General features: G+C 61.4%; 54 protein-coding genes and 4 tRNA genes. 6 read left to right on the top strand and 52 right to left on the bottom strand.

Features of this window, described 5'->3' with window-relative positions; genetic code table 11:
* Window positions 1–155 precede the first annotated feature (155 nt).
* The 47 genes from LPW30_RS13525 to LPW30_RS13755 all read right to left on the bottom strand — a co-directional run bounded on the left by LPW30_RS13525 (window position 156) and on the right by LPW30_RS13755 (window position 33869).
* Complete coding sequence (locus LPW30_RS13525) at window positions 156–1046, bottom strand: prenyltransferase (protein ID WP_239681127.1); 891 nt, start codon at window positions 1044–1046, stop codon at window positions 156–158.
* A complete protein-coding gene (locus LPW30_RS13530) occupies window positions 1043–1795 on the bottom strand; it encodes an SAM hydrolase/SAM-dependent halogenase family protein (RefSeq protein WP_239681128.1) in 753 nt (250 codons plus the stop codon). The genes LPW30_RS13525 and LPW30_RS13530 overlap by 4 nt, the downstream gene beginning before the upstream one ends.
* A 155-nt stretch (window positions 1796–1950) precedes the next feature.
* Window positions 1951–2340 (bottom strand): 50S ribosomal protein L17, encoded by a 390-nt coding sequence (gene rplQ, locus LPW30_RS13535; protein ID WP_025282201.1) that lies wholly within the window; start codon window positions 2338–2340, stop codon window positions 1951–1953.
* 43 nt (window positions 2341–2383) lie between these two features.
* On the bottom strand, window positions 2384–3388 hold the full coding sequence (locus LPW30_RS13540; protein WP_025282202.1) for a DNA-directed RNA polymerase subunit alpha: 1005 nt from the start codon (window positions 3386–3388) through the stop codon (window positions 2384–2386).
* A gap of 18 nt (window positions 3389–3406) precedes the next feature.
* Complete coding sequence (gene rpsD, locus LPW30_RS13545; RefSeq protein WP_025282203.1) at window positions 3407–4027, bottom strand: 30S ribosomal protein S4; 621 nt, start codon at window positions 4025–4027, stop codon at window positions 3407–3409.
* 14 nt (window positions 4028–4041) lie between these two features.
* Window positions 4042–4431 (bottom strand): 30S ribosomal protein S11, encoded by a 390-nt coding sequence (gene rpsK / locus LPW30_RS13550; protein ID WP_025282204.1) that lies wholly within the window; start codon window positions 4429–4431, stop codon window positions 4042–4044.
* Window positions 4432–4455: 24 nt separating this feature from the next.
* On the bottom strand, window positions 4456–4812 hold the full coding sequence (gene rpsM / locus LPW30_RS13555) for a 30S ribosomal protein S13 (RefSeq protein ID WP_025282205.1): 357 nt from the start codon (window positions 4810–4812) through the stop codon (window positions 4456–4458).
* A gap of 67 nt (window positions 4813–4879) precedes the next feature.
* A complete protein-coding gene (gene rpmJ / locus LPW30_RS13560) occupies window positions 4880–4993 on the bottom strand; it encodes a 50S ribosomal protein L36 (RefSeq protein WP_008933182.1) in 114 nt (37 codons plus the stop codon).
* 24 nt (window positions 4994–5017) lie between these two features.
* Entirely contained in the window at window positions 5018–6331 is a 1314-nt protein-coding gene (secY, locus tag LPW30_RS13565; protein ID WP_051582629.1) for a preprotein translocase subunit SecY, read from the bottom strand.
* 42 nt (window positions 6332–6373) lie between these two features.
* On the bottom strand, window positions 6374–6805 hold the full coding sequence (gene rplO, locus LPW30_RS13570) for a 50S ribosomal protein L15 (RefSeq protein ID WP_025282208.1): 432 nt from the start codon (window positions 6803–6805) through the stop codon (window positions 6374–6376).
* Between the two features lies 1 nt (window position 6806).
* The gene (gene rpmD / locus LPW30_RS13575; RefSeq protein WP_025282209.1) at window positions 6807–6989 is read right to left on the bottom strand and encodes a 50S ribosomal protein L30; all 183 of its coding nucleotides are present in this window, start codon (window positions 6987–6989) and stop codon (window positions 6807–6809) included.
* A 3-nt stretch (window positions 6990–6992) separates the two neighbouring features.
* The gene (rpsE, locus tag LPW30_RS13580) at window positions 6993–7496 is read right to left on the bottom strand and encodes a 30S ribosomal protein S5 (RefSeq protein ID WP_025282210.1); all 504 of its coding nucleotides are present in this window, start codon (window positions 7494–7496) and stop codon (window positions 6993–6995) included.
* A 13-nt stretch (window positions 7497–7509) separates the two neighbouring features.
* On the bottom strand, window positions 7510–7863 hold the full coding sequence (rplR, locus tag LPW30_RS13585; protein WP_239681129.1) for a 50S ribosomal protein L18: 354 nt from the start codon (window positions 7861–7863) through the stop codon (window positions 7510–7512).
* 15 nt (window positions 7864–7878) lie between these two features.
* Window positions 7879–8412 (bottom strand): 50S ribosomal protein L6, encoded by a 534-nt coding sequence (gene rplF, locus LPW30_RS13590; protein ID WP_239681130.1) that lies wholly within the window; start codon window positions 8410–8412, stop codon window positions 7879–7881.
* Between the two features lie 13 nt (window positions 8413–8425).
* The gene (gene rpsH / locus LPW30_RS13595; protein ID WP_025282213.1) at window positions 8426–8821 is read right to left on the bottom strand and encodes a 30S ribosomal protein S8; all 396 of its coding nucleotides are present in this window, start codon (window positions 8819–8821) and stop codon (window positions 8426–8428) included.
* A gap of 15 nt (window positions 8822–8836) precedes the next feature.
* Window positions 8837–9142, bottom strand: a complete 306-nt coding sequence (rpsN, locus tag LPW30_RS13600; protein ID WP_025282214.1) for a 30S ribosomal protein S14 — start codon at window positions 9140–9142, stop codon at window positions 8837–8839.
* A 13-nt stretch (window positions 9143–9155) separates the two neighbouring features.
* On the bottom strand, window positions 9156–9695 hold the full coding sequence (gene rplE, locus LPW30_RS13605) for a 50S ribosomal protein L5 (RefSeq protein WP_025282215.1): 540 nt from the start codon (window positions 9693–9695) through the stop codon (window positions 9156–9158).
* A 10-nt stretch (window positions 9696–9705) separates the two neighbouring features.
* A complete protein-coding gene (rplX, locus tag LPW30_RS13610) occupies window positions 9706–10026 on the bottom strand; it encodes a 50S ribosomal protein L24 (RefSeq protein ID WP_025282216.1) in 321 nt (106 codons plus the stop codon).
* A gap of 24 nt (window positions 10027–10050) precedes the next feature.
* A complete protein-coding gene (rplN, locus tag LPW30_RS13615; RefSeq protein ID WP_025282217.1) occupies window positions 10051–10419 on the bottom strand; it encodes a 50S ribosomal protein L14 in 369 nt (122 codons plus the stop codon).
* Window positions 10420–10460: 41 nt separating this feature from the next.
* A complete protein-coding gene (rpsQ, locus tag LPW30_RS13620; protein ID WP_025282218.1) occupies window positions 10461–10727 on the bottom strand; it encodes a 30S ribosomal protein S17 in 267 nt (88 codons plus the stop codon).
* A gap of 4 nt (window positions 10728–10731) precedes the next feature.
* Entirely contained in the window at window positions 10732–10929 is a 198-nt protein-coding gene (gene rpmC / locus LPW30_RS13625) for a 50S ribosomal protein L29 (RefSeq protein WP_025282219.1), read from the bottom strand.
* On the bottom strand, window positions 10929–11342 hold the full coding sequence (gene rplP, locus LPW30_RS13630; RefSeq protein ID WP_025282220.1) for a 50S ribosomal protein L16: 414 nt from the start codon (window positions 11340–11342) through the stop codon (window positions 10929–10931). Before rplP ends, rpmC begins: the two co-directional genes overlap by 1 nt.
* A 12-nt stretch (window positions 11343–11354) precedes the next feature.
* Window positions 11355–12041, bottom strand: coding sequence for a 30S ribosomal protein S3 (gene rpsC / locus LPW30_RS13635; protein WP_025282221.1), 687 nt, complete (start codon window positions 12039–12041; stop codon window positions 11355–11357).
* A 14-nt stretch (window positions 12042–12055) separates the two neighbouring features.
* Window positions 12056–12394: a 50S ribosomal protein L22 gene (gene rplV, locus LPW30_RS13640; protein WP_174411992.1), complete on the bottom strand. Its 339-nt coding sequence runs from the start codon at window positions 12392–12394 to the stop codon at window positions 12056–12058.
* Between the two features lie 4 nt (window positions 12395–12398).
* Window positions 12399–12671 (bottom strand): 30S ribosomal protein S19, encoded by a 273-nt coding sequence (rpsS, locus tag LPW30_RS13645; RefSeq protein ID WP_025282223.1) that lies wholly within the window; start codon window positions 12669–12671, stop codon window positions 12399–12401.
* A gap of 19 nt (window positions 12672–12690) precedes the next feature.
* Entirely contained in the window at window positions 12691–13515 is an 825-nt protein-coding gene (rplB, locus tag LPW30_RS13650) for a 50S ribosomal protein L2 (RefSeq protein WP_025282224.1), read from the bottom strand.
* Window positions 13516–13533: 18 nt separating this feature from the next.
* Complete coding sequence (gene rplW / locus LPW30_RS13655) at window positions 13534–13830, bottom strand: 50S ribosomal protein L23 (protein WP_025282225.1); 297 nt, start codon at window positions 13828–13830, stop codon at window positions 13534–13536.
* Complete coding sequence (gene rplD / locus LPW30_RS13660; protein ID WP_025282226.1) at window positions 13827–14432, bottom strand: 50S ribosomal protein L4; 606 nt, start codon at window positions 14430–14432, stop codon at window positions 13827–13829. The genes rplW and rplD overlap by 4 nt, the downstream gene beginning before the upstream one ends.
* Window positions 14433–14437: 5 nt before the next feature.
* Window positions 14438–15082, bottom strand: a complete 645-nt coding sequence (gene rplC / locus LPW30_RS13665) for a 50S ribosomal protein L3 (RefSeq protein WP_025282227.1) — start codon at window positions 15080–15082, stop codon at window positions 14438–14440.
* Between the two features lie 132 nt (window positions 15083–15214).
* Complete coding sequence (gene rpsJ, locus LPW30_RS13670; RefSeq protein WP_025282228.1) at window positions 15215–15529, bottom strand: 30S ribosomal protein S10; 315 nt, start codon at window positions 15527–15529, stop codon at window positions 15215–15217.
* Window positions 15530–15535: 6 nt separating this feature from the next.
* Window positions 15536–16726 (bottom strand): elongation factor Tu, encoded by a 1191-nt coding sequence (gene tuf, locus LPW30_RS13675; RefSeq protein ID WP_026623654.1) that lies wholly within the window; start codon window positions 16724–16726, stop codon window positions 15536–15538.
* 52 nt (window positions 16727–16778) lie between these two features.
* Window positions 16779–18878, bottom strand: a complete 2100-nt coding sequence (fusA, locus tag LPW30_RS13680) for an elongation factor G (protein ID WP_025282229.1) — start codon at window positions 18876–18878, stop codon at window positions 16779–16781.
* 41 nt (window positions 18879–18919) lie between these two features.
* Window positions 18920–19387, bottom strand: a complete 468-nt coding sequence (gene rpsG / locus LPW30_RS13685; protein ID WP_025282230.1) for a 30S ribosomal protein S7 — start codon at window positions 19385–19387, stop codon at window positions 18920–18922.
* A 21-nt stretch (window positions 19388–19408) separates the two neighbouring features.
* A complete protein-coding gene (gene rpsL / locus LPW30_RS13690; protein WP_008933192.1) occupies window positions 19409–19786 on the bottom strand; it encodes a 30S ribosomal protein S12 in 378 nt (125 codons plus the stop codon).
* Window positions 19787–19911: 125 nt separating this feature from the next.
* Entirely contained in the window at window positions 19912–24159 is a 4248-nt protein-coding gene (gene rpoC / locus LPW30_RS13695) for a DNA-directed RNA polymerase subunit beta' (RefSeq protein ID WP_238624299.1), read from the bottom strand.
* A 1-nt stretch (window position 24160) separates the two neighbouring features.
* Complete coding sequence (rpoB, locus tag LPW30_RS13700) at window positions 24161–28243, bottom strand: DNA-directed RNA polymerase subunit beta (RefSeq protein ID WP_025282232.1); 4083 nt, start codon at window positions 28241–28243, stop codon at window positions 24161–24163.
* Window positions 28244–28392: 149 nt separating this feature from the next.
* Window positions 28393–28770 carry a 50S ribosomal protein L7/L12 gene (rplL, locus tag LPW30_RS13705; protein ID WP_025282233.1) on the bottom strand — a complete coding sequence of 126 codons (378 nt, stop codon included), beginning with the start codon at window positions 28768–28770 and terminating at the stop codon, window positions 28393–28395.
* 48 nt (window positions 28771–28818) lie between these two features.
* Complete coding sequence (gene rplJ, locus LPW30_RS13710) at window positions 28819–29343, bottom strand: 50S ribosomal protein L10 (RefSeq protein WP_025282234.1); 525 nt, start codon at window positions 29341–29343, stop codon at window positions 28819–28821.
* Window positions 29344–29707: 364 nt separating this feature from the next.
* On the bottom strand, window positions 29708–30403 hold the full coding sequence (rplA, locus tag LPW30_RS13715) for a 50S ribosomal protein L1 (RefSeq protein ID WP_025282235.1): 696 nt from the start codon (window positions 30401–30403) through the stop codon (window positions 29708–29710).
* Window position 30404: 1 nt separating this feature from the next.
* Complete coding sequence (gene rplK / locus LPW30_RS13720; RefSeq protein WP_025282236.1) at window positions 30405–30836, bottom strand: 50S ribosomal protein L11; 432 nt, start codon at window positions 30834–30836, stop codon at window positions 30405–30407.
* A 141-nt stretch (window positions 30837–30977) separates the two neighbouring features.
* Window positions 30978–31511, bottom strand: a complete 534-nt coding sequence (gene nusG / locus LPW30_RS13725) for a transcription termination/antitermination protein NusG (protein ID WP_025282237.1) — start codon at window positions 31509–31511, stop codon at window positions 30978–30980.
* Window positions 31512–31528: 17 nt separating this feature from the next.
* The gene (gene secE / locus LPW30_RS13730; protein WP_025282238.1) at window positions 31529–31900 is read right to left on the bottom strand and encodes a preprotein translocase subunit SecE; all 372 of its coding nucleotides are present in this window, start codon (window positions 31898–31900) and stop codon (window positions 31529–31531) included.
* Window positions 31901–31942: 42 nt separating this feature from the next.
* Window positions 31943–32018, bottom strand: a tRNA-Trp gene (locus LPW30_RS13735).
* A 122-nt stretch (window positions 32019–32140) separates the two neighbouring features.
* Window positions 32141–33331 (bottom strand): elongation factor Tu, encoded by a 1191-nt coding sequence (gene tuf, locus LPW30_RS13740; protein WP_026623654.1) that lies wholly within the window; start codon window positions 33329–33331, stop codon window positions 32141–32143.
* 65 nt (window positions 33332–33396) lie between these two features.
* A tRNA-Thr gene (locus LPW30_RS13745) sits at window positions 33397–33472 on the bottom strand.
* Window positions 33473–33518: 46 nt separating this feature from the next.
* Window positions 33519–33592, bottom strand: a tRNA-Gly gene (locus tag LPW30_RS13750).
* 192 nt (window positions 33593–33784) lie between these two features.
* Window positions 33785–33869 (bottom strand) — tRNA-Tyr (locus LPW30_RS13755).
* A 143-nt stretch (window positions 33870–34012) separates the two neighbouring features.
* On the opposite strand from LPW30_RS13755, the gene LPW30_RS13760 reads away from it, so the two are divergent.
* The 3 genes from LPW30_RS13760 to LPW30_RS13770 all read left to right on the top strand — a co-directional run bounded on the left by LPW30_RS13760 (window position 34013) and on the right by LPW30_RS13770 (window position 36664).
* Window positions 34013–35344 carry a UDP-glucose dehydrogenase family protein gene (locus LPW30_RS13760; protein ID WP_025282239.1) on the top strand — a complete coding sequence of 444 codons (1332 nt, stop codon included), beginning with the start codon at window positions 34013–34015 and terminating at the stop codon, window positions 35342–35344.
* Window positions 35345–35349: 5 nt separating this feature from the next.
* Window positions 35350–36336 (top strand): UDP-glucose 4-epimerase GalE, encoded by a 987-nt coding sequence (gene galE / locus LPW30_RS13765; RefSeq protein WP_239681131.1) that lies wholly within the window; start codon window positions 35350–35352, stop codon window positions 36334–36336.
* 127 nt (window positions 36337–36463) lie between these two features.
* Window positions 36464–36664, top strand: a complete 201-nt coding sequence (locus LPW30_RS13770; RefSeq protein WP_025282241.1) for a hypothetical protein — start codon at window positions 36464–36466, stop codon at window positions 36662–36664.
* Between the two features lie 138 nt (window positions 36665–36802).
* Here the strand turns inward: LPW30_RS13770 and LPW30_RS13775 are convergent, their stop codons facing one another.
* The 3 genes from LPW30_RS13775 to LPW30_RS13785 all read right to left on the bottom strand — a co-directional run bounded on the left by LPW30_RS13775 (window position 36803) and on the right by LPW30_RS13785 (window position 38314).
* Window positions 36803–37567 (bottom strand): S1C family serine protease, encoded by a 765-nt coding sequence (locus LPW30_RS13775; protein WP_420796528.1) that lies wholly within the window; start codon window positions 37565–37567, stop codon window positions 36803–36805.
* A 104-nt stretch (window positions 37568–37671) separates the two neighbouring features.
* The gene (locus LPW30_RS13780) at window positions 37672–38079 is read right to left on the bottom strand and encodes a DUF2442 domain-containing protein (RefSeq protein ID WP_025282242.1); all 408 of its coding nucleotides are present in this window, start codon (window positions 38077–38079) and stop codon (window positions 37672–37674) included.
* Window positions 38066–38314: a DUF4160 domain-containing protein gene (locus tag LPW30_RS13785; RefSeq protein ID WP_084306883.1), complete on the bottom strand. Its 249-nt coding sequence runs from the start codon at window positions 38312–38314 to the stop codon at window positions 38066–38068. The genes LPW30_RS13780 and LPW30_RS13785 overlap by 14 nt, the downstream gene beginning before the upstream one ends.
* Window positions 38315–38397: 83 nt before the next feature.
* Between LPW30_RS13785 and LPW30_RS13790 the strand changes: the two genes are divergently transcribed.
* Window positions 38398–39984, top strand: a complete 1587-nt coding sequence (locus LPW30_RS13790; RefSeq protein WP_238624303.1) for an acyl-CoA ligase (AMP-forming), exosortase A system-associated — start codon at window positions 38398–38400, stop codon at window positions 39982–39984.
* A 99-nt stretch (window positions 39985–40083) separates the two neighbouring features.
* Here LPW30_RS13790 and LPW30_RS13795 read toward each other — a convergent pair whose 3' ends face one another.
* Both LPW30_RS13795 and LPW30_RS13800 read right to left on the bottom strand, forming a co-directional pair.
* Window positions 40084–40692, bottom strand: a complete 609-nt coding sequence (locus LPW30_RS13795) for an RES family NAD+ phosphorylase (RefSeq protein WP_239681132.1) — start codon at window positions 40690–40692, stop codon at window positions 40084–40086.
* A gap of 66 nt (window positions 40693–40758) precedes the next feature.
* Window positions 40759–41421, bottom strand: coding sequence for a hypothetical protein (locus tag LPW30_RS13800; RefSeq protein WP_128571964.1), 663 nt, complete (start codon window positions 41419–41421; stop codon window positions 40759–40761).
* Window positions 41422–41718: 297 nt separating this feature from the next.
* On the opposite strand from LPW30_RS13800, the gene LPW30_RS13805 reads away from it, so the two are divergent.
* Window positions 41719–42963 (top strand): pyridoxal-dependent decarboxylase, exosortase A system-associated, encoded by a 1245-nt coding sequence (locus LPW30_RS13805; RefSeq protein ID WP_025282877.1) that lies wholly within the window; start codon window positions 41719–41721, stop codon window positions 42961–42963.
* A 78-nt stretch (window positions 42964–43041) separates the two neighbouring features.
* Window positions 43042–43362 carry a nucleotidyltransferase family protein gene (locus tag LPW30_RS13810; RefSeq protein WP_025282876.1) on the top strand — a complete coding sequence of 107 codons (321 nt, stop codon included), beginning with the start codon at window positions 43042–43044 and terminating at the stop codon, window positions 43360–43362.
* Window positions 43363–43397 lie beyond the last annotated feature (35 nt).

The raw sequence follows: 43397 nt of genomic DNA on the forward strand, positions 1-43397 counted from the left end.
CCACTTTTTTGAAACTATTTTGAAATACGACACAAAAACAATGACTTGAAAACACCACCCACAACACCTACACCCCTCCCCCTCATCCCCAGCCCTTCTCCCATAGGGGGGAGAAGGGAGCAGAGCAGGTTGTGACCAAAGGAACACATCCAGACTCAGAACAGGCGCGCCAGGTAGGGCATCAGGAACAGCAACCCGAACCCGGCAAACAGGCGCCCTGTCTGCTGGGGCAACTGCGAGCGGTCCGCACCGGCTTGCCAGGCGGCGCGCAGGGGCGGCCAGGCCAGGGGCAGCGAGAGCGCCAGGTGCCAGGCCCAGGGCAACAGCCCGCCCCACCACAGCAGCAGACTGCTCGCATACACCGCACCGAGCATCAGCCCGAATAATTGCCGTGCCCGCCACTCGCCAATCCGCACGGTCAGGGTGCGCAGACCATGGCGTTCGTCCTCCGCATGATCACGCAGCTCATTGCCCAGCAGCACCAGGGAGGTGAGCAGGCTGAAAGGAATACTGATCAGCAGCACATCCACCGTCAACGGGGCACCCATGGCCACGGCGGAGCCGCCCACCAGGAGCACCCCCATCAACCAGAACACCAGAATGACGCCCAACCCCCTGCGTTTGTAGTGCACCGGCTCGCCGGAATAAAAATAAGCCCCCAGCAAACCGACGATGATCAAGACCAGCAAGAGCCAGCCCTGGACCCAGACAAGCCCCAGGCCAATCAGGAAGGCGAACCCCAAAAACGTCATTCCCCAACGGAAGTTTCGACGGATCGCGGAGATCGCCGCTCGGTATTGTTCCTGATGCGCCGCGCCCACCTCACGCGCTTGCTCTTCCAACAGGGGCAGGTCCGCGTGGTCGTTGATCAGATTCACTGCAGCCTGCAGCAGGATGCCGGCACCGATGATGAGCAGAGCCAGCCAAATCGAGCCGTAGCCTTGGTGAAGCGCCAGCACCGTACCCAGCCCGCACGCGGCAATCGCCACACTGAAGGTGAACGGGCGCATGGCCCGAATGAAGTCGTATGAGCCGGCCGGCTTCATGCTGATACCCCTTGTTCAAAACCGTCGGCCCGCGTCAAAGAAGCGCCAATGCCCGCCTCCAGCACCCTGGAGGCGCTACCCTCGGACACCGCCACCTCCACCAGGCCCATGGAATTGACGTACCAGAACAGCTCGCCCACAGGCGCCTCCCCAAAGACACGACGATAAGCAATCTCTCGCCCCCCAAGCAGTAACCGCGCCTCCAACGGCACGGAGTCACCCGATAATCCCGTCACCAGATTCCCGTAAACATCCACGTAGATCACCTCGGCCATCTCCCTGGGCCAATCCGCGCCGCACAGCGTCGATGGGCAAACCGCCTCCGAGTCCACGCCCTCCCCCATCGCAAGCGCCGCCGCCACAGGGGCAAACAGATCCCGACCATGAAAGCTGTTTGAGAGCCGGGCTGGTCGCCACCGGATCCGGTGCGCCTCGGCTTGCGGGTCATCACGCATGACTCCGGCCAACAGACCATTATCAGGCCCGACAAAGCGCCGGCCGTGTGCCTTCACCCAGATGGGGTCCCGATCCATGCCAACGCCCGGATCCACCACACAAACGAACACGGTTTCAGGGGCAAATGGGCCCACGAGGGACCTGAGCAAACAGCCTGCCGCACGTGGCTTGAACGCCGGGGCGTCCGCTTGAAGATGCACCACGGTAACGCCCGGCGCCAACCGTTTGAGAACAGCCTCCAATTGCCCCGTATAGGGGCCGGTGATGCCAAAATCCGTGTACGTGACGAGCATGCGCCTCCCCATGTTCATGTGTCGGGCCAATATAGGCACCTATCCCGAGCACCCGCAAGCCACCGCCTTCATGGACACCACCAACGCAAAAAGCCGGCACGAGGCCGGCTTTTTGCTATTTCCACCCTGGTGGGCGGTAAAAACACTTCAAACGATCAGGCAGTGGCTTCGCTGGCCTCGTCCGGATCCGGGCGATCCACCAGTTCCACGAACGCCATGGGCGCGTTGTCACCCTTGCGGAAACCACATTTCAGGATGCGCAGGTATCCACCTGGGCGACCCTGATAGCGAGGACCCAACTCGGTGAACAGCTTGCCCACCACTTCGTCGTCCCGCAGCCGGGCAAATGCCAGCCGGCGACTGTGCACGCTGTCTTCCTTCGCCATCGTGATCAGAGGCTCGGCTACCCGACGAAGCTCTTTAGCCTTCGGCAGGGTCGTCTTGATGGCCTCGTGACGGAACAGCGACAGCGCAAGAGACTGCATCAGCGCCTTGCGATGCGAACTGTTGCGGTTGAGTTGCCTACCGGATTGGCGGTGACGCATGGCTTAATTATCCTTCCAGTCAGATTCTGTGCACCCGGCCTGTTCAGCCGGTGCTCTTTTTCTCGTGCTCTTTCAGACCGGCCGGGGGCCAGTTTTCCAGGCGCATCCCCATGGACAAGCCATGGGAGGCGAGCACGTCTTTGATCTCGGTCAGCGACTTCTTGCCCAGGTTCGGCGTCTTCAGAAGCTCCACCTCGGTCCGCTGGATCAGGTCGCCGATGTAGTAGATGTTCTCCGCCTTCAGGCAATTCGCCGAACGTACGGTCAACTCCAGATCGTCCACCGGACGCAGCAGGATGGGATCGATATCCATCGGCTTGCTTTCCTGAGACACACTTTCGTCGCCCTGCAACTCCACGAAAGCCATCAACTGGCTCTGCAGGATGGTCGCCGCCTCACGGATGGCATCATCCGGATCGACGGTCCCATTGGTCTCGAGTTCGATCACCAGGCGGTCCATATCCGTACGCTGCTCAACACGGGCACTTTCAACCTTGTAGGCCACTCGACGGATCGGGCTGAAGCTGGCATCCAGCAACAACCGACCAATGGAGCTATCCTCACCCTCAGCAGAACGACGGGTGCTCACTGGCTGGTAACCGCGACCCTGGCCCACCTTGAGGGTCATGTTGAGCTCGCCACTTTTCGTCAGGTGAGCGATCACGTGATCCGGATTAACGATTTCGACGTCATGATCCAGGGTGATATCCCCTGCCGTGACCGTACCTGGCCCCTTCTTCCGCAGAGTCAGCGTCGCTTCCTCACGATTGTGCATGCGCAGCGCCACACCCTTCAGGTTCAGCAGCACATCCACCACATCTTCCTGAACACCTTCCATAGTGGTGTACTCGTGGAGCACACCCTCGATCTCGGCCTCCAGGATAGCCGACCCCGGAATCGAGGACAGCAGAATCCGGCGCAGGGCATTGCCCAGCGTGTGACCGAAACCACGCTCAAGCGGCTCCAGGACAACCTTCGAAAGTCTTTCGGAGACGGCCTGGACCTCGATATGACGAGGCTTGAGGAGTTCGTTGACCTTGGTCTGCATCAAAGACCTCGTAACTAATTACTTGGAGTAGAGCTCGACCACCAGGGATTCATTGATATCCGCCGGCAAATCGCTACGCTCAGGAACGCTCTTGAAGACGCCTTCCATCTTTTTGGTATCTACATCGACCCACTCGGGAAAGCCATACTGCTCAGCGAGGGCCAGGGAATCCTGGATCCGCACCTGCTTGCGGGCCTTCTCCCGGATGGACACCACGTCAGTGGCCTTCACCTGGTATGAAGCGATGTTCACCGTCTGGCCGTTCACCAGCACAGCCTTATGGCTGACCAGCTGGCGCGCTTCAGACCGGGTGGTGCCGAAGCCCATGCGGTAAACAACGTTATCCAGGCGGCACTCCAGCAGCTTCAGCAGGTTGTCACCCGTGGAGCCCTTGAGCCGCGAGGCTGCCTTGTAGTAATTCCGGAACTGCTTTTCCAGCACGCCATAGATGCGGCGCAGCTTCTGCTTCTCGCGCAGCTGCACACCGTAATCCGACAGTCGTGTGCGACGGTCGCCATGCTGACCGGGCGGCTTGTCCAGCTTGCACTTGCTATCCAGCGCGCGGGCGCGACTCTTCAAAGAGAGGTCGGCACCTTCCCGGCGGCTGAGCTTACACTTCGGGCCAATATATCGAGCCATGGGGTTCCTCCAGTCTAGACGCGCCGCTTCTTGGGCGGACGGCAGCCATTATGCGGAATCGGCGTGATGTCGCTGATGTTCGTGATCTTGTAGCCCACGTTGTTCAACGCACGCACCGCCGATTCGCGACCGGGGCCGGGACCCTTGACCAGCACTTCAAGATTCTTCAAACCATATTCCTGAGCCGCAGTACCGGCACGCTCGGCCGCCACCTGCGCGGCAAAGGGGGTGCTCTTCCGGGATCCGCGGAACCCGGAGCCACCTGCCGTTGCCCAGGACAGGGTGTTGCCCTGACGGTCAGTGATGGTCACGATCGTGTTGTTGAAGGACGCGTAGACATGCGCCACTCCATCGGAGACGGACTTCTTGACCTTCTTACGGGTCCGCGTGGAGGCCTGTGCCATACCTGTTTCCTGTAATCCTGAATATTACTTGCGGATGGGACGACGCGGTCCCTTGCGGGTGCGCGCGTTCGTGCGGGTGCGCTGGCCGCGCAGCGGAAGACCGCGACGGTGACGCAAACCCCGGTAGCAACCCAGATCCATCAAACGCTTGATGTTCATGGAGGTCTCGCGGCGAAGGTCACCCTCTACACTCAAGCGACCGACTTCGGCGCGAATCTTTTCCACCTCTTCTTCAGAGAGGTCACGGATCTTTTGCTCCGGCCGAATCCCCGCCGCCCCGCAGATCATCTTCGCACGGGTGTTACCGATGCCGTAGATCGCCTGAAGGGCGATCACCGCATGTTTGTGGTCGGGAATATTGACACCTGCTACACGAGCCATCCAGCTATCTCCAAGAACCGGCAGAAAAGCCGGCTATTCTAACCAGTGAACGCTGCCAAAGCAATGCTTAACCCTGACGCTGTTTGTGACGCGGATCGGAACAGATCACGCGAACGACGCCATTGCGACGGATAATCTTGCAGTTACGGCAGATCTTCTTTACAGACGCACGTACTTTCATGTTTCTTTCCTCTCACTGGGCCTGCTAGCGCAGCATGCCCGACTTGCCGTAGCCTTTAAGGTTGGCTTTGCGCATCAGTCCCTCGTACTGATGGGACACCAGGTGCGCCTGAAGTTGTGCCATGAAGTCCATCACCACGATCACGATGATCAGCATCGAGGCCCCGCCGAAGTAGAACGGCACGTTCCAGTAGAGAATCAGGAACTCGGGCATCAGGCACACCGCCGTGATGTAGATCGCCCCCACCGCAGTCAGGCGGGTCATGACGCTGTCAATATACTTCTCGGTCTGCACCCCGGGACGAATCCCGGGAATGAACGCGCCGGACTTCTTCAGGTTCTCCGCAGTCTCCCGGGCGTTGAACACCAATGCCGTGTAGAAGAAACAGAAGAACACGATGGCCGCGCCATAGAACATCACATACAGCGGCTCACCCGGCCCGAGTGCTGAAGACAGATCACGCAACCAGGTCACCCCCTCAGCCTGGCCGAACCAGGTCCCCAGCGTCGCCGGGAAAAGGATGATACTGGAGGCGAAGATCGCCGGGATCACGCCGGCCATGTTCAGCTTGAGGGGAAGATGACTGCTCTGCCCCCCATAGACCTTGCGCCCCACCTGCCGCTTGGCATAGTTCACCGTGATCCGGCGCTGCCCGCGCTCGATGAAGACGATGAAGCCAATCACCCCCAGCGCCATGGCCACCAGCAGCATCACGAACGCAGGGGACAACTCACCCGTGCTCGCCAACTCCAGCGTGCCACCAAAGGCACCCGGCAGGCCTGCCACGATCCCGGCGAAGATGATGATCGAGATACCGTTACCGATACCCCTTTCCGTCACCTGCTCACCCAGCCACATCAGGAATACCGTGCCGGTCACCAACGTCACCACCGTGGTGAACATGAAGCCCAACCCGGGGTTGAGCGCGACCGTCGCATCGCCCATAGTCTGCTGATTCAAGGCGATGCTGATACCGATACTCTGCACCAGGGCCAGGAATACCGTGCCGTAGCGGGTGTACTGCGTGATCTTGCGACGACCGGGCTCGCCTTCCTTCTTGATCTGCTGCAGTGCTGGCACTGTAGCTGCCAGCAACTGCATGATGATCGCTGCCGAAATATAGGGCATGACCCCCAGCGCGAACATGCTCAACCGCTCCAGGGCACCCCCGGAGAACATGTTGAACATGTCCAGGATCGTCCCGGACTGGGCATCATAAAACTGCTCCAACGCCACGGGGTCGATCCCCGGCACCGGGATGAATGTCCCGATCCGGTAGACGACCAAGGCCATCAAAACGAATAGCAGGCGCTGGCGAAGTTCAGTGAACTTCCCCATACCGCCCAGTGAAACGCCCCCAGTTGGATTGGATGCAGCCACTTATTCCTCGATCTGCCCGCCTGCCGCTTCAATCGCGGCACGCGCGCCCTTGGTTACAGCCACGCCCTTCAAGGTCACCGCCTGCTCCAGCGACCCGGAAGCGATCACCTTGGCAGCCTTGGCCTGGATGGGCACCACACCCTTCATTTTCAGAGCGGCCAGGTCGATCACGCCATCAAAGCCCAGCAGCTCGTGCAAACGGACCTCGGCGCAATCACCGGCGGTGCGCGAACGGAAACCGACTTTCGGCAGCCGACGCTGCAAGGGCATCTGACCGCCCTCGAAGCCAACCTTCTGGTAGCCACCGGAACGGGACTTCTGCCCCTTGTGACCGCGGCCGGCGGTCTTGCCCAGGCCGGAGCCAATACCACGCCCCACACGACGGGCCGGGATACGGCTGCCTTCGGCCGGGCTCAGGTTATTCAGTTTCATCTCAAGCCTCCTCAACCTTCAGGAGATAGGACACCTTGTTGATCATGCCCCGATTCTCCGGCGTATCCTTGACGACCACCGGATTATGGATCCGTCGGATCCCCAGGCCACGCAGGCAGGCGGCGTGCTTCTTCAAGCGGCCGTACTTGCTGCGCACCAGCGTTACTTTCAGTTCGCCAGCCATGTCTTACCCCGTGATCTCGTCCAGTTGCTTGCCGCGCTTGGCCGCGATCAGCTCCGGATCGTGCAACGACGTCAACCCGTTAAGGGTCGCGCGCACCACGTTGCTGGAGTTACGTGAACCAATGCACTTGGCCAGCACGTTCTTCACGCCTGCCACTTCGAAGACAGCGCGCATGGCGCCGCCGGCGATGATACCAGTACCGTCGGATGCGGGCTGCATGAACACCTTGGCCGCACCATGACGGGCAGTCGTGGCGTAATGCAGCGTGCCATCCTTCAAGGGGACCTTACGCATGTTCTTGCGGGCAGACTCCATCGCCTTCTGGATGGCCAGAGGCACTTCGCGGGCCTTGCCGTAGCCAAAACCGACCTTACCGTTACCGTCACCCACGACGGTGAGCGCCGTGAAACGGAACTGCCTACCGCCCTTGACCACCTTGGCCACGCGGTTCACGGAGATGAGCTTCTCCTGAAGGCCGTCGTTGTCGCTCGCGTTCACACTTGCCATTGAATCACCCTTGTCAGAATTCCAGGCCGCCCTCTCGGGCGGCGTCGGCCAGCGCCTTCACGCGGCCGTGGTACTTGAATCCGGAACGGTCGAAGGCCACTTTCTTGATGCCCTTGGCCGAGGCCCGCTCAGCAATCAGACGGCCCACTGCCGTGGCCGCTTCCACATTGCCGGTAGCCTTCAGGTCACCGCGCACGCCGGCTTCCACCGTGGAAGCGCAGGCTACCACTTCGGAGCCCGTGGGGGCGATGATCTGCGCATAAACATGACGCGGCGTACGATGAATGCACAATCTGTGTGCACCCAGTTCGCGGATCTTGTGCCGGGCACGGCTGGCGCGCCGGAGTCGAGCTGTTTTCTTATCCATCGTGGTCACCTTGCCTTATTTCTTCTTGGCTTCCTTGCGAATGATCTGCTCATTCGCATACCGGACACCCTTACCCTTGTAAGGCTCCGGCGGGCGGAAGCTCCTGATCTCGGCAGCCACCTGGCCGACCTGCTGCTTGTCGATGCCCTTGACCACGACCTCGGTCTGACTGGGGGTCTCGATGGTGATGCCCTCGGGCACCGGATATTCCACCGGGTGGGACAGCCCCAGCGTCAGGTTCAGCGTCTTGCCCTGTGCCTGAGCGCGATAACCCACGCCCACCAGTTCCAGCTTTCTCTCAAAGCCGGCGCTGACGCCCGTGACCATATTGTTGATCAGCGCGCGGATCGTGCCAGCCATGGCCCAATGCTTCGCGTTGCCATTGGCCGGGCCCAGACGCACCACGCCTTCATCCTGCGAGACCTCGACGTTCGGGTTCATCGGGAACTCCATCGCTCCCTTCGGACCTTTGACGGAGATCAGCTCGTTGTTAATCATCACATCTACGCCCTTGGGGAGCGTGATGGGGTTTTTCGCTACTCGGGACATGGCTTCAATCCGATTAGGAGACGACGCAAAGTACTTCGCCGCCCTGACCCTGGGCACGCGCCTGGCGTTCGGTCATCACTCCACCAGAAGTGGAGATCACCGCCACACCAAGGCCACCGATTACGGTCGGCAAGTCATCCTTGGAGCGATAGATACGCAGGCCCGGACGGCTCACCCGTTGGATCGTCTCGATCACGGGCTTGCCCTGGAAGTACTTCAGTTTCACCGTCATGACGGGTTTCTTTTCCTGCTCGTCAACGACTACATCGGCCACGTAGCCCTCGTCCTTCAGGACGCGGGCAATCGCCACCTTCAGTTTGGAGGCCGGCAGGGTTACTTCGGTCTTGGCAGCGCGCTGGCCGTTGCGAATGCGGGTCAGCAGGTCTGCCACGGGATCGGTCATGCTCATTTCGGTCTTTCCCTCTTACCAGCTCGACTTGACCAGACCGGGCACATCGCCCCGCATGGCCGCTTCGCGCAGCTTGTTACGCGCCAGGCCAAATTTCCGATAGTAGCCATGCGGACGACCGGTCAGGCGGCAGCGATTACGCTGACGCGCCGGACTGGAATCGCGGGGCAGCTTCTGCAGCTTCACCACCGCTTCCATACGGGCCTCCGGGCTCGTCTCGGGGCTACTGATGAGCGCCTTGAGCTCAGCCCGCCGTTCGGCATACTGCTTTACCAGCTGGGCGCGCTTCTTTTCACGCATCATCATGGAAATCTTGGCCATGTCTAAAAACCTCTCAATTCTTGAACGGGAAGTTGAACGCCTGCAGCAGCGCCCGACCTTCCTCGTCAGTCTTGGCCGTGGTGGTGATGGTGATATCCATCCCACGCAACGCGTCGATCTTGTCGTAATCGACTTCCGGGAAGATGATCTGCTCGCGCACGCCCATATTGTAATTGCCACGACCATCGAAGGACTTGGCATTCAGACCACGGAAGTCACGCACCCGGGGCAGAGCCACGTTCACCAGGCGATCCAGGAACTCATACATCTGCTCCCGGCGCAAAGTGACCTTGCAGCCAATGGGATACCCATCGCGGATCTTGAATCCGGCAATGGACTTGCGCGCCTTGGTCACAACCGGCTTTTGCCCGGACACCGCAGTCATGTCGCCTACCGCGTGTTCAATGACTTTCTTGTCCGCCACGGCTTCGCCCAAACCCATGTTCAGGGTGATCTTCGTGATCTTCGGGACTTCCATGACATTGCCGTACTCAAAGCGCTCCATGAGCTGCTTGATTACGGTCTCCTGGTAAAATTGTTTCAACCTGGCCATCGTATTCACCTTAAGACGCGTCAACGACTTCGTTGTTGGACTTGTAGTACCGCACCTTGCGGCCGTCCTCGAGCGTCCGGAAGCCCACGCGATCACCCTTGCCGCTTGCGGGGTTGTAAAGCATCACATTGGACACATCCAATGGCATCTCTTTATCGATGATGCCGCCCTGAACCCCATTATGAGGGTTGGGCTTTTGATGCTTCTTCACCATATTCAGGTTCTGAACCAGGACCCGCTTCTCGTCGATCACCTTCAGTACGGTACCGCGGCGGCCCTTGTCCTTGCCGGCGATGACCACTACATCATCACCCTGTCGAATTCTGCGCATCGTCTTCTACCTCAGCCTTTCGCGTTACAGTACTTCCGGCGCCAGGGAAATGATCTTCATGAACCGTTCACCGCGCAGCTCGCGTGTGACGGGCCCGAAAATACGGGTGCCAATCGGCTGCAGCTGGTTGTTCAGCAGAACGGCCGCATTACGATCGAAGCGGATCACCGAGCCATCCGGACGACGCACGCCCTTGGCGGTTCTCACGACCACCGCGTTGTAAACCTCGCCCTTCTTGACCTTGCCGCGGGGGATCGCGTCCTTGACGCTCACCTTCACAATGTCACCCACGGCGGCGTAGCGCCGGTGCGAACCGCCGAGAACCTTGATGCACTGGACCCGGCGCGCCCCGCTGTTGTCCGCTGCATCCAAAACCGTCTGCATCTGAATCATGATCTGATCTCACTTCGTATCGGTGGTGGCCGTCACCGGCCTCACTCAGGCGCGCGCTCAACAACCTTCAGCAGGCGGAACGTCTTCGTCCGGGACATGGGGCGGCACTCCTTTACCAGGACCTTATCGCCCATGCGGGAGTCGTTGCCTTCGTCATGGACGTGCAGTTTGGTGGAGCGGCGCATGTACTTGCCATACAGTGGGTGACGCACACGGCGCTCGATGAGCACGGTGCGGGTCTTGTCCATCTTGTCACTGATGACACGGCCGGTGACCGCACGTTGTTCTTTGACTTCTTGTTCGCTCATGACTTTACTCGCCTGCTCTCGAACGCTCGTTCAGCACGGTCTTGATGCGGGCAACGTCCTTGCGGATCTTGCCGAAGCGGTCAGGACGGGGCGGTTGGCCCGTGCCCTTTTGCATCCGCATCTTGAACTGCTCGCGGTACAGCTCCAGCAGCTCACCACGCAGTTCTTCGGTGTTCTGCTCACGCACTTCGCTCGCCTTCATCACATCACCTGCCGTGTCACAAATGCCGTCTTGATGGGCAGCTTGGCAGCGGCCAGGCGGAACGCCTCACGAGCCACCTCTTCACTCACGCCTTCCATCTCATAGAGCACGCGGCCTGGCTGAATCTTGCAAACCCAGTATTCCACGTTGCCCTTACCCTTACCCATACGCACTTCAACGGGCTTTTTGGTGACGGGCACATCCGGGAAAATACGGATCCAGATCTTGCCGCCACGCTTGATATGCCGGTTCATCGCACGACGAGCAGCTTCGATCTGACGCGCCGTGATACGGCCCCGATCGACAGACTGCAGGGCGAACTCGCCGAAACTGACCTTCCCACCGGAAATAGCCAGGCCGCGGTTCTTGCCCTTGAACTGCTTACGGAATTTTGTTCTCTTGGGCTGCAGCATCACTCAAACTCCTCAGTTAACCGCGGCCTTGCCTTCCTGGGCAGCGTCCGTCTTTTTCTCGAAGTCGAACACCTCACCCTTGAACACCCAGACCTTCACACCGATGATGCCGTAGGTGGTCTGAGCTTCGGCAAACCCATAATCAATTTCCGCGCGCAGGGTATGCAGCGGCACACGGCCTTCGCGATACCACTCGCTGCGGGCGATCTCGGCGCCGTTCAGGCGGCCGGAGACATGCACTTTCACGCCCTGAGCGCCGAGGCGCATCGCATTGCCCACGGCGCGCTTCATGGCGCGACGGAACATGATACGGCGCTCCAGCTGTTGCGCGATCCCCTCGGCCACGAGCTGTGCATCGGTCTCGGGCTTGCGGATCTCTTCAATGTTGATCTTCACGGCCTGCGGGGGAAGACCCAGTCGGCCGGCAACCTCACGGCGCAGCGCCTCGATATCTTCGCCCTTCTTGCCGATCACGATACCCGGACGCGCCGTATGAATCGTGATGAACGCCTGGCGCGCGGGCCGGGCGATCTCGATGCGACTGACGGAGGCCTGGGACAGTTTCTTCTTCAGAAACTTGCGGATTTCCAGATCGCTATGCAGGTTGTCGGCATAATCCCGACCATCTGCGTACCAAGTGGATGCCCAGTCCGCAGACACCCCCAGACGGAAACCGATCGGATTGACTTTCTGACCCATCTCAGACCCCTACCTTACTCGGCGCTGACGGCGACGGTAATGTGACTTGTACGTTTGTTGATCCGGTTAGCCCGGCCCTTGGCCCGCGCCTGGATGCGCTTGAGCACCGGACCCTGGTCCACACAGATGCGCGACACACGCAGCTCATCCACATCCGCCCCATCATTGTGCTCGGCATTGGCAATGGCCGACTCAAGGATCTTGCGAACCAGATGAGCGGACTTCTTCGGGCTGAAGGACAGGACCTGCAGCGCCCGCTCAACGGGCAGCCCACGGACCTGATCCGCCACCAACCGACACTTCTGCGGCGATATGCGAGCGAATCGCAATACTGCGACGGTTTCCATCATCAACCCCTTACCTTGCCTTCTTGTCAGCCACGTGGCCCTTGAAGGTACGCGTTGCAGCGAACTCCCCGAGCTTGTGACCCACCATGTTTTCGTTGATCAGCACCGGCACATGCTGCCGCCCGTTATGGACGGCCAACGTCAATCCCACCATCTGCGGAATCACCATGGACCGGCGTGACCAGGTCTTGATGGGACGCCTGTCGTTGGCAGCAGAGGCTGCTTCCACTTTCTTGAACAGATGATGGTCGACAAAAGGACCTTTCTTCAGCGAACGCGGCACTGATCTATCCCCTCAACTCTTACTTCGCTTTCCGACGGCGCACAATCATGCTATCCGTCCGCTTGTTCTTGCGGGTTTTGTAACCCTTGGTCGGAATACCCCAGGGGGTAACCGGATGCTGGCCGAAGTTCCGGCCTTCACCACCACCGTGGGGGTGGTCGACCGGGTTCATCGCCGTGCCTCGTACAGTCGGGCGGATACCCAGCCAACGACGGGCGCCAGCCTTGCCGAACTTGCGCAGGCTGTGCTCGGAATTACTGACTTCACCGATGGTGGCGCGGCAATCCGCATGCACCTTGCGCATCTCTCCGGAGCGCAGACGCAGCGTCACGTACTGACCCTCACGCGCCACCAGCTGGACGCCCGTGCCGGCACTGCGCGCCAACTGCGCACCCTTGCCGGGGCGCATCTCGATGCAGTGAATCACGGTACCCAGCGGAATGTTCCGAAGTGGCAGGCAGTTGCCAGACCGGATCGGGGCATGCACGCCAGAGACCACCGGGTCGCCGGCCTTCACGCCACGAGGCGCGATAATATACCGACGTTCGCCGTCCGCGTACAGCACCAATGCAAGGTGCGCACTACGGTTTGGATCATATTCCAGCCGCTCAACCTTGCCCGGGACGTCATCCTTGTTGCGCTTGAAGTCCACGATGCGGTAGCGCTGCTTGTGACCGCCACCCACGTGGCGCGTCGTGATGCGCCCCTGGTTGTTGCGGCCACCGGTGCGGCTCTTCTTCTCCAACAGCGGGCCGTAGGGCTCGCCCTTGTGAAGATCGGGGGTCACACCCCGGACCACAAAACGGCGGCCCGCGGAAGTGGGTTTCGACTTGACGATCGCCATTTCGCGTTACCTTTCCGATTACTCGTTGCCGGCCAATTCAATATCGTAACCCGGCTCGAGGGTCACGTAGGCCTTTCTCCAATGATTGCGGCGACCCTGGGATCTGCCCAACCGCTTACGCTTACCCTGCTGGTTCAGCACACGCACCGAGGAAACCTTCACTTCGAAGAGCTTCTCCACGGCCTGGCGAACTTCATCACGGGTTGCGTCGACAGCCACCTTGAACACATGCTGGTTCGCGGCTTCAGCGAGCATGGTGCCTTTTTCAGACACATGCGGACCGACGATCACCTTCAGCATTCTTTCTTCGTTCATGACAGCCACCCTTCAACATGCTTGAGCGCGGACACGGTGATCAGCACCTTCTCAGCACCCACCAGACTCACGGGATTCACTTCCGCGACGTCCAGAACATCCACTTTCGGCAGATTACGGGCCGAGAGATACAGATTGCCGTCAGCCTCGGTCGCCACGATCAGCGCCGACTCCAGGCCCAGCTCAGACAGCTTGGCAATCAGGGCCTTGGTACGGGGCTCGCCAACCTTGAAGTCTTCAACCACCACCAGACGATCCTGCCGGACCAGCTCGGAAAAGATGCTGGCCATGGCGGCCCGGTACATCTTGCGGTTGAGCTTCTGCCTATAGTCACGAGGCGCTGCCGCGAAGATCTTGCCACCCCCACGCCACAACGGGCTGCGAATGGTGCCGGCACGGGCACGACCCGTACCTTTCTGCCGCCAGGGCTTGGCGCCACCGCCGCGCACTTCAGCGCGCGTCTTTTGCGCCTTGGTACCGAAGCGACCACCGGCCATATGGGCCACAACAGCCTGGTGCACCAGCGTCTCGTTAAAATCGCGGCCAAACGCTGCGTCGGAGACGTCAACGCCTTGCTGCGTGTCCTGAACCTGAAGCTTCATGAGATTCAACCCTTCGCCTTGACAGCGGGACGCACCATGACGTCACCACCGGTGGAACCCGGCACCGCACCACGGATCAGAAGCAGATTCCGCTCAGCGTCCACCCGGACAACCTGCAGGTTCTGGACGGTGCAACGCACGTTGCCCATCTGACCGGCCATCTTCTTGCCCTTGAACACCCGACCAGGAGTCTGGTTCTGACCAATGGACCCCGGCGCACGATGGGAGCGGGAGTTACCGTGAGTGGCATCCTGCATGCTGAAGTTGTGACGCTTGATCACACCCTGGAAGCCCTTACCCTTGCTGGTCCCGGTGACGTCCACCATCTGACCTTCAGAGAAGACATCCACCTTCAGCTCGGCGCCGGCCTCAATACCCTCGCCTTCACCATCTTCCAGACGGAATTCCCAGAGACCGCGACCGGCCTCCACGCCCGCCTTGGCCAGATGACCGGCCAGGGGCTTACCTACACGACTCGCCTTACGAGAACCCACCGCTACCTGAAGGGAGCGATAACCATCGCGCTCGCCGGCCTTCACCTGGGCGACACGATTCGGCTCCACCTCGATGACAGACACCGGCAGGGACACTCCGTCTTCCGTAAAGACACGAGTCATGCCCACCTTGCGACCGACCAGTCCGATTGCCATGACACTACCTCTGCTTCCACCCCGAGACCCCGGGGCGTCGGAGAAATTATTTCATTCTGAAAGTCACGGCCCGGTACAAGTTACCCTGCACCGGGCCATGGAAAGCCAACTATTATGCCACAGAAATCAGGGCTAGTTAAGCTTTATTTGCACATCCACACCGGCCGCCAGGTCCAGTTTCATCAAGGCATCCACCGTCTTGTCGGTGGGGTCCATGATATCCATCAGACGCTTGTGCGTACGGATCTCATACTGGTCCCGCGCGTCCTTGTTGACGTGGGGAGAGATGAGCACCGTGAAGCTTTCCATCTTGGTGGGCAACGGGATCGGACCCTTCACCCGCGCACCGGTACGCTTCGCGGTTTCCACAATCTCGACAGCCGAACGATCGATCAAACGATGATCAAAGGCCTTGAGGCGAATACGAATTCTTTGCTTGGCTGCCATGGACGTTTACTCGATGATCTTGGCGACAACGCCGGCACCGACGGTGCGGCCACCTTCGCGAATTGCAAAACGCAGGCCGTCTTCCATAGCGATCGGCGCAATCAGCGACACCGTCATCTTGACGTTGTCACCCGGCATCACCATCTCGACACCTTCAGGCAGATCACAGGAACCGGTCACGTCAGTGGTCCGGAAATAGAACTGCGGACGATAGCCATTGAAGAACGGCGTGTGACGACCACCCTCATCCTTGGACAGCACGTACACCTCAGCTTCAAACTTGGTGTGCGGCGTAATCGAACCGGGCTTGCACAGCACCTGACCACGCTCGACCTCGTCACGCTTGGTACCACGCAGCAGAACACCCACGTTGTCACCCGCCTGACCCTGATCCAGCAGCTTGCGGAACATCTCAACGCCGGTCACGGTGGTCTTCTTGGTGTCGTGGATACCCACGATCGCCACTTCGTCGCCCACCTTGCAGATGCCGCGCTCGATACGGCCCGTCACCACGGTGCCACGACCGGAAATGGAGAACACGTCTTCCACAGGCATCAGGAACGCACCATCCACGGCACGCTCAGGCTCAGGAATGTAGGTGTCCAGGGCCTCGATCAGCTTGTCGATGGCCGGCACGCCAATCTCGGAAGTATCACCTTCCAGCGCCTTCAGCGCGGAACCGGTGATGATCGGGGTGTCGTCACCAGGGAACTCGTAGCTGGACAGCAGATCGCGGACTTCCATCTCCACCAGTTCCAGCAGCTCCGGATCGTCAACCATGTCGGCCTTGTTCATGAACACCACAATGCACGGCACGCCCACCTGGCGGGCCAGCAGGATGTGCTCACGGGTCTGGGGCATCGGGCCATCAGCCGCAGACACCACCAGGATGGCGCCATCCATCTGCGCCGCACCCGTGATCATGTTCTTCACATAGTCCGCGTGACCGGGGCAGTCCACGTGGGCGTAGTGACGCACGTCGGACTCGTATTCCACGTGCGCCGTCGCAATGGTGATACCACGGGCCCGCTCTTCCGGGGCATTATCAATCTGGTCGTAAGCACGGGACTCACCACCAAACTTCTTGGCCTGGCACACCGTCAGTGCTGCCGTCAGCGTGGTCTTGCCATGGTCAACGTGACCAATCGTCCCCACATTCACGTGCGGCTTTTTACGCTCGAACTTTTCCTTCGACACCTTTCTACCCCTTCAAAGAATTCAAATCTGGCTGGGCCACAATGGCCCTGGATCAGGACGCCTTCTTGATGACGGCTTCAGCCACGCTGGCAGGCGCTTCCGCGTACTTGCAGAACTCCATCGAGTACACGGCGCGGCCCTGAGTGGCGGAACGCAGATCGGTGGAATAACCGAACATTTCGGCCAGTGGCACCTCAGCACGCACGATCTTGCCGGCGGGGGCATCATCCATGCCCTGCACCAGACCACGACGACGGTTCAGGTCGCCCATCACATCGCCCATGTACTCTTCCGGCGTCACCACTTCCACCTTCATCATCGGCTCGAGCAGCACGGGATTCGCCTTGGCAGCACCTTCCTTGAACGCCATGGAGCCGGCGATCTTGAACGCGGACTCGGAGGAGTCCACGTCGTGGTAGGAACCATCAAACAGCGTCGCCTTGAAGTCCACCAGCGGGAAGCCACCCACGACACCGTTCTTGCAGGCCTCCTGGATTCCCTTATCCACTGCCGGGATATATTCCTTGGGCACCACGCCACCCACGATGGCGTTCACAAAGGCATAACCTTCGCCGGGCTCCTGAGGCTCAATGCGGATCCAGACATGGCCGTACTGACCGCGACCGCCAGACTGGCGAACGAACTTGCCTTCCTGCTCCACCTGCTTGCGAATGGTTTCGCGGTAGGCCACCTGCGGCTTGCCCACATTGGCCTCAACCTTGAACTCACGCTTCATGCGGTCAACGATGATGTCCAGGTGCAGCTCGCCCATTCCGGAGATGATGGTCTGACCGGATTCCTCGTCAGTCCGCACGCGGAAGGACGGGTCCTCCTGAGCCAGCTTGCCCAGGGCCACGCCCATCTTCTCCTGGTCTGCCTTGGTCTTGGGCTCCACGGCCACGGAGATCACAGGCTCGGGGAATTCCATGCGCTCCAGCGTGATGACGCTGTCCATGGCGCACAGGGTTTCACCCGTGGTTACATCTTTCAGGCCCACGGCCGCAGCGATGTCACCGGCACGCACTTCCTTGATCTCCTCGCGGGAGTTGGAGTGCATCTGCACGATACGACCAATGCGCTCGCGCTTGCCCTTCACGGGGTTGTACACAGTGTCACCGGACTGCACCACACCGGAGTACACCCGGAAGAAGGTCAACGTACCCACAAACGGGTCGGTGGCAATCTTGAACGCCAGAGCGGCAAAGGGCTCATCGTCGGTGGAATGACGCAGGGCCTCGGTCTCGTTGGCATCATCCAGGTGACCCTTGATGGCCAGCACGTCCGTCGGCGACGGCATGTATTCCACGATGGCATCCAGCATGGCCTGCACGCCCTTGTTCTTGAAGGCAGAACCACACAGGGCGGGCACGATTTCGTTGTTCAGGGTGCGCTTGCGCAAACCCTGCTTGAGCTCCTCGGTGCTCAGCTCGCCATCGTTGAGATACTTCTCCATCAGCTCTTCGGAGGACTCAGCCGCCGCTTCCACCAGATGCTCGCGCCAGGTCTGGCAGTCGTCCTGCATCTCGGCGGGAATGTCCTTTTCCTGGAAGGTCATGCCATGGTTATCCGTGTCCCAGTAGATGGCCTTCATCTTGACCAGGTCCACCACACCTTCAAAGGCATCCTCGGCACCGATCGGCAGCTGCAGCGGCACGGGATTGCCGGCCAGGCGATCCTTGATCTGCTTCACCACGCGCAGGAAGTCGGCACCGGGGCGGTCCATCTTGTTGACGAACGCCATGCGCGGCACCTGGTACTTGTTGGCCTGGCGCCACACGGTCTCGGACTGGGGCTCCACACCACCCACGGCACAGAACACGGCGCAGGCGCCGTCCAGCACACGCAGACTCCGCTCCACCTCAATGGTGAAGTCCACGTGCCCGGGGGTATCGATGATATTGATGCGATGCTCCGGGAACTGCTTTTCCATACCCGGCCAGAAGCAGGTGGTCGCCGCAGAGGTGATGGTGATACCACGTTCCTGCTCCTGCTCCATCCAGTCCATGGTGGCGGCACCGTCGTGCACCTCACCGAGCTTATGGGACACACCGGTATAGAACAGAATCCGCTCCGTGGTGGTCGTCTTGCCGGCGTCGATGTGCGCCATGATACCGATATTGCGGTAGCGCTCGATGGGAGTTTTGCGTGCCACTGTAGAAATACCTCGAAGAATCTATTGCCTAGGCCGCCGTCTTACCAGCGGTAATGCGAGAAGGCCTTGTTGGCTTCAGCCATGCGGTGCGTGTCTTCACGCTTCTTGACGGCCGAGCCCTTGCTGTCGGACGCATCCATCAATTCACCCGCCAGCTTCAGGGCCATGGACTTCTCACCGCGCTTGCGGGAGGCATCCACGATCCAGCGCATGGCCAGGGCGTTCTGGCGAACCGCACGAACTTCAACCGGAACCTGGTAGGTTGCGCCACCCACACGACGGGACTTCACCTCGACGCGGGGGCGCACGTTATCGAGCGCCGTCTCGAGCACTTCCAGGCCATCGCCTTTCTTGCTTTCAATCTGAGTCAGGGCGCCATACAGAACCCGCTCAGCCACGGACTTCTTGCCATCACGCATCACCGTATTGATGAACTTGGCAAGCAGTTCGCTCTTGTACTTGGGGTCGGGAAGGATATGACGTTTGGGAGCTTCGGATCTTCTTGACATGGTCTTATCTCAACAGGCCGCTTAGGCCTTCTTGGGACGCTTCGCGCCGTACTTGGAGCGAGCCTGCTTCCGATTTTGCACACCCTGGGTATCCAGGCTGCCGCGAACCGTGTGATAACGCACACCGGGCAAGTCCTTCACACGACCGCCGCGGATCAGCACCACGGAGTGCTCCTGGAGGTTATGGCCTTCACCGCCGATATAGCTGGACACTTCGTAACCATTGGTCAGGCGCACACGAGCCACCTTACGCAACGCAGAGTTCGGCTTTTTCGGCGTCGTGGTGTACACGCGGGTGCAGACACCACGCTTCTGCGGACAGGCCTCAAGGGCCGGCACATTGCTCTTTTCCGTCGGGCGCTTGCGGGGCTTGCGCACTAACTGGTTAATTGTTGCCATGAAAGCTTTTCTCCTAGCCCAAAAACAACGACAGGCCGGACCCAACCGGCCTGTCGAGGGTGCGATATGTTAGGCAGACTCAAGGCCCCTGTCAAGCAGGGGACTTGAGTCCGTGGGATTGGTGGTTATTCCTGCGACGGCTGATCACTGGAAGACGGCGGATTCTGATCCGTCTCCGAGGTGCTGGCCTCCGGATCGGCCGGCGTCTCCTCCGGGGCTTCGCTGGGCGAAGGCATCCCCAGGTTCAGCCCTTCACCGTAGCGACGGCGACGGCGTTCCTTGTGATACGCCAGCCCCGATCCCGCCGGGATCAGACGACCGACGATGACGTTTTCCTTCAAGCCACGCAAGTCGTCCCGCGCACCGCGCACGGCGGACTCGGTCAGCACGCGCGTGGTCTCCTGGAAGGAGGCTGCGGAGATGAAGGACTCCGTCACCAGCGAGGCCTTGGTAATTCCCAGCAGCACGCGCTCGTAGAGCGGCGCCTGCTTGTCGGGGCCCAGACGCTCGACCTCTTCCAGCACCCGGGAACGGTCCACCTGCTCGCCGGTGAGGAAACGCCCATCGCCAGGATAGGTGATGTCCACCTTGCGCAGCATCTGGCGGATGATCACCTCGATGTGCTTGTCGTTGATCTTCACGCCCTGCAGGCGGTACACGTCCTGGATCTCCTTGGCCATGTACTCGGCCAAAGGCGTGACGCCCAGCAGGCGCAGGATGTCGTGAGGATTGGGTTCGCCCTCGGCGATCACTTCCCCTTTCTCCACATGCTCACCCTCGAACACGCTCACCTGACGCCACTTGGGAATCAGCTCCTCATGGTTCTCACCGGTCTTCTCCTCGGTGATGATCAGGCGCTGCTTGCCCTTGGTGTCCTTGCCGAAGCTGACAGTACCGGAGCGCTCTGCCAGGATGGCTGGCTCCTTGGGCTTTCTGGCCTCAAAGAGGTCGGCCACCCGGGGCAGACCACCGGTGATGTCACGGGTCTTGGAGGACTCCTGCGGAATACGTGCCACCACGTCGCCCACTTCCACCGCGGCACCATCCTCCAGGTTCACGATGGAATTGGCCGGCAGCACATACTGCGCGGGGATATCCGTGCCCGCCAGGCACAGATCCCGGCCGTCGGGCCCCACCAGCTTCACGGTAGGCCTCAGGTCCTTGCCGGCAGAGCCCCGGGACTTGGGATCAATGATCACCGTGGAGGTCAGACCGGTCACCTCGTCCACCTGCTTGTTGACCGTCACACCCTCCGTGAACTCATGCAAGCGGATGGTACCGGCCACCTCGGTGATGATCGGGTGGGTATGGGGGTCCCAGGTGGCCACTTCCTGACCTGCCTCGACCGCTTCGCCATCCCCTACCAGAATCACGGCACCATAGGGCAGCTTGTAGCGCTCGCGCTCACGACCGGCCTCATCGATCACGCCGATCTCACCGGAACGGGACACTGCGACCAGGTTCTGGTTCTTGTTTTCCACCGTCTTGATGTTGTGCAGACGGATGGAGCCCTTGGACTTCACGGCAATGTTGCTGGCCGCAGCGGTCCGGCTGGCGGCACCCCCGATGTGGAAGGTACGCATGGTCAACTGGGTGCCCGGCTCACCGATGGACTGGGCCGCAATGACCCCCACCGCCTCGCCGATGTTCACCTGATGACCGCGGGCCAGATCACGTCCGTAGCACTTGGCACAAATCCCGTGACGGGTCTCGCAGGTGATGGCGGAACGCACCACCACCTCGTCCACGCCGGCCGCCTCCATGGCATCCACCCGGGCCTCGTCCAGTAGCGTACCCCGGGGCATGATCACCGAGCCGTCCAGGGCCAGCACGTCCAGGGCCGTAACGCGCCCCAGCACCCGCTCGCGCAGCGGCTCGACCACATCACCCCCTTCGATGATGGGCTTCATGACGATACCCTCTTCGGTACCGCAGTCCTCCTCCGTGACCACCAGGTCCTGAGAGACGTCCACCAGGCGGCGGGTCAGATAACCGGAGTTGGCGGTCTTGAGTGCGGTGTCCGCCAGACCCTTACGTGCACCGTGGGTGGAGATGAAGTACTGCAGCACGTTCAGCCCCTCACGGAAATTCGCCGTGATGGGTGTCTCGATGATGGAACCGTCCGGCTTGGCCATCAGGCCGCGCATCCCCGCCAGCTGACGGATCTGGGCGGCGGAACCACGTGCGCCGGAATCGGCCATCATGAAGATGGAGTTGAACGAGGGCTGACGCTGGGTGTTGCCCTCGGCATCCACCACCTCGTCGCTGCCCAGTTTTTCCATCATGGCCTTGGAAACCTGATCGTTGGTGTGCGACCAGATATCCACCACCTTGTTGTAGCGCTCACCCTTGGTCACCAGACCCGAGGAATACTGCTCCTCGATGTCCTTCACCTGGGCCTCCGCCGCGGCCAGGATCCCCACCTTCTCGTCGGGGATGACCATGTCGTTGATACCGAACGATACGCCGCCCCGGGTGGAGTACTTGAAGCCGGTGTACATCAGCTGGTCAGCGAAGATCACCGTTTCCTTCAGCCCCACACGACGGTAGCAGGCGTTGATCAGGCCCGAGATGGCTTTCTTGGACAGGTCACGGTTCACCAGTTCGAAGGGCATGCCCGGGGGCAGGATCAGCGATAGCAAGGACCGACCCACGGTGGTGTCATAGCGGGTGAAGGATTCCTCATGTTCACCGGCCTCGTTGACCGTCACCTCGCGGATACGCACCTGCACCCTGGCGTGAATGTCCACGCAGCCGTTCTCATAGGCGCGATGCACCTCGTCCACGTCGGAGAAGCGCATGCCCTCGCCCTTGGCGTTGATGCGCTCGCGGGACATGTAATACAGGCCCAGCACGATGTCCTGGGACGGCACGATGATGGGCTCGCCATTGGCCGGGGACAGGATGTTGTTGGTGGACATCATCAGGGCGCGGGCTTCCAGCTGCGCCTCCAGCGACAGGGGCACGTGCACGGCCATCTGGTCGCCATCGAAGTCGGCGTTGAAGGCGGCACACACCAGCGGGTGCAGCTGGATGGCCTTGCCCTCGATGAGCACCGGCTCAAACGCCTGGATGCCCAGACGGTGCAGCGTGGGCGCCCGGTTGAGCATGACCGGGTGTTCGCGGATCACCTCATCCAGGATATCCCAGACCTCCGGACCTTCCCGCTCCACCAGCTTCTTGGCCGCCTTGATGGTGGTGGCCAGACCGCGACGGTGCAGCTTGCCGAAGATGAAGGGCTTGAACAGCTCCAGGGCCATCTTCTTGGGCAGACCGCACTGGTGCAGGCGCAGGGTGGGACCCACCACGATGACCGAACGGCCCGAGTAGTCCACGCGCTTGCCCAGCAGGTTCTGCCGGAAACGGCCCTGCTTGCCCTTGATCATGTCGGCCAGGGACTTCAGCGGGCGCTTGTTGGTGCCGGTGATGGCACGACCGCGACGACCGTTGTCCAGCAGCGCGTCCACGGACTCCTGCAGCATGCGCTTTTCGTTGCGCACGATGATGTCCGGGGCGTTCAGTTCCAGCAGCCGCTTGAGGCGGTTGTTGCGGTTGATCACCCGGCGGTACAGATCGTTCAGGTCGGAAGTGGCGAAGCGGCCACCATCCAGGGGCACCAGGGGGCGCAGATCCGGCGGCAGCACCGGCAGCACTTCCAGGATCATCCACTCCGGCTTGTTGCCCGACTCCAGGAACGACTCGATCAGCTTCAGGCGCTTGGCCAGACGCTTGATCTTGGTGTCGGAGTTGGTCTCGCGCACTTCCGTGCGCATGCGGGTGGCCTCGGCCTGCAGGTCGATGGAACGCAGCAGCTCGAACACGGCCTCGGCGCCCATGCGGGCGTCGAACTCATCCCCATGCTCCTCGATGGCCTCCAGGTACTGCTCATCGCTGAGCAGCTGATTGCGCTCCAGGGTGGTCATCCCCGGATCCACCACCACAAAGGCCTCGAAGTACAGCACCCGCTCGATATCGCGCAGGGTCATGTCCATGAGCAGACCGATGCGGGAGGGCAGGCTCTTGAGGAACCAGATATGCGCCACCGGGCTGGCCAGCTCGATGTGGCCCATGCGCTCGCGGCGCACTTTGGTCTGGGTCACTTCCACGCCGCACTTCTCGCACACCACGCCGCGGTGCTTGAGGCGCTTGTACTTGCCGCACAGGCACTCGTAGTCCTTGATGGGACCAAAGATCTTGGCGCAGAACAGGCCATCCCGCTCCGGCTTGAAAGTGCGGTAATTGATGGTCTCCGGCTTCTTCACCTCGCCGAACGACCAGGACCGGATCATCTCCGGCGATGCCAGCGCGATCCGGATGGCGTCGAACTCCTCCACCTGGCCCTGCTGCTTGAAGAGATTGAGAAGATCTTTCATATCAGTCCTGCTCCAGTTCGATATTGATGGCCAGCGAACGGATCTCCTTCATGAGCACATTGAAGGACTCAGGGATGTTCGCCTCCATCCGGTGATCGCCATCGACAATGTTCTTGTACATCTTGTTGCGTCCCTGAACATCGTCGGACTTCACAGTGAGCATTTCCTGCAGGGTGTAAGCGGCGCCATAGGCCTGCAGCGCCCAGACTTCCATCTCACCGAAACGCTGACCACCAAACTGCGCCTTGCCACCCAGCGGCTGCTGGGTCACCAGGCTGTAGGGGCCTGTGGAACGGGCATGCATCTTGTCATCCACCAGGTGGTTGAGCTTGAGGATGTGCATGTAACCCACGGTCACCGGGCGATCAAAAGACTCGCCCGTGCGCCCGTCAAACAGCGTGGCCTGACCCGACTCGGGCAGATCCGCCAGCTTGAGCATGGCCTTGATCTCATGCTCATGGGCACCATCGAACACCGGCGTTGCCATGGGCACACCATTCTTCAGGTTGCCCGCCAGCTCCAGGATCTCTTCATCGCTCAGCTGGGACAGGTCTTCCTTGCGGTTGTCCGGATCATGGTTGTACATCTGATCCAGGAACTGGCGCAGCTCGTCCACCTTCGCCTTGGCCTCCACCATTTGGCCGATCTTCTTGCCCAGACCCTTGGCAGCCCAGCCCAGGTGGGTTTCCAGCACCTGACCCACGTTCATGCGAGACGGCACACCCAGGGGGTTGAGGACGATATCCATAGGGGTGCCGTCCTCGGTGAAGGGCATGTCCTCGGTGGGCACGATCATGGAGACCACACCCTTGTTACCGTGACGACCCGCCATCTTGTCACCCGGCTGCATGCGACGCTTCACGGCCACATATACCTTGACCATCTTGAGCACGCCCGGTGCCAGATCATCACCGGCGGTGAGCTTGTCCTTCTGCTCCTTGAAGCGCTTTTCGAAGGCATCATGCTGGGCCTTGAGGGCATCGGCCATCAGCTCCAGCTGCTCGTTCACCTCTTCGCTGCGCATGCGGATCTCGAACCACTTCTCCCGGGGCAACTCCCCCAGGTAGGAACGGGTCACCTTGACGCCATCCTTCAGACCACCGGGACCACCCGCGGCCAGCTTGCCGCTGAGCAGTTTCTCCACGCGATCGTAGATGTCGTCCTCGTAGATGCGCAGCTGGTCCTTCAGGTCCTTGCGCACCGACTCCAGGGCGGCCTCTTCGATCTGCAGGGCCCGCTTGTCCTTCTCCACACCGTCACGGGTGAAGACGCGCACATCGATGACCGTGCCATCGATACCGGACGCAACGCGCAGACTGGTGTCCTTCACGTCCGAAGCCTTTTCACCGAAGATGGCTCTCAGCAGCTTTTCCTCGGGGGTGAGCTGGGTTTCACCCTTGGGCGTGACCTTGCCCACCAGGATATCGCCCGGATTCACCTCAGCGCCCACGTACACGATGCCGGACTCATCCAGCTTGGACAGCAGGCTCTCCGACACGTTGGGAATATCGGCACTGATCTCTTCCGGACCCAGCTTGGTATCCCGGGCCACGCAGGTCAGCTCCTCGATATGGATGGAGGTAAAGCGATCCTCTTCCACCACCCGCTCGGAGATGAGGATGGAGTCCTCGAAGTTGTAGCCGTTCCAGGGCATGAAGGCCACCAGCATGTTCTGACCCAGGGCCAGTTCACCCAGATCCGTGGAGGACCCGTCGGCCAGCACGTCGCCGCGGGCGATGGTGTCGCCCACGCGCACCAGCGGACTCTGGTTGATGCAGGTGTTCTGGTTGGAACGGGTGTACTTGGTGAAGTTGTAGATATCCACACCCGGCTCGCCGGCCTCGGTCTCGTCATCGTTGACGCGCACCACCACGCGCGCGGCGTCCACGGAGTCCACCACACCGCCACGGCGGGCGACGATGGAGGAGCCGGAGTCGATGGCCACGGTGCGCTCGATGCCGGTACCCACCACCGGGGTCTCGGCACGCAGGCAGGGCACGGCCTGGCGCTGCATGTTGGAACCCATGAGGGCGCGGTTGGCGTCATCGTGTTCCAGGAACGGGATCAGCGCTGCCGCCACCGAGACGATCTGCTTGGGCGAGATGTCCACGCACTGGATCTTGTCCGGCGTCGACATGGTGAACTCGTTCTGGTAACGACAGGACACCAGTTCGTCCACCAGACGGCCTTCCTCATCCAGGGCCACGTTGGCCTGGGCGATCACATAGTTGCCTTCCTCGATGGCCGACAGGAACAGGATCTCCTCGGTCACCTTGCCGTCCACCACGCGTCGGTACGGGGTCTCCAGGAACCCGAAGCGATTGGTGCGGGCGTACACGGCCAGGGAGTTGATCAGACCGATGTTCGGACCTTCCGGCGTCTCGATGGGGCAGACCCGACCATAGTGGGTCGGGTGCACGTCGCGCACCTCGAAGCCGGCACGCTCACGGGTGAGGCCACCCGGTCCCAGGGCCGAGATACGACGCTTGTGAGTCACCTCGGAGAGCGGGTTGTTCTGATCCATGAACTGGGACAGCTGGCTGGAACCGAAGAACTCCTTCACCGCCGCCGCCACGGGCTTGGCGTTGATGAGTTCCTGGGGCATCAGGCCCTCGCTCTCCGCCACGCTCAGGCGCTCCTTCACGGCCCGCTCCACGCGCACCAGGCCAACGCGGAAGACGTTCTCCGCCATCTCGCCCACACTGCGCACACGACGATTACCCAGGTGATCGATATCATCCACATGACCGTTGCCGTTGCGGATGTCGATGAGCACCTTGAGCACATCCAGGATATCCTCGTTGTTCAGCACGCCCGGCCCGGTCTCTTCCTCCCGGCCCACTCGGCGGTTGAACTTCATGCGGCCCACGGGCGACAGATCGTAACGATCCTCGCTGAAGAACAGATTGTTGAACAGGGTCTCGGCCGCTTCCTTGGTGGGCGGCTCGCCAGGGCGCATCATGCGATAGATTTCCACCTGCGCTTCCAGCTGGGAGCGGGTGGTATCGATGTTCAGGGTGCTGGAGATGTACGGGCCATGATCCAGCTCGTTGGTGTAGAGCGTGCGGAAGCTCTTCATGCCGGAGCGGCGCACCTTCTCCAGCAGATCGGCGGTGAGTTCCTCGTTGGCATTGGCGATCACCTCGCCACTGTCCTCGTCCACCACAGCATGAGCCAGAATCTTGCCAATCAGGGAATCGGCCGGCACCTGCAGGGAGTTGAGGCCGGCCTCCTCCATCTTGCGCACATGGCGAGCCGTGATGCGACGACCCGACTCCACCAGCAAATCATCGCCCAGATGGATATCGAATGCGGCGGTTTCACCGCGCAGACGCGCGGGCACCAGCTCCATCTCGAAGCCGTCGGTGAGCACGCGGTATTCGGTGGTCTCGAAGAAGGTGGAAAGAATCTCCTCCGTCTCCAGACCCAGCGCACGCAACAGCACCGTAGCCGGCAGCTTGCGGCGGCGGTCGATGCGCACGTAAATGGAATCCTTGGGGTCAAACTCGAAGTCCAGCCAGGACCCGCGATACGGGATCACCCGGGCATTGAACAGGAGCTTGCCGGAACTGTGGGTCTTGCCCTTGTCATGGTCAAAGAACACACCGGGGGAACGGTGCAACTGAGACACGATCACGCGCTCGGTACCGTTCACCACGAAGGTGCCGTTCTCGGTCATGAGCGGCAGTTCACCCATGTAGACTTCCTGCTCCTTGATGTCCTTGACGACACGGGAGCCCGCCGGGGCATCCTTGTCGTAAATCACCAGGCGCAGCAGCACACGCAGGGGCGCGGCATAATTCATGCCCCGCAGCTGACATTCCTTGACGTCGAACACGGGGTCGCCCAACCGGTAGCTGACATACTCCAGCTCCACGGAGCCGGAATAGCTCACAATCGGAAAGACCGACTTGAAAGCGGCGTGCAGACCCACCTCCTCGCGCCCGGCCTCGGGGTCGCGCATCTGGAGGAACTGCCGATAGGAATCAATCTGCGTGGCCAACAGATAGGGGACCTCAAGGATCTGGGGCCGTTTGCCGAAGTCCTTGCGGATTCGCTTTTTCTCGGTGTAGCTATAAGCCATTGTGATTCCTCACACTAGAATCGACAGAATCGACACGCCACTCACACGAACCGGTGAGCTGGGACAAGCAGAAAGAGGCCGGCGGTGCATCACCGCCAGCCCCTGTACTGACAGGACCTGGTCTTTCAACAAAGGACCAGACCAACGCCTTATTTCAGTTCGACAGTGGCGCCGGCTTCTTCCAGTTCCTTCTTCATCTTCTCGGCGTCGTCCTTGTTGGCACCTTCCTTGATGGTGGCCGGAGCGGATTCCACCATGTCCTTGGCTTCCTTCAGGCCCAGGCCGGTGAGGCCGCGCACGACCTTGATCACGCCAACCTTGTTGGAGCCGAAGCTGGACATCACCACGTCGAACTCATCCTTGACTTCTTCAGCGGCTTCGCCAGCGGCAGCGGCGGCCGGAGCAGCAGCGACGGCGGCTGCGGCGGAAACGCCGAACTTCTCTTCCATCGCGGAGATCAGGTCAACGATCTCCAGGACAGTCATGTTGCCAATGCTTTCCAGGATGTCTTCTTTCGAAACTGCCATGATTTAACTCCTAAGAGGGTGCAATACCCGATTCAGTTCAATATTGGGTCAGGCGGCGGCCTGCTTCTGGTCCCGGATGGCGGCCACGGTACGAACCAGCTTGCCAGGCACTTCATTGACAGTGCGAGCAAACTTGTCGAGCGGGGCTTTCATCGTCGCCATGAGCATGCTGATGGCCTGATCGCGGGTCGGCATGCTGGCCAGGCGTTCAAGTTCCGCCGGTCCCAGCAATTGCCCGCTCACGGACACCATCTTGCACTCAAGCTTCTTGTGGTCCTTGGAGAAGTCCTTGACCAGACGAGCGGCTGCACCAGGATCTTCCTGGGAGAAAGCGATGATGAGCGGACCCACCATACCTTCCTGCATGCACTCGAAATCGGTCCCCTGAACCGCACGGCGGGCCAGGGAGTTCTTCACCACCCGCAGGTAGACACCGGTGTCCCGCGCCTTCTGGCGCAGTTCGGTCATCTCCGCAACGGACAGTCCACGGTATTCGGCAGCCACAGCCGAATGTGCTTGAGCGGCCACCGCGGCGACCTCAGAGACAATCGCTTTCTTGTCTTCGAGATTCAGTGCCACGGATTACCTACCTCCTGTCTGACGACGGGGGCTTCACTACGCCTCCGACGCTGTGTGATAAAGCCGAGGAAAAATTCCCCGACCCCTTTCACGGCGTACCCTCAGCAGGAAGAACCTGAATCGGGAGACACCGTCTGCGCAGGCGAGACCGTTGTCCCATTAAGTGCCAGGCCTCCCCGGCACACCTGCGGTCTTGGACGGATGCCGGCAACCGCCGGCAGTCCTACCCAAACCTACTTGATCTTGTTGCTCCCTTCTCCCTGAGGGGAGAAGGGCCGGGGATGAGGGCGACGGGCACCTTCCCATCTCCACCCTCACCCCAACCCCTGTCCCGCTGGCGGGGGAGGGGCTTCATTCATCAGATGGACAGGCTTCCCTGGTCCACGGGAACACCCGGGCCCATGGTGGTGGAGACCGTCACCTTCTTCATGTACACACCCTTGGCAGCAGACGGCTTGGCCTTTTGCAGATCGCTCAACAGCGCATTGAGGTTTTCCTCCAGCGCCTGAGGCTCAAAGCCCACCTTGCCAATGGTGCAATGAATGATACCGGCCTTGTCCGTGCGGTAACGCACCTGACCTGCCTTGGCATTCTTCACCGCCGTGGCCACATCGGTGCTCACGGTGCCGACCTTGGGGTTCGGCATCAGACCGCGCGGGCCCAGGATCTGACCCAACTGACCCACCACGCGCATGGCGTCGGGGCTGGCGATGGCCACATCGAAATCCAGATTGCCGGCCTTCACCTGCTCGGCCAGGTCGTCCATGCCGACGATATCGGCACCGGCTTCCCGGGCGGCATCAGCGTTGGCGCCCTGGGTGAACACGGCCACGCGCACGGACTTGCCGGTGCCGTTGGGCAGCACGGTGGAACCACGCACCACCTGGTCGGACTTACGGGGGTCAACGCCCAGGTTCACGCTCACATCCACAGACTCTGCGAACTTGGCGGAAGCCGTGTCCTTGAGGATCTGCAGGGCGTCATTCAGGGGATAGAACTTGCCGGGCTCCACTTTCTCGCGGATGGCCCGCATGCGCTTGCTCAGTTTAGCCATCTTAGAGGCCCTCCACGTCAAGGCCCATGGCACGGGCACTTCCAGCGATGGTGCGAACAGCGGCATCCATATCGGCGGCGGTCAGGTCAGGCCACTTGGTCTTGGCGATCTCTTCCACCTGCTCGCGCGTGACCTTGCCCACCTTGGCGGTGTTGGGGGTCGCGGAGCCGCTCTTGATACCGGCAGCCTTCTTCAGCAACACGGCCGCGGGCGGCGTCTTGGTGATGAAGGTGAAGCTGCGGTCGGAATACACGGTGATGACCACGGGAATCGGCAGACCCGGTTCCACGTCCTGCGTCTGGGCGTTGAACGCCTTGCAGAACTCCATGATATTCACGCCGCGCTGACCCAGCGCCGGGCCCACCGGAGGACTGGGATTGGCCTTGCCGGCCGCCACCTGAAGCTTGATGTAAGCTTCAATCTTCTTAGCCATGGTATGAACTCCTGAGTATGGGTATTAGCGCCTTTCGGCTCCCCTGGGGAAAAGCGGCAAATCCCGGGTCACGCCCGGGATTTGCCGCCATTCAAGGATTTGATCGCCGGCACGCCTGCCAGCATCCCGATCATTGCCTGATCAGGTCTTCTCCACCTGATGGAACTCAAGCTCCACCGGCGTGGAGCGACCGAAGATCTGCACAGCCACCAGCAGACGACTCTTGTCGTAGTTGACCTCTTCCACCACGCCATTGAAGTCGTTGAACGGACCATCGGTCACACGCACCACCTCGCCGGCCTCGAACAACACCTTCGGGCGCGGCTTGTCGACCCCCTCCTGCATGCGCTGGAGAATGGTTTCGGCCTCTTTTTCGGTGATGGGGGAAGGCTTGTCCTGACTGGCACCGATGAAACCAAGGACCTTGGGCACACTCTTGACCAAGTGCCAGCTGTCCTCGTCCATCTCCATCTGCACCAGCACATAGCCGGGAAAGAACTTGCGCTCGCTCTTGCGCTTTTGCCCATCGCGCATCTCCACCACTTCTTCAGTGGGCACGAGGATCTCGCCGAACTTGTCTTCCATGCCCATCCGGTTGACCCGCTCCCGCAGGGAGCGCTTCACCTGGTTCTCAAAACCGGAGTACGCATGTACGACATACCAACGCAGGGCCATCTTGACTTCCTAATCGCTCAACGGATGAATTCACGGATCGACCAGCCGAGAAGCATGTCGATCAGCCACAGGAAGATCGCAACCAGGATGGTGATCGCAATAACAACCAGGGCGGTCTGGAGGGTCTCGGTCCGCGAGGGCCAGACCATCTTGCGCACTTCCGTGCGGGCATCCGTCAGGAAGGCGGCCAGAGTACGACCCTTGGCCGTCGTAAAAATGATACCCACCGAAACGGCGGCGAAGGCCAGCAGGCCCAACACGCGCAGCAGGGTGGACTGATCCGCAAACCAGTAAAAGCCGGTGACGCCCGCCACCAGCAGCCCGACGGCCGCCAGCAGTTTGACGGTGTCGAAGCCGGCACCTTCTACTTCTTCCGCTTTACCTGCCATGGGATAAAGTGACCCGATTGCAACCTGAAGGGTTGCTAGAAATGGCAGGCCAGGAGGGACTTGAACCCCCAACCTGCGGTTTTGGAGACCGCTGCTCTGCCAATTGAGCTACTGGCCTGTAACAAACAGGTACGAGAGGGAGGATACAGGGACTGAGGGGCAAACGCCAGAGGCGCAGCCCCTCAATTCTTCAAATCACCCGCAGGTACCACCTACAGCACGACATGAGTCGTGAACTACTTACTCGATGATCTTGGCAACCACGCCGGCGCCGACGGTACGGCCACCTTCGCGAATTGCAAAACGCAGACCGTCTTCCATAGCGATCGGCGCAATCAGCGACACCGTCATCTTGACGTTGTCACCCGGCATCACCATCTCGACACCTTCAGGCAGATCACAGGAACCGGTCACGTCAGTGGTCCGGAAATAGAACTGCGGACGATAGCCATTGAAGAACGGGGTGTGACGACCACCCTCATCCTTGGACAGCACGTACACCTCAGCTTCAAACTTGGTGTGCGGCGTAATCGAACCGGGCTTGCACAGCACCTGACCACGCTCGACCTCGTCACGCTTGGTACCACGCAGCAGAACACCCACGTTGTCACCCGCCTGACCCTGATCCAGCAGCTTGCGGAACATCTCAACGCCGGTCACGGTGGTCTTCTTGGTGTCGTGGATACCCACGATCGCCACTTCGTCGCCCACCTTGCAGATGCCGCGCTCGATACGGCCCGTCACCACGGTGCCACGACCGGAAATGGAGAACACGTCTTCCACAGGCATCAGGAACGCACCATCCACGGCACGCTCAGGCTCAGGAATGTAGGTGTCCAGGGCCTCGATCAGCTTGTCGATGGCCGGCACGCCAATCTCGGAAGTATCACCTTCCAGCGCCTTCAGCGCGGAACCGGTGATGATCGGGGTGTCGTCACCAGGGAACTCGTAGCTGGACAGCAGATCGCGGACTTCCATCTCCACCAGTTCCAGCAGCTCCGGATCGTCAACCATGTCGGCCTTGTTCATGAACACCACAATGCACGGCACGCCCACCTGGCGGGCCAGCAGGATGTGCTCACGGGTCTGGGGCATCGGGCCATCAGCCGCAGACACCACCAGGATGGCGCCATCCATCTGCGCCGCACCCGTGATCATGTTCTTCACATAGTCCGCGTGACCGGGGCAGTCCACGTGGGCGTAGTGACGCACGTCGGACTCGTATTCCACGTGCGCCGTCGCAATGGTGATACCACGGGCCCGCTCTTCCGGGGCATTATCAATCTGGTCGTAAGCACGGGACTCACCACCAAACTTCTTGGCCTGGCACACCGTCAGTGCTGCCGTCAGCGTGGTCTTGCCATGGTCAACGTGACCAATCGTCCCCACATTCACGTGCGGCTTTTTACGCTCGAACTTTTCCTTCGACATGGTCTAGCACCCCGGCTGATGTTCTACTTAACAGGGCCTTGAGAGCCCAGCACTGTACTGAAAGATGGAGCCCATGACCGGACTTGAACCGGTGACCTCTTCCTTACCAAGGAAGTGCTCTACCGCCTGAGCTACATGGGCAAAAACACAAAGGCGCGCCAAGCGCTGCCGAAACTTCTACTCGAACTGGAGCGGGTGATGGGAATCGAACCCACATCATCAGCTTGGAAGGCTGAGGTTCTACCGTTGAACTACACCCGCAAAAACCGCCGCCCCGGATGCGCTACCCTGAGCCATCCGAACCTGGCCGCTCAGCCCCCGGCCAACCAGCCGATGCGATGGGGCCCGGGAAGCCAACCCTGCAAGCATAACGCTCAAAACCCAAAACCGCTACATTGCAACGCCGCCGAGGAAAACCCTTGCTGTGGGCCGTGATCGACGCCGTACTGAATCTGGTGGAGGGGGAAGGATTCGAACCTTCGAAGGCTGAGCCAGCAGATTTACAGTCTGCCCCCTTTGACCGCTCGGGAACCCCTCCAGATGCGAAGGCCGGTATTATTCTTATCCAGCCCCCGCCTGTCAACCACCTTTTGCGCTTAATGATCATGACACGGGCTTTTGCTACGATCCCGGGCTGACAACCATCCACCATCTCGGAACGAACCAGAGGATTTCACACCAATGAAGGTCACCATCTACGGATCCGGCTACGTGGGCCTGGTTACGGGCGCCTGCCTGGCGGAAGTGGGCAACCAGGTCCTGTGCGTGGACATCGATCAGGACAAGATCGCCCGCCTCAACCGGGGCGAGATCCCCATCTACGAGCCGGGCCTGGAGGACATGGTGGCCGATAACGTGCAGTCAGGCCGCCTGGCATTCACCACCGACGCCGCCGAGGGCGTACGTCACGGCCTGTTCCAGTTCATCGCCGTGGGCACCCCCCCGGACGAGGACGGCTCCGCGGACCTGAGTCATGTGCTGGCGGTGGCCCGCACCGTGGCCGAGCATATGGATGAATACCGCACCGTGGTGACCAAATCCACCGTCCCCGTCGGCACCTCCGACAAGGTGCACGAGGCCATGGCCACCACCCTGCAGGGTCGCAACGCGCAGATCGACTTCGACGTGGTTTCCAATCCGGAATTCCTCAAGGAAGGCGCCGCGGTGGATGACTTCATGAAGCCCGACCGCATCATCGTCGGCACCGACAACCCACGCACCGGCGAGTTGATGCGTGCGCTCTACGGCCCCTTCAACCGCAATCATGACCGGGTCATGGTCATGGACATCCGCTCCGCAGAGCTGACCAAGTACGCCGCCAACGCCATGCTGGCCACCAAGATCAGCTTCATGAACGAGCTGGCCAACCTGGCCGAGGCCCTGGACGCCGACATCGAGCACGTGCGCCAGGGGATCGGCTCCGACCCACGCATTGGCTACCACTTCATCTACCCCGGCTGCGGCTATGGCGGCTCGTGCTTCCCCAAGGACGTGAAGGCCCTGGAGCGCACTGCCCGCCAGGTGGGTTTCAAGGCCCAACTGCTCACCGCCGTGGAGGACGTGAACGAACGCCAGAAAGAGCGCCTGTTCCAGAAGATCCACACCCACTTCAACGGCGACCTCAAGGGTCGCACCATCGCCCTGTGGGGCCTGGCCTTCAAGCCCAACACCGACGACATGCGCGAGGCCTCCAGCCGCATGCTCATGGAGGCCCTGTGGGCCGCCGGCGCCCGGGTGCGCGCCCACGACCCGGTGGCCATGGAAGAATGCACCCGCATCTATGGCCAGCGCGATGACCTGGTGCTGTGCGATCACCACGAGCAAACCCTGGAAGGCGCCGACGCCCTGGCCATCGTCACCGAATGGAATGTCTTCCGCAGCCCGGATTTCGAGTTGATCCGCAAGCAGCTCAAGGAACCGGCCATCTTCGACGGCCGCAACCTGTACGAGCCCAAGCACATGGAAGACATGGGGTTTGCTTACTATGCCATCGGGCGCGGGAGAAAGGGCTGAACCACATGGAAAAAAAAGGCATCCTCGTCACCGGCGGCGCCGGCTACATCGGCGCCCACGTGGCCCTCATGCTTGCCGAGGCCGGTGAGCGCGTCGTTGTCCTGGACAACCTCTCCACCGGCTTTGCCGAGTCCGTCATCCAGTCCGACCTCATCATCGGCGACATGGCCGACACCCCCCTGGTGTCCAGCCTGCTGCGCGAACACGACATCGACACGGTGATGCACTTTGCCGCCCACACCATCGTGCCGGAATCCGTGGCCGACCCACTCAAGTACTACCGCAACAACACCTGCGGCACCCGCAACCTTCTGCAATGCTGCCAGGAGGCCGGCATCAAGCACTTCGTCTTCTCCTCCACCGCCGCCGTCTACGGCATCCCCACCGACGGCGTCGCCCGGGAAGACACCCCCAACGCCCCCATCAACCCCTACGGCACCTCGAAACTCATGAGCGAATGGATGCTCAGGGACCTGTCCACCGCCAGCCCGATGCGTCATGTAGCGCTGCGCTACTTCAACGTGGCCGGCTCCGACCCGGAAGGGCGCATCGGCCAGTCCACGGAAAAGGCCACCCTGCTCATCAAGGTGGCCTGCGAGGCGGCGGTGGGCAAGCGTTCTCATATCTCCGTGTTCGGCACCGACTATCCCACCCCCGATGGCACCGGCGTGCGCGACTACATCCACGTGACGGATCTGGCCGCCGCCCATCTCAAGGCCCTGGATTACCTGCGCGGCGGCGGCGCCTCCGACACCTTCAACGTGGGCTACGGCCACGGCCTGAGCGTGCGCCAGGCGCTGGATACGGTGCAACGGCTCAACGGCAAGCCCCTGGACATCCGCGAAGAGCCCCGCCGCGCCGGCGACCCCCCAAGCCTGGTGGCCGCCGCCGAGCGCATCCGCGCGGTACTGGGCTGGGAACCCAAACACGACGACCTGGAATTCATCGTGCGCACCTCACTGGAATGGGAGCGCAAACTGGCCGACCGATAATCCCATGCCCTGGTGACTGACCTGAGTCAGCTTTTCCCCATTCCCCGCTTGCGAGAGCGGGCCTGCCTCACGAAAAGCCCCTACCATAGCCACGACACCAACAACCAATAACGGGGATAACCACACCATGGATACACTTCTCAACATCCTGGGCACCCTCATCGGGCTGGCCGGCCTCATCGTCTGCGCCGCCGTGGGCGGCACCTGGTTCATGGGCGAATACTATTTGATGGGTCTGGAACTCCTGGTGGTCCTCACCGGCGGCGTTGCCCTCATGGTGGCGGCCGTGCTGTTCAAGGTGCAGGTGCTGGTGATGCGCTCGTTCTGAGCCGTTCGCGGGCGGGCGCATGCCACAAGCCGGCAATGTGGTCGCGCTCCGCCGCCCTCGCTGGCAGGCCAGCTCCCACAGGGGCGCCCCTCGTCATGGCAACTCCTGTGGGAGCTGGCCTGCCAGCGAACGGGCACGTTAAAGCCCCGCCTCCCGCAACAACTCCCGCACATAATTCCCCGGGATGGCATAACTGATCCCACTGGGCCGATCCAGCGCCCGCTCACGCCCCTCCTTCACGAACACCATATTCAGCACCCCGATCACCTCACCCGTCTGCGGCCGATACAGAGGACTGCCGCTGTTCCCGGGGTAGGCCGTGGCATCCAGCTGAAACACGGTGTAAGGATCCCGCAACCGCCGAATCATCGCCGGATCCAGGTTCTGGGTGGAACGCACGGGCATGGCAATGGGCGTGATGGCCGAAACAATCCCCGTGTGGGTCGCCGGCACCAGCCCCAGCACCGCACCAATGGGAAAACCGGTCAAGGCCACGGTCTCACCCTCTCGCAACCGGTCGGAATCCCCCACTCGCAGCGCCGGCAACCCGCGCCCCTCAAAGCGCAGCAAGGTCAGATCCCGCAGGGGATCGGAGGCCACCCGCCGCGCCTGGCGCATCTCTCCCGAATCCCCCCGCCCGGGAATGAAGATGGCCAGATGCTCCCGATTTTCAGAATCCAGCATGTGCGGAATCACATGATCATTGGTGATCACATGCCGCCCATCCCCCACCACGAACCCGGTACCCAGCAACTGCGCCCGGGGCGAGCGCGTGGGCTGAAACGTCCCCACCCCCACCACCGACGGCTTGATCTTCTCGATGGTATCCGCCAGCTCTGAAGCCCCCACCGACGCCAGCGGCACCCACCACAGCGTCCAGAACAACACACCCAGCACACCCATCCGACTCAACGCACGCATCCCAAACCTCCCACGCCCTGACGGGCAAATGTCCGTCTGCTTAACGAAACGACCTGAAGCCTCTCCACACGCTGAGCTCCGAGTCTTCAAGCATGTTTACGGGGCCGCCCACCAAGCTTTCCGTTTTCCCTTGAAGTGCTGGCTTTGCGATCCGTGCGGGCCTTTCCCCCCTGCGCCCCTAACTGCTGAGCCATCCACCGACGGGATCCGAATACGCCTTGCAGGATGGAAGGCACATAGACATCCGCGTCCAATCGGGGCCAATGCAGCCCCAAACCGGACGGAGTAATCTCTATCTCACTCAACGCCTCCGCCGTCGCGCCGGACAATCCCTCGGCCAAATGCGGGGGGAAAGTGATTTCGACGCCAGTTTGCAGTGAAACAATGACTCGATCGCGCTGTTCGTCGTAGCGGGCCATCACGGCATGACCGGTCTGCCGAAGCGCGGTCATCCTGCCGTTGGCCTGCTCGATGTCCTGGTCAGTCATCACCATGAATTTGCCTCCACTGGCCACACAGGGCCTCTTTGTGCTGATCCAGTACCTTGCTGATACGCCTGACCTCATGGCCGGGAAAACCATGATTTTCCCTCAGCTCTGTATAACCACCCGAGCACCCAAGCACGAACACGGCCTCTCCCTGAGAGCCGATGACGTGCACATGGGCAGGCCTGTGGTCCGCCGGATAAATCACAACTCGTAGACCATCAAAACGCAAGACGGTGGGCATACGCCAAGACTAGCATAAACCTAAGCGGATAGGATTTAAGCCACACGCTGACACACCCCCCGCCCATCGGTTATAAACACCCCATGGACAACACCTACCTCCTCCACCAGCTCCTGCAGGCCTCCGCCCACCGCACGCCCGACGCGCCGGCGGTCACCTACGGCAAACACACGCAGGACTACGCCACCGCCAACCAGGCGGCACAAAGCTTCGCCCATGGCCTTCAGGCCCTGGGGCTGGAACGGGGCGAACGGGTGGGCATCTTCCTGGAAAAGCGGCTGGAAACGGTGAGTGCCATCTTTGGCACCAGCGCCGCCGGCGGGGTATTCGTCCCCGTCAACCCGGTGCTCAAAGCCGACCAGGTGGCCTACATCCTGCGACACTGCAACGTGCGCGTACTGGTCACCTCCCCGGCCCGCTTCAATGCCCTGAAGGAAGCCCTGGAACACTGCCACGACCTGCGCCATATCATCCTTACCGACACCCCCGCGGACGAACACACCCTCCCCGGAGCCGCCGTTCATGGCTGGGCATCGCTGACCGACGCTCCCGCAGCCCCACCACCGCGCGTCATCGACACCGACATCGCCGCCATCCTCTACACCTCCGGCAGCACCGGCGGCCCCAAGGGCGTGGTGCTCTCCCATCGCAACATGGTCATGGGCGCCAAGAGCGTGGCCCAGTACCTGGAAAACCGCGCCGACGACAGCCTGCTGGCCGCCCTGCCCCTGTCCTTCGACGCCGGGTTCTCGCAACTGACCACCGCCTTCCACAGCGGCGCCCGCGTCGTGCTGCTCAACTATCTGCTGCCCCGGGACGTGATCAAGACCCTCGCCCGGGAGAGGATCACCGGCCTCACCGCCGTGCCCCCCCTGTGGATCCAGCTCACCCAACTGGAATGGCCCGAAGGCATCGACGCGCACCTGCGCTACATCGCCAACACCGGGGGACGCATGCCCCGCGAAACCCTCAACCGCCTGCGCGAACACCTGCCGCGTACACGCCCTTATCTGATGTATGGCCTCACCGAAGCCTTCCGCGCCACCTACCTGCCCCCGGAAGAAGTGGACAACCGCCCCGATTCCATCGGCAAGGCCATCCCCAACGCCGAAGTCCTGGTGCTGCGCGAAGACGGCAGCCCCTGTGCCCCCCACGAACCCGGCGAACTGGTGCAGCGCGGCGCCCTGGTGGCCCAGGGCTACTGGAACGATCCCGACAAGACCGCCCACCACTTCAAGCCCCTGCCGGCCCTGGCCCCCGGCCGCCAGTCCGGCCTTGTCCTGCCCGAGATTGCCGTCTTCTCCGGCGACACGGTCAAATACGACGAAGAAGGGTATCTCTATTTCATCGGTCGGCGCGACGAGATGATCAAGACCTCCGGCTACCGGGTGAGCCCCACCGAGGTGGAAGAAATCCTCTATGCCACCCGCCAGGTGGGCGAGTGCGTGGCCTTCGGCGTCCCCGACGACACCCTGGGCCAGAGCATCGCCGTGGTGGTCACCGCCCCGGAAGGCAGCCCGGTGGACACCCAGGCCCTACTGAGTGAATGCAAAACCCGCATGCCCGCCTACATGGTCCCGGCCAGCATCCACATCCACGAGGGCCCCCTGCCACGAAACCCCAACGGCAAACTGGACCGCAAGACCCTGGCGGGGCAGTACATCGCTTGAAACACCTGTGGAAATTCATCGAAGCGCCACACCCAGCAGACCCACCCGACTCAGCGCACGCATCCCAAACCTCCCACGCCCTGACGGGCGCTTCATCCTCTACCAAAGGCCCACGCCATCATCATGAACCGTGACCCCAAAATCCCACAACCAGTCGATGATGTTCCGCCCGGTGCGCGGATCCACCCAGTCGAGCAATCTGATCCGTGAAACCTCGTGAGATGACTGGCACCCGACCCGATCGGCACTCCTCTCAAACAAGGCCACAGATCGATACTCCGGCGCCGGACGGGCGGGAAACAGCAGCCCATGCACACCAGGCAAGGCCTCGTGGAGCGCATGGGACCAGGCGCGGGGGTAATCCAGTTGATCGGTCACGAGCAACTTGCCGTCATGCCTCAATCGCTTCAAGGCCGGCCCGGCGAGATCCACAAGGCAGAGCGGCTTCCCCGTGGAAAAGGTCCAAAGGGAACGCTGCTTGAGGTCACTCAACCCAATTACCCCGCCACCCTCGTCGTGGAGCAAGGTTTCTACAATCGCAGCCTCGGGCGTCGTCCCTGCATACAGCACTCCGTACTGAGGACGCGCATCCTGAGAGGGATTCCAGCGGTGATCTCCCTCGGGATCACGCCCAAAATGAAAAGGGTCGTCAAAATCGGCGTCCTGCACGCGATAAAACAGGCTACCCGCTGGATAACAGGTCGGCACCGGAGCAGTCCAGTGACATTCCCAAGGGAAACGTAGCGGGGGACGAGGCATGGCGGGTCGCCGCACTCAGATCCCGGACTGCTCCAGATACAAACGCGCCGCCCGCTTCACCTCATCCATGCGATCACCGGTTCGAACCAGATCGATGGGCCGCCGACCGTCCAGGGCTGGCTTCGGCGCCAGAAAGAACACCAACTGCCCCACGGGACTCACCACATGGCGCAACTCCCCGAGCACTTCCCGAACGCCAGGATGGACGCGAGATCTGGTGATATCGAACTGGGCCAGGGGGAACCTGCGCTCCCCACCGATTCGCGCCCAGAGGATGGTACCCCGCTCAATGCGACCTTCCAGGGCCTGACGGGAAATACCTCCCAGCAACTCACACGCCTTCGGAAGGCCGCAACTGCCCCCGGCCTCACTCATCAACCGATCCAGTTGGTGCAGCGAGCGCGTGTGACTCAGCTGAAGGCTCTCCTGCAAGGTGGGCGAACGCTGGCGACCGACGAAGGACAACTCAGCCACCTTCGCAAACACCTCCGAGTCCGTCATGCCCGGCTTCTCCAGCGCGGCGAACACCTGGCGGGCGCGTTTCTCCGGCACCGCCGAAAGGTCATCCACCAGCCGGGTCAAAAGCGAGACAGCCGTACCCTGATAAGGCTCAGGGAGACTCTCCAGCAATTCGACCGCCCGCTGCACCTGATCCGGCATCATCTCGGTCCTGCTCATCGTTAGCTTACCTGAAGGTTGCATACGTGACGAGTATAGCACCGCACATCATGAGCAACCCACCAAACAATCCTGCACCACTGACATTCCCCCGCCCATCGGTTATAAACACCCCGTGGACAACACCTACCTACTCCACCAGCTCCTGCAGACCTCCGCCCACCGCACGCCCGACGCGCCGGCGGTCACTTACGGCAAACTCGATCGCAAGAGCCTGGCGGGGGAATACAGCCCATAGCCAGAGTGCATGGATAAAGCGCTTGCCCCGTCCAAGCCATACTGAGACCATTCGGGATCATGGACACGCCCAAATCATCCAAACCCACCCACACCCCCATGACCCAGTTCCCCGCCGCCAACGGCGAACTGCTCATCGGTGGCCAGCCCCTTAGCCGCATCGCTGCCCGCGTAGGCCGAACTCCCTTCTACGCCTACGACCGCGCCCTGCTGACCCGGCGCGTGGCACACCTGCGGGAACACCTGCCGCCGACCATCAAACTGCACTACGCCATGAAGGCCAACCCCATGCCCGCCCTGGTGGGCCACATGGCCGGCCTGGTGGATGGCATCGACGTGGCCTCCGCAGGCGAACTGAAAGTGGCCCTGGACGCCGGTGCCGACCCCGCCGAGATCAGCTTCGCCGGCCCCGGCAAACAGGACAACGAACTGCGCCAGGCCGTGGCCGCCGGCATCCTGGTGAATATTGAATCCTTCCGCGAAGTGGACATCCTGGCGAAGGCCGCTCAGGAACTGGGCCTGCCTGCCCGAGTGGCCGTGCGCGTGAATCCCGACTTCGAGCTCAAGAGTTCCGGCATGAAAATGGGCGGCGGCCCCAAACAATTCGGCGTGGATGCCGAACAGGTGCCGAAACTGCTGGCCCGCATCGGCGACGCCCAGCTGGCCTTCGAGGGCTTTCACCTCTTCGCTGGCTCCCAGAACCTCAAGGCAGACTCCATCATCGAGGCCCAGCGCCAGTGCTTCGACCTGGCCCTGCGACTGGCCGAAGACGCCCCCGGCCCCGTCAAGTTCCTCAACCTGGGAGGGGGATTTGGCATCCCCTACTTCCCCGGCGAACAGCCCCTGGACATCGCCCCCGTGGGCGACAACCTCAAGGCCATCGTCGAAGAGGCCGCCGTCAAACTGCCCCACACCGAGATCGTCATCGAACTGGGGCGCTATCTGGTGGGCGAAGCGGGCCTGTACGTCTGCCGCGTTCTGGACCGCAAGATCTCCCGCGGCCACCCCTTCCTGGTCACCGACGGCGGCCTGCACCAGCACCTGTCCGCCTCCGGCAACTTCGGCCAGATCATCCGCAAGAACTACCCGGTGGCCATCGGCACCCGCATGGAAGACACCCCCCGGGAGACCGCCTCCGTGGTCGGCCCCCTGTGCACCCCGCTGGACCTGCTGGCCGACCGCATGGAGCTTCCCCCCGCTCAGCCCGGCGACCTGGTGGTCATCTACCAGTCCGGCGCCTACGGCCTCACCGCCAGCCCGGAGAAATTCCTGGGGCACCCGGCGGCAGTGGAAGTGCTGGTGTGAGTGAGGAAAAGGCCCGGGAGGTTTTCCAAGGCACGCGGGCATTCATCCATGATGCACGGCACCTGCTGGAGCAACTGGATGCCCGCAACCGCTGATCCACCCGTTCATATGGCGGCCTCTCACTGGGCCATCGTCCAGGACATCCTCCAGAAACACGCCTCTGAATACCAGGTGCGCGCCTTCGGCTCCCGAGCGACCGGCAAGCCCAAACCCTACTCCGACCTGGACCTGGCCATCATGACCGATCGGCCACTCACCCTGAGCCAGCTTACCGAACTCACCGACGCCTTCGCCGACTCCGACCTCCCCTGGAAGGTGGACATCGTCGACTGGGCCAGTACCGACGAACGCTTTCGCGACATCATCCGGCGCCAAAGCGTGGTCATCCAGAGGCCCTGACTCACGCCGTCTCCACCTCAAACGCCACCACCTGA

Source organism: Ectothiorhodospira variabilis (assembly GCF_022227625.1).
In the GTDB taxonomy this organism is placed as follows: Bacteria; Pseudomonadota; Gammaproteobacteria; order Ectothiorhodospirales; family Ectothiorhodospiraceae; genus Ectothiorhodospira; species Ectothiorhodospira haloalkaliphila.

Excerpts from the sequence above, each read along its gene's own strand:
- LPW30_RS13525 (WP_239681127.1), bottom strand. The coding sequence starts at position 1,046 with ATGAAGCCGGCCGGCTCATACGACTTCATTCGGGCCATGCGCCCGTTC.
- LPW30_RS13530 (WP_239681128.1), bottom strand. The coding sequence starts at position 1,795 with ATGCTCGTCACGTACACGGATTTTGGCATCACCGGCCCCTATACGGGG.
- rplQ (WP_025282201.1), bottom strand. The coding sequence starts at position 2,340 with ATGCGTCACCGCCAATCCGGTAGGCAACTCAACCGCAACAGTTCGCAT.
- LPW30_RS13540 (WP_025282202.1), bottom strand. The coding sequence starts at position 3,388 with ATGCAGACCAAGGTCAACGAACTCCTCAAGCCTCGTCATATCGAGGTC.
- rpsD (WP_025282203.1), bottom strand. The coding sequence starts at position 4,027 with ATGGCTCGATATATTGGCCCGAAGTGTAAGCTCAGCCGCCGGGAAGGT.
- rpsK (WP_025282204.1), bottom strand. The coding sequence starts at position 4,431 with ATGGCACAGGCCTCCACGCGGACCCGTAAGAAGGTCAAGAAGTCCGTC.
- rpsM (WP_025282205.1), bottom strand. The coding sequence starts at position 4,812 with ATGGCTCGTGTAGCAGGTGTCAATATTCCCGACCACAAACATGCGGTG.
- rpmJ (WP_008933182.1), bottom strand. The coding sequence starts at position 4,993 with ATGAAAGTACGTGCGTCTGTAAAGAAGATCTGCCGTAACTGCAAGATT.
- secY (WP_051582629.1), bottom strand. The coding sequence starts at position 6,331 with ATGGGGAAGTTCACTGAACTTCGCCAGCGCCTGCTATTCGTTTTGATG.
- rplO (WP_025282208.1), bottom strand. The coding sequence starts at position 6,805 with ATGAAACTGAATAACCTGAGCCCGGCCGAAGGCAGCCGTATCCCGGCC.
- rpmD (WP_025282209.1), bottom strand. The coding sequence starts at position 6,989 with ATGGCTGGCGAACTGAAAGTAACGCTGGTGCGCAGCAAGTACGGCCGC.
- rpsE (WP_025282210.1), bottom strand. The coding sequence starts at position 7,496 with ATGGCAAGTGTGAACGCGAGCGACAACGACGGCCTTCAGGAGAAGCTC.
- rplR (WP_239681129.1), bottom strand. The coding sequence starts at position 7,863 with ATGGATAAGAAAACAGCTCGACTCCGGCGCGCCAGCCGTGCCCGGCAC.
- rplF (WP_239681130.1), bottom strand. The coding sequence starts at position 8,412 with ATGTCCCGAGTAGCGAAAAACCCCATCACGCTCCCCAAGGGCGTAGAT.
- rpsH (WP_025282213.1), bottom strand. The coding sequence starts at position 8,821 with ATGAGCATGACCGATCCCGTGGCAGACCTGCTGACCCGCATTCGCAAC.
- rpsN (WP_025282214.1), bottom strand. The coding sequence starts at position 9,142 with ATGGCCAAGATTTCCATGATGATGCGTGAAAAGAAGCGCGCCCAGCTG.
- rplE (WP_025282215.1), bottom strand. The coding sequence starts at position 9,695 with ATGGCCAGGTTGAAACAATTTTACCAGGAGACCGTAATCAAGCAGCTC.
- rplX (WP_025282216.1), bottom strand. The coding sequence starts at position 10,026 with ATGCGCAGAATTCGACAGGGTGATGATGTAGTGGTCATCGCCGGCAAG.
- rplN (WP_025282217.1), bottom strand. The coding sequence starts at position 10,419 with ATGATTCAGATGCAGACGGTTTTGGATGCAGCGGACAACAGCGGGGCG.
- rpsQ (WP_025282218.1), bottom strand. The coding sequence starts at position 10,727 with ATGAGCGAACAAGAAGTCAAAGAACAACGTGCGGTCACCGGCCGTGTC.
- rpmC (WP_025282219.1), bottom strand. The coding sequence starts at position 10,929 with ATGAAGGCGAGCGAAGTGCGTGAGCAGAACACCGAAGAACTGCGTGGT.
- rplP (WP_025282220.1), bottom strand. The coding sequence starts at position 11,342 with ATGCTGCAGCCCAAGAGAACAAAATTCCGTAAGCAGTTCAAGGGCAAG.
- rpsC (WP_025282221.1), bottom strand. The coding sequence starts at position 12,041 with ATGGGTCAGAAAGTCAATCCGATCGGTTTCCGTCTGGGGGTGTCTGCG.
- rplB (WP_025282224.1), bottom strand. The coding sequence starts at position 13,515 with ATGGCGATCGTCAAGTCGAAACCCACTTCCGCGGGCCGCCGTTTTGTG.
- rplW (WP_025282225.1), bottom strand. The coding sequence starts at position 13,830 with ATGAACGAAGAAAGAATGCTGAAGGTGATCGTCGGTCCGCATGTGTCT.
- rplD (WP_025282226.1), bottom strand. The coding sequence starts at position 14,432 with ATGAAGCTTCAGGTTCAGGACACGCAGCAAGGCGTTGACGTCTCCGAC.
- rplC (WP_025282227.1), bottom strand. The coding sequence starts at position 15,082 with ATGGCAATCGGACTGGTCGGTCGCAAGGTGGGCATGACTCGTGTCTTT.
- rpsJ (WP_025282228.1), bottom strand. The coding sequence starts at position 15,529 with ATGGCAGCCAAGCAAAGAATTCGTATTCGCCTCAAGGCCTTTGATCAT.
- rpsG (WP_025282230.1), bottom strand. The coding sequence starts at position 19,387 with ATGTCAAGAAGATCCGAAGCTCCCAAACGTCATATCCTTCCCGACCCC.
- rpsL (WP_008933192.1), bottom strand. The coding sequence starts at position 19,786 with ATGGCAACAATTAACCAGTTAGTGCGCAAGCCCCGCAAGCGCCCGACG.
- rpoC (WP_238624299.1), bottom strand. The coding sequence starts at position 24,159 with ATGAAAGATCTTCTCAATCTCTTCAAGCAGCAGGGCCAGGTGGAGGAG.
- rpoB (WP_025282232.1), bottom strand. The coding sequence starts at position 28,243 with ATGGCTTATAGCTACACCGAGAAAAAGCGAATCCGCAAGGACTTCGGC.
- rplL (WP_025282233.1), bottom strand. The coding sequence starts at position 28,770 with ATGGCAGTTTCGAAAGAAGACATCCTGGAAAGCATTGGCAACATGACT.
- rplA (WP_025282235.1), bottom strand. The coding sequence starts at position 30,403 with ATGGCTAAACTGAGCAAGCGCATGCGGGCCATCCGCGAGAAAGTGGAG.
- rplK (WP_025282236.1), bottom strand. The coding sequence starts at position 30,836 with ATGGCTAAGAAGATTGAAGCTTACATCAAGCTTCAGGTGGCGGCCGGC.
- nusG (WP_025282237.1), bottom strand. The coding sequence starts at position 31,511 with ATGGCCCTGCGTTGGTATGTCGTACATGCGTACTCCGGTTTTGAGAAC.
- secE (WP_025282238.1), bottom strand. The coding sequence starts at position 31,900 with ATGGCAGGTAAAGCGGAAGAAGTAGAAGGTGCCGGCTTCGACACCGTC.
- tuf (WP_026623654.1), bottom strand. The coding sequence starts at position 33,331 with ATGTCGAAGGAAAAGTTCGAGCGTAAAAAGCCGCACGTGAATGTGGGG.
- LPW30_RS13760 (WP_025282239.1), top strand. The coding sequence starts at position 34,013 with ATGAAGGTCACCATCTACGGATCCGGCTACGTGGGCCTGGTTACGGGC.
- galE (WP_239681131.1), top strand. The coding sequence starts at position 35,350 with ATGGAAAAAAAAGGCATCCTCGTCACCGGCGGCGCCGGCTACATCGGC.
- LPW30_RS13770 (WP_025282241.1), top strand. The coding sequence starts at position 36,464 with ATGGATACACTTCTCAACATCCTGGGCACCCTCATCGGGCTGGCCGGC.
- LPW30_RS13775 (WP_420796528.1), bottom strand. The coding sequence starts at position 37,567 with ATGGGTGTGCTGGGTGTGTTGTTCTGGACGCTGTGGTGGGTGCCGCTG.
- LPW30_RS13780 (WP_025282242.1), bottom strand. The coding sequence starts at position 38,079 with ATGGTGATGACTGACCAGGACATCGAGCAGGCCAACGGCAGGATGACC.
- LPW30_RS13785 (WP_084306883.1), bottom strand. The coding sequence starts at position 38,314 with ATGCCCACCGTCTTGCGTTTTGATGGTCTACGAGTTGTGATTTATCCG.
- LPW30_RS13790 (WP_238624303.1), top strand. The coding sequence starts at position 38,398 with ATGGACAACACCTACCTCCTCCACCAGCTCCTGCAGGCCTCCGCCCAC.
- LPW30_RS13800 (WP_128571964.1), bottom strand. The coding sequence starts at position 41,421 with ATGAGCAGGACCGAGATGATGCCGGATCAGGTGCAGCGGGCGGTCGAA.
- LPW30_RS13805 (WP_025282877.1), top strand. The coding sequence starts at position 41,719 with ATGGACACGCCCAAATCATCCAAACCCACCCACACCCCCATGACCCAG.
- LPW30_RS13810 (WP_025282876.1), top strand. The coding sequence starts at position 43,042 with ATGCCCGCAACCGCTGATCCACCCGTTCATATGGCGGCCTCTCACTGG.